Genomic DNA, 55,619 nt, shown 5'->3' with positions numbered 1-55,619 from the left:
CGACTTCGGGCACTACCAGCTTCCATGACTTGACGGGCGGTGTGTACAAGGCTCAGGAACGTATTCACCGGGGCGTAGCTGATCCCCGATTACTAGCGATTCCAACTTCATGCAGGCGAGTTGCAGCCTGCAATCCGAACTGGGGCAGGCTTTAGCGATTTGCTCCACCTCGCGGTATTGCTTCGTTCTGTACCTGCCATTGTAGCACGTGTGCAGCCCTGGATATAAAGGCCATGCGGACTTGACGTCATCCCCACCTTCGTCCGGTTTAACACCGGCAGTCTCGCTAGAGTCCCCAGCATTACCTGTTGGCAACTAGCGATAGGGGTTGCGCTCGTTAAGGGACTTAACCCGACACTTCACAGCACGAGCTGACGACAGCCATGCAGCACCTGTGTACGTTCCACCCGAAGGCGTCACCCGAGTTTCCCCGGGCTAATTCGTACATGTCAAATCCAGGATAAGGTTCTTCGCGTTGCTTCGAATTAAGCCACATGCTCCACCGCTTGTGTGAGCCCCCGTCAATTCCTTTGAGTTTTAGCCTTGCGACCGTACTCCCCAGGCGGTGCACTTAACACTTTCGCTTCGGCCGAGAATGGCGTCAAAACCCCCTCGACCTAGTGCACATCGTTTACGGCGTGGACTACCGGGGTATCTAATCCCGTTCGCTCCCCACGCTTTCGTACATCAGCGTCAGGACAAGCCCAGCTGCCTGTCTTCACCTTTGGTGTTCCGATAGATATCAACGCATTTCACCACTCCACCTATCGTTCCGACAGCCCCTGCTTGCCTCAAGATGCGAGGTTCACCATGCAGTTCCTCGGTTGAGCCGAGGGATTTCACATGATGCCTGCGCATCCGCCTACGTACGCTTTAAGCCCAGTGATTCCGAATAACGCTCGGGCCCTTCGTATTACCGCGGCTGCTGGCACGAAGTTAGCCGGCCCTTCCTTTGAGATTGGTCATTGTGTTCCTAGTCTCTGACAGCAGTTTACACCCCGAAGGGCTTCATCCTGCACGCGGCATTGCTCCGTCACGCTTTCGCGCATTGCGGAAGATTCGTTACTGCAGCCTCCCGTAGGAGTCCGGGCAGTGTCTCAGTCCCGATGCGGCGGGTCATGCTCTCACACCCGCTACCCGTCTAAGGCTTGGTGAGCCGTTACCTCACCAACAACCTGATAGGACGTTCCCCGCTCCCAAGGCGATAAATCTTTGATCCGGAGACCACATCAGGTATTACACCAGGTTTCCCTGGGCTATCCCTGACCTCGGGGTACGTAGAAACGTATTCCTCGCCCTTTCGCCACTCTATACACCCCCGAAGGGGCTTTAACCGTTCGACTTGCATGTTTTAGCCATGCCGCCAGCGTTCAATCTGAGCCAGGATCAAACTCTTCAATTTTTATTCGTTGTCTACATGTTGCAAGCAACATGAAAACGATCTTGAAAAGTAGACCTGGTACGGACAGCTATTGCTGCCCGCGGTCTACATCGCACACTTACATGCACGATGTGGGTGGACGGCTAGTCCACCCTGCTTTACTAAAGCACCTTGAGAAACCAGCAACAGTCAATCAACATGATTGGCGTTACGAACACGCGGTTGCTCAAGGGGTGGTAATCAATCTGTGAAAATTGATTACCGAATTGGGGTTTCACATTTCAATGACAACTGTGCTGTTTGTCATGAAATGATCACACCCGCGTAGCTTATTTGGCTGTTCACTTTTCAAAGAGCAATCCGAACCAGCACCGATCGCTGGCTCAACGCCTATAGAATGGCGAGACCCGCTGCATCGCGCCAGCGGGCCAGAACGACAATAGTACCCAGGCTATGCGAGGTGTCAACCTTGCCAGGAAATATGGGCAACCTGATATATACGGACCAAACCAGCGACTGGTTCGCCTTCTGGGTCATTTAGATATTTTAGCTCCCCCACGGCCCCTATCAGACACCGCAAGTACGGCTGCTGTGATCGATCTGGGGCTGGCTGCCCTCATCGCCCCTGCAGCCGTATTCAGCGTCGCTCCAGTGGTAAGAACGTCATCAATAAGCAAGATATGCCTATTGCGAATCGTCCCCACCAGACGCTTTGATAGTCGCCAACGAGTCGCAGGCATTCGTCGGCGAAGTGACGACGACAATCCGGCCTGGGGTCGCCTAGAGCAGCCCCAGCGAACAGAGAGCGGTCTCTCTAAGGGGGCCCCCAACTCTTTCGCCACCGCCTGTGCCAAGATGTGGGTGTGATCAATACCTCGCACCAGATGACGCCATGGCGACATGGGAATCGGTACCACAACCATGGCCTTAGCTTGTTGGCGGTATCGATCTCGAACCTGTTGCGCAAGGCAGCGTCCCAGCTCTTGAGCAAGGGGTTCCCACCGGTGGAACTTGATCTGCAATATCCAAGGACGCAGCGGTGAACAATAAGGCCCGAGTCGAATGACCCGACTGACTGCATGAACCCGATACCGACATTCTGTACAACACAAACGATCCTTCCAGACATGAACCTCACCGCGCCCAACACTGCTACCGCAGCATGGGCAATAGTCCATCACACGATCTGCCTCAAAGCCGGCCTGTGCCACCTCTAGGCGGGCATAAGGCTGCGTGAATCCAAGCCAAATATCCAATGCGTCCATGATCCAACTCATGGCTCTTTCATAGACAACTCAAGAACGCTGTTGGAAATAAACAGTGCATTTTTGCATATCCCTGACTTCACAGGCGAGCGTCAAATCACAGCTAGGCTGCGTTGATACCTTCGCCAATTCTCTCAGGCTCGTTAGCATGGAAGTGATTTGAACGCCTCTCCACAACAACTCCGGCTAGCGCTTTGGCAATATCTGGCAACCCAAGACGGCTGCCAGCTCATTGAGGCGGCTGCAAAGATTGATCAGCATGATGTTGCAGGCCTCACGAAGCTCCGCAAGACATGGTCATTGGAGCAGATCTCAGCAGCGATGAAACTACTCGATGCACGAGCTCGTGCCACCAGTAAGTTCGAAGATCCTCAGCGGCTCATCGCTGATATCGAGGGTGTTGAGCAAGCTTCAGGTACAGCGATCGCAAGACATAAAGCGGCTCGTTTCACTGATCTGGGACAGGTCGCTGATCTGTGTTGTGGAATCGGCGGCGATGCCATTGAATTAGCCCGCGTGACGAAAGTCACCGGCTTCGATATTGACCCGACTCGCGTTTGGATGACAGAACATAATGCGCATTGCCCAGCGCGCGAGCTCGACATAACTGATTCAAGCGCGCAGGCCAGCATTAAGCAGTCTGATGCCTGGCACATTGATCCCAGTAGACGCCTCCATGGCAAACGCCTCTGGAATTATGCTGACTTAATCCCGGGCGATGAAACGATTAGGGGCCTCACTCAATTACTACCCCAAGCAGCCATCAAACTAGGACCAGGCGTTGACTTCGAACAAATACCCCTCTCAAAAACCGATGAGGTTGAAGTGATTGGTGACGGCAGGCGTCTCTATGAAACCACCTGGTGGCGAGGGACATTGGCCCACCATCCTGGCCACTACACAGCCACCAATGTCTCAGCTGGCATTTCTCTCAGTGGCATCCCACAACGGCCGCGTTTTCGAGCACAGCCTGGGATCGATGGGCTGTTGTTCGAAGCTGATCCAGCCCTTGAGCGAGCTGGTCTTTTAGGCTGCCTCCCAGAACGCGAATGCCTTTTTGAAGCCGCACCTGGCCTTGGACTCCTGACAAGTGATACACCGGTCCGCTCACCATGGCTGCGTACTTACGAAGTCGTACACCTCATGCCATGGCGAACGAGGAACGTGCGCCTCTGGCTTAATAAAAATGAATACAAGGTCAGCACCGTGCGTACTCGTGGGAAAGCCGTTGATCCTGATGCGGTCTCGGCAACACTTCCAATGAGTGGCAAAGATGGGCTCGTTCTTTTTGTGCTCAGGCTCGAAAAGAAAATGGTCGCTGTACTTACGAAACCGGGCACATCACTATGAAGATGCCATACGCCTCAGCACCGTCTGAAGAATTCCACCGTTACGGTAGTACGTCACTTCTACAGGTGTATCGAGTCGGCAGCTTGTACTAAAGTCGACATTGGTGCCATCTGATTTTGTAGCAGTGACCTTGATATCTTGCCGCGGTTTTACTTGGTCATCTATTTCAATGCTAAATGTTTCACTGCCATCTAATCCTAGGGTCTCAGCACTTTGCCCATCTTTGAAGCAAAGAGGCACCACCCCCATACCAATAAGGTTGCTGCGGTGAATACGCTCAAAGCTTTCAGCAATAACTGCTCGCACACCTAAAAGCATCGTCCCCTTCGCTGCCCAATCGCGTGACGAACCCATGCCATAGTCTTTCCCGGCCAGCACAACGAGTGGAATACCCTCGTCCTTGTAATGACAACTTGCCTCGAAAATGGACTTCACTTTTCCATCCAAAAGATCCGTCGTAAAGCCACCCTCTTTACCTGGCGCCATTTCATTACGTACTCGAATATTTCCGAATGTTCCTCTGGTCATCACAAGATCATTGCCGCGACGAGAGCCAAAGCTATTGAACATCGACTTTTCGACACCGTGCTCAATCAGCCATTGCCCCGCTGGTGAATCAGTTGCAATAGCACCTGCTGGCGATATGTGATCCGTGGTGACCGATGTTCCCAATTTACAAAGCACTCGAGCGCCGTAAATTGGTTCAATCGGTGAGACCTCCATGGTCATGCCTGCAAAGAATGGCGGATTATGAATGTATGTACTGTCATCAGACCAGGCAAAACGATTGCCACCAGTGACTTCGATTGACTGCCATTCTTCTGCCCCATCAAACACATCACTGTACTGCTCGACAAACTGCTCCCGCGTCAGGCACACTGACTTCAGATCCTCGACCTCGGTCTGACTTGGCCATATATCGCGTAGATAGACATCCTCACCTGATGGATCTTGCCCAAGAGGCTCAGAGGTGAGATCGATATCGATGGTGCCAGCAATTGCGTAAGCAACAACCAGCGGCGGAGAAGCTAAATAGTTTGCCTTGCAATCAGGGGAAATCCGACCTTCAAAGTTTCGATTACCACTGAGCACGCTGCAGGCAACCAAATCATGATCATTAATTGCTTTACTGATAGCTTCAGGCAGTGGACCTGAGTTGCCAATACACGTTGTGCATCCATAACCCACGAGGTAAAAGCCCATTTTTTCTAGATCATCCATCAAGTTACCTTTTTCAAGGTATTGAGTGACGACCTTAGATCCAGGAGCGAGCGATGTCTTTACCCATGGCGCTCTGCTCAGCCCTCGCTCTGCTGCTTTTCGCGCCAGCAGACCGGCGCCAATCATCACATCTGGATTACTCGTGTTTGTACAACTTGTAATCGCAGCGATAACAACTGCACCATCAGCTAAAGTAAACTGTTCATCTTGACAACTCACTTGAGCAACTTGTGACTGCTCAGCAACTGCGGTACCACCATCATTGGCACCCCATCCTCGCTGAGATTCACCCGCTGCGGGATGCTCATGACCAAACGTCGCACGCCTCGCCTCGTGCCAAGTTGATTTCATATCAGCCAAGTTGATGCGATCCTGAGGGCGCTTTGGCCCCGCGAGTGCTGGCTCGATAGTTGACAGATCAAGTTCTAATGTACTGGAGTAACACACCGGCGCATCACTCTTATGCCAAAGGCCTTGAGCCTTACAGTACTGCTCTACGGCTTGGCAGTGTTTTTCATCACGCCCGGTAAACGAAAGGTACTTAAGGGTCTGTTCATCAGTCGGAAAGAAGCCCATTGTTGCACCATATTCTGGCGCCATATTCGCAATAGTGGCTCGGTTTGCCAATGGAATCTCAGCCAATCCTGGGCCAAAGTACTCAACAAACTTTCCAACCACACCATGGGCACGCAACATTTCAGTAACACGCAATACAAGATCCGTGGCGGTCGTGCCTTCTGCAAGATGCCCTGTAAATTTAAAACCAACGACTTCCGGAATGAGCATGTAGATTGGCTGCCCGACCATCACCGCTTCGGCCTCGATACCACCAACGCCCCAACCCATGACTGATAAACCATTGATCATGGTTGTATGTGAATCTGTTCCGACAAGACTATCGGGAAACAAGTCTTGGCCGTCATCCCAGATAACTTTGCCAAGGTACTCCAGATTAACCTGGTGACAAATACCGGTTGCAGGCGGTACCACATGAAAATTATCAAATGCGGTTTGGGCCCACTTTAGAAGTTCATATCGCTCAAGATTTCGCTCAAACTCTTTATCAGAGTTAATTGTCAAAGCCATTCCAGAATTGAACGCATCAACCTGAACAGAGTGATCGATCACCAGATCGCATCGAACCAGCGGATTTACTTTTTGAGCACTTGCATCATCACCAGTTAATCCAACGACTGCATCCCGCATTGCTGCCAAATCAACGACTGCTGGCACGCCTGTGAAGTCTTGAAGAAGAACGCGCGTGGGCATGTATGGAATTTCAACAGGTAGTACATTGGTTGCATCATAAGAAGCGACATTGAGTACATCTTCTTTCGAAACAATCTCACCATCAATATGGCGAAGACAACACTCAAGAAGAATCTTGATGCTATATGGCATGGCATCAAGATCGCCTACGCCCTGCTGCCCCGTCAGTTTGGGAATACTAAAAATACGCCGAGGCCCGACAGCCGTATCCAGCGTCTCGATTACCCCGAATGGGTCCTTATTTACCATGGTATTTGCCCTGCAAAAACAACTGTTTCTTCGTTAAGCGATGAGCTAAATGCTTCATACAGGCCATTGTACCACACCCGGATCATTCGGTTACTTCATCAGTTAGCGCCTAGGATTTTCGGGTTTTCGATCCGGGCGCCGATCGTAAACGCACATCTGCCTTGGGCGCTCTGACAATATGCTCTGGTGGCACCGAGTGGGTCAGAAACACACCGCCATTAATGACTGAACCTTCACCAATCACCGTTGCACCGCCGAGTATCGAGGCCCCAGCAAAAACAGTCACATTGTCTTTGAGTGTCGGATGGCGCTTGATACCGCGTTTGAGTCGACCGGATTCGTCGCGAAGAAAAGCTGTAGCACCAATAGTGACTCCTTGATACAGCTTGCAGTTGCTGCCAATCTCAGCAGTCTCACCAATAACAACACCAGTTCCATGATCGACAAAAAAACGTTCGCCAATCTGAGCACCAGGGTGAATATCGATTCCAGTCTTACTATGAGCTTCCTCTGACATGATCCTTGGGATTAAAGGAACACCCATGAGAAAAAGTTCATGAGCAATTCGATGCACGCTAATGGCGTAAAGGCCTGGATAGCAGAGTATTGTCTCGTCGGTATGGCGTGCCGCAGGATCACCATCAAATGCGGCCTGCATGTCTAAGCTCAATAACCTGCGAATCTCCGGAAGCCGCTCGAACATGGTTTGAACAATCTCGATTGCTCGGGCCGAGCAATGCTCACTACCAGTGTTTCCGTCGAGGGCCTCTTCATACCGCAAGGCCGCTTCGACCTGTGCCTGAAAATCTACTGAGATGCGCTCCAATAGACTTTTCAAATGATGATGAAGACCGTCAGGTCCAAAATCTCGGGGGCCAAAAAAACCCGGGAACAACATCCATCTCAATTGATCGAGGACGTTCAGAATTCGATCACGATCCGGTAGCCGCGGACTAAATAGATGCTCTGAGGCTGGATCCGCCTCAATCGATTGTCCGATCGAAAGTGCCGCCTTATTGATCGCTTCAGCGCTGACTGCCTGAGGTATTGAAGGATGATCTTGGTGCTTGGGTGCGTCGCTCATGCCAACCATGATATCGCAGATGTGGCTGACGTCTTATGCCCCACCCAAAGCAACGCCACCGGCCCGCCTTGGATCAGCTTTCGCTGTGAGCTGTCCGTTGGCCGACAACTGTGCTGCCTGTACACATCCAAAATACATGTGATGTGAATCAAAGGCCTCCGTCTCGCCCTCGAACTGAGAGACGTCAACGCCTGGCTCATAGACAAGTAATGGACCATCATCTCGCATCCGCATATGGCACCGAGCAGCCTCAACTGCCTCATCAATGCCTGCCGCATCTGGGTTTGGATCCAGTACCCGAGCCATCCATACACGTGCAATCGCACTGACAATCCGTTGCGAGCCAGCTGCGCCCAGTGAGATGACTGAACCATCATCACCATGCGCCACAACTGGAGACATGTTTGACATGATCCTCGTACCCGGTGTGAGTTTCGATGCATCAGCATTAAGCTCTTGTTCACCGAGCATGTTGTTAAGAAGAATTCCCGTTTGAGGGACAATGACACCTGCCGAATAGCCGCAAGATGATGTAATAGATACTGCTAAGCCATCGGAATCAACTGATGAAACATGGCTCGTAGAACTTGATTCCGAAATTGGTTGCTCGCCTTCAGAAAGACCCGTGTCTGAAGGACTCGTTCCATAAAGCATTGCATTACGCCGAGAAAATATCTCTTTCATAGCACAGGCAAAGAAATTCACGTTCTCCGAATCAAATCCATGCTGAGTTGATTTGTTGAGCTCAACCACCAAATGCTTCAGCGTTTCTCCTCCAATAGCTGGAAGTGGCGCGGTTGCAAGCATCCAATTTCCAGACCTCGTCTGGTGACAAGGTCGAATGCCAACTTCATAGGCAGCAAGATCAGCTGCTGAAAGTAAACCACCGTTGTCTTTCATCCAAGCACCTATTTGGTGGCCAAGATCACCGCGATAAAATGCCTTCGCACCTTCTGCCGCAATGAGCTCAAAAGATGCTGCTAGATCGGGCATGGTGATGTTGGTGCCTACCGAATGTATCGTGCCATCTGCTTTCATACAGATTCTCGCTGCATCGGGCGTCTGCGAAAAAATCAGATGGGCGCCAGCCTCGTAGTAAGCATGAACTGACTCAGAAAGAACAAAGCCTGTTTGGGCCAGATCAATTGCTGGCTCAAAGAGTACTTCCCATGGCAATTTACCCCAGCGTTGCCAGAGTGTCTCGGCAGCCAGCAATGCCCCGGGCGTCGCCACTGCAGCAGCACCGACACCTGTCTCAACACCAACGCCATATGGCATTTTGATGAGTTGCCCGCCAGCATTCTCCATGCTGGCCGCCTGCCGGCCAGGTACTTCAGCAAATCCATCGAGACAGATGGGCGTGGCCCCCTGCTCTGGTGACCAAACGGTCATAAATGCACCGCTACCAAGAGCTGTATATCCAGGTTCACAAACCCAAGAGGCAAATACGGCCGCAAGGGCCGCATCAACAGCATTGCCTCCTGCATCAGCAATTGCAGCCCCTGCAATAGCTGGGGTTTCAGATTGGCTAGCGATCGCAACGCGTGTCATGGGTTGGAAGTGTAACAGCCCGGAGGGCCTGATCCTAAGGCGATGGGCAAGATGAGCCAAAGGCAACCAAGAAGAGACTGAAATCACCGAGATCTACTGACCCACTACCATCCAGATCGAAATTGGCATCTTGGGAACCAAAAGCGATGAGGAAGTAACTGAAATCTTCGATACCAACATAACCACTGCCGTCAAAATCAGCAGGGCATGGTGACTGCTCACATTCATCTGGTGTGCCATTGCCATCTGAATCAGTACTCAGACCATTGGCGATATCAACATCATCTGGACTTCCATTCCCATTGCAATCAGATGACCAGCCAATCTCGATACAGGCTGAAACAAGAATACCCTGGTCGTACAAACTGTCATCGGCAACCGTGAGACGCCAGGAAGAGGCTGCACTCAGACCATCGAAAACACTCAGCGATTCAATAGGACGAGCCTCCCCAATCAGTACTGGTATCGCTGTCGCCGAGCAGATCTCATGTGCACTGAGCGCCGCATCGTCTTTAAGAATCACATCAATATCGTCGCCGCCACATCCATATGGACCTGGATAACCAATGAACTCAGAACCGGCGCGATTCAACAGGGCTATTGATGTGCCAGTGTCAACATGTTCCAGGGTCACGACCAGATCACCAATCCATGGATGATTGATCTCAAGTGAAACATTCACCGCGGTCACCACGCAACCTTCTCGGCAATTGACCGGTGCCAGATCAACCATGACACCCGAAGCAAATCCATCTGGAATCGCAATAGCGGGACTCACACAATCATTGGCCAAATCCGCTAGCCCTAAGCTCGGCAAAAGCAATGTAAGCCCTAAAGACAGTGGAAGTTTTCTCATCGAGCAGCACTCTCATTGAAATCTGAATTACGAGCTGGATCTGTACATTCCGGGGGCTCAACCATCCCTCCAATATGACACCAACCTTCAATATGCCCCAGATCATTGCCGCCATCGATACGTCCTGACCAGGACTCAACAACGCCATCATCAGGATCACTTAAAAGCAAATCAGACGCGAGGTGGCAATAGTCATAACTAAACCACTCGTCAACGAAGGATGAGGTGCTGGTATACGTTTCTTGGCGGGCCCACGTGGGGATGCCTGAGAGCCATAATGCAGCTCCATCGTAAGTCATGTCAAAGTTGGTACCGCACTGAATACCAAAGACTTCACCGAGCGCTGCAATAGCGCCAGCAAGCGCTGTCCCTTCGAACGGCGATCCCAGTGTTTGCACCAGTCGCCCGCCTTGGGCCCAATCAACGCCGCTCCAATAATATGCGTAGAGGTGCAAGGCCGCAGTCCCACCTTGACTATGGCCAAGCAACCCATAGGACTTTGAATTAAGACCCTGGTTCCAGATTTCCAATGCAAACTCATCATGAGTTCGGTTCACATCTGGGTCCCAGAAGACCTGAAGCTGCCCTGAATAATCAGATTGTTCAAACGAAACACCATCAGAACAATAACCGTGCATCAGCATCAGGTTATGTCCACCAACAGCCCGGCTGGAATGATCTGAAAAATGACCAGCAAAACGAACCTTCCCCGGCTGCCCCATCAGTTGTTCGCGGGTGGGCGTTTCTTGAGCATCAACACGACTGGCAACTTCCCATACAGCATCAGATACGTCCAGTGTCATCTCAGCCTGAATATCAAGTGGGACAAGTGAGTCTGGATCTTGGATCCGGATGTTCTTCAAGGAGAGCGTTGACTGTCCATCGAAACCAGAGAGCCAAGCTAGATCAAGTCGTAAACGGCGTATTGACTGGTCGTGACCACCCCGCTCTCGTGGCGTCATGCCTCCAGCCCAGCAAACAGGACTGGCCTCACCTGCGATAGACGTTGACCATAATTCTGCCGCTAACAGCACTTTTTCACGGGAACCATCCACACCGATCAAGATCTGAAGATCGCCATCACTTCCGACCACCATTGAAGCGAAACCACTTAGTTTTTCATTGGGTTCTTCAACATGTATCAGATGTGTTGTGGTTCGTAGGAATGCGCGCCCGTCCGAAGCAATTGCCCTGACACTTAACATGACAGTCACATCACCGGCGCTCCGAAGATCTAACGAAAACATTCCACTTTCGCCTACGGAATCAAGTCGTTCGTAATGACCATTCGCATGCCAAACATCTGCCCAACTTTCAACAATGGCAAGATTTAATCTCTGACGGTCTTGAGTCCGTACCGTTTGACTATTGGTGTTCTGTGTGTTGTAGAACTGGGTATCAATTTGAACCTTCTGACCGACATGTAGAAGGTGATGATTCAGAGAAGCGTACATGCCAACTGGAACATCGTCATCAACCAAAACAACGGCAGCATGACGACCCGTTTGTTGGGAATTTGTCGTTAAATCCAAAGTGACTTGAGGACCCACCAGATCCGCCAAGGAAACACGGAGCGCATCAAGCGATGATCCCAGCGGACCTCCGTCACCCAAGACCGCCTCGCGTGCAGATAACAGATCGTGACGCTGCCCTTGCCCATCTATTAAATTGATCTTCCAAGTAGACAACTCTTTGCCCAAGACGACGATATCCGCTGCACCAGCAAGAGGAATCTGGCAGACTCCCTGATCACGTGACCCTTTGCCCGCTTCAATCACCGTGGACAACATGCCATACTCAGACCAGGTCCCAGTGAATGCTGGATCAGGCAGCCGTAGCCTTCCACTCATAATGTCTTGCGGCGGCGCAGCTAACTGTTTTGCTGAGATCGAGATCTCTTGTCCAAACAAAACAGGTGATAGCACGATAGCTGAAGCCACCGCTATACCACCCACCCGTGCCCGATGTAAGCCCCCCCATTGTCGCCAATGGGTCACATACACCTCAATTACCTAGTTCACCTAGATCGCCTATCTTTACAGTCGTGCTGAGTATACACCCCAACCTGAATTATATTCAAGACACAATCAGCCAATCATGATGATTCATTCTCAAGAGAGGCCCAATTTCCCTCAGTACAGCTCAACGAGGGTGGGTTCCACCAAAGATGTATAGCTCAGATCGATAACAGGCCTTCGAGCTAATATCGAAGCCACTTGTGCAAGAGCATGCGCATCCGATTGGACCAGGTCAGACGACTCGGTCCCGCACCACCAGCGAGATAACCCAGTAGTTCTTCCGCCGGAACAAACCAACCATTGCGTTGGGCCAAGCCCGTCAGCGCTTGCTCAAGACGAGGGTGTACCCCTCCAGACTCGTCTCGAAATCCCGGCAACCCGAGGTGGGTGTACACAATGCACGCGCCTCCTTGTTCCTCAAGTAATGCTTGATTCTCGTTGCCGAGCAAGGCATAGAACGTCTCTGGATCATGACCATCAGAACTCGAAAACCAGGCCCGTACATCGGGGAACATCGGATCAAAGGCGGGCATATACGGATCACAGGCAAGTGTATTAATGCCTTTGAAAATATGGCCTCTTACATACCGAACCCGTTCATTGAGCAAGTCACTCCAATAGTGCTCACTGCTTCGATCGTGACCGTGACTATCACCGGGGCGGCCTCGATACAAATGCAGCAACCGACGAATGAACGTAAAACGCTGCTTGCCCCAGTAGACATTGTCTTGGTTGTAACAGTGGTTGATATGAATGTTTGGATCTTGACCGATGATCTCTTTGTATTTTTGGAGACCAGCTTCTATCTGCTTCCGCGTCGAACTACAGCCACGCACACCATGCAATGCAATCTCAAAACCGTCGCTCTTCAACGCATTAATGAAAGCAGCATATTCAGGATCACTGAGCGTCTGGGCATCGCCGTATGAATTTCCTGCGTCAGTTGGCTCCACCCAAACCGTCTTGGTGGTACGCATACCCACTTCTGCAAGTAGATCGTAAATTGGTTTGACTCGCTCAACCGTTGCATGGTCGGTGTCATCAACAATCGTAAAGGCAAATGCTTTACCTTCTGGCCAGGAAATCATAGGACTTGCCATTAGGGCACCAATCCTTCCGGAACCAGCACGCGGCCATCCATAATTGGACGGGCCGTACGAATCGCTCCGGCTGACTGAATACGTTTTGTTGGGTCAGACTCGTTCAAATCGATGTTTAGATGGATTTTCAATAGACCTGAGCAATGCTCAACAAGAACGTCTGGCTCACTGCCTGAGATACCCTTAGCCAAAGGGGCCGCCACCGTTCCCGGTGAAACACAAGCCAGGCCAATACCAATGCCACCAGAGATGGCATGAGCTGCATGGCACTTATTCGGCGTGAAGTAGCGAGAACAAATAGTGCCACCGTCGCGCGGTGGTGACAAATAAGCAATCTTCGGGACCACATGTTCTGTGACATCACCCATCCCCATGCGCTGACCAGCCTCGATGCGTATGGCCTGCAGCTGCTCAAGGAGGTTTTGATCTTTATCAAGTTCTTCTTTGGTCTCCTGCCCCGTCTTTCCCAGAGAAGTCCCTGCGATCAAGACGATTGGATTGACACTGTCAATACACGTTACCTCTACACCGTTAATGTCATCAGTCGGACTTCCTGTTGGAAACAGATGCCCACTCGCCGGACCTGCCACGCCGAAAAAGTCCATACGAATCGGAGCTGCCCTACCAGGCACACCTGCGATCTCTGTGTCACCCTCATAGGTCAAGTGACCCTTTGGTGTTTGCATCGTTAAATGAATGATCTCACCGACATTCAAATTGTAGACCCGAACTTTTGTCTCACCTTCTTGCAGCGGCACCATGCCCCGCTCTAACGCAAAGGGACCAACCCCACTGACCATGTTTCCGCAGTTTGCGTCAAAGTCAACTTCTTTCTTCTTAACACGCACTTGTGCGAACAGATAGTCGACATCTGCATCTTTGCGCTGCGATGGCGAGATGATGCAGACCTTGCTGGTGAGCGAGGTTCCACCACCGAGTCCATCAATTTGCCTAGCATCAGGTGAGCCCATCATTCTCAAAAGCAGATGTGACAACTCCTCCCGGTCACTCGGCAGATCACGCGCCAGGAAGTATGGCCCTTTCGAAGTGCCACCGCGCATTAAAAGACAATCAATGGCTGCTTGTGGAATGACTCTTTCCGATCCTATGCCGGCACCTCAGCCTGACTTATTGCCAAGCTGCCTAAAAGAACAATCAAAACAACCGGGCTTACTAATCATCATTAATGGTCATGATCGTGGCCGTGGTCGTGGCCATGATCGCGTGTAAATACCAAGTGAACTGATTTATATTCTTTACCACCAGGACCTTTACGATATTCCGTAATTGTGAACTTGTCTTGGCCTTCTATCTTTTCAACAGCTCGGTATTCTTCCACCTTCCCCGTCATTGGATTTGTTTCCTGCTGCACCCAATCAATCTGCGTCCAATCTGCATTAGGCGTACCCACACCGCTATCAATTCCTGTTATCTCACTACTGAGCATTGAACTCACGAACACCTTACGGGCATTGTTATATCCAACAATATTAAGGGCCTTAAACTTTTGTGGCTGGCCAATAATATTGCCCTCGATCTCGCTCACTAAGTAACGACCACCAAATTCAATATCCATATCCACTTCACCCTTGGCACTCATGGTCTGCCCATTGGGGCCCATCCACATGGTCCACATCCAATTCCATTCACCGTCGCGGAGCGCAAGAAACTTCTGTCCCTTACCTGGGGTCGAATAGGCTTCCATCGCTTTTTGCATCTTTTCTTGCATGCCGCCTGGGTCTGATTGCTGCATAAGTGTCGCTGCAACGAGTGTGCCAGCCGAAACAACCAGCGATAAAGATGCAAGAAATAGAACCGATCGTTTTTTACTTTTCACATTCAACATGTTTTCATTCCTTCCGTTTTTGGTACCCACTACTTCTGTAATTAACACAATAGGCGCATGTATGATAACTTATACAAGTCACTACTGGGCCGCTTGCTGCAGTAGATCTTCATCGACATGCTCGAGAAATCCAGCAAGCATATCCATGGCAGCTTCAACCTTTTTTACATTGAGTGTCAATACAGTTGAGATCAGAATGCCACCAGGACTTAGCTCAATATGCCACTTCTCATTGTGATGATCCATCAAATAGTCCATCATTTTCTGAGAGATAAAATCGCTTGCCATCCGCTGATCAATTGCGGACACACGCCATGCTTTGTTGAACTCATTGGATTCAAACTTTTGGTGATGATAGCCTAGGTTTAATATCTGCCCTTCGTCTGCACGCTTGAGAGAAGAAAGAATTCCAGTGGGCGTGATGATCACTTGCGGCATTTGTGCATGACAGTGCGCGAATACTGAGGTGTACTCACCTTCACTATTATTATCACCATAACTAAACCAAAGCGTATCAAAAGAGGTCATAAGATGCCCCTTCCAGCTGCCCTCTACAATATTGCAATTGGACTGCCAATCGCCACGCATTCGATTACTTACAAATGGCCAGAGCTTTGCCTGAAAAGGCGAGTTGCCGTAGTAGCGACTGGCAAACCGTGCCTTCCTACTTAATCGCTGCTTACCCTGGCTCTTGAGTTCCGCTGTGGATGGCGCCTGAATCTTCATAATCTCGCCGTTGTATTCAGAAGGCTTCGCTGAAAAAATCAACCCGTGCTCTTCAGCAAAAGATTTGAATACTTTAGCGCGTTTCTTATTCTTTAGTTTAAAATAAACATACTGCCCCAACTCCCCAGTCGCATCAACTAGTACGCCGTCAACGAAACCCATACGACACTCCTTATCTAGGAACAATCAACTCAGAACATTTATATAAATATAATTGTAACTATTCTGCATGTGCAGACAACGTGGTGCTTACACGCCTATAAAAACAACACACTTCAATCTTTTACATCTCAAAGACCACAAGAAACAGCTCCAACGTTTCCATTGGAGCTGCACACTTGCTGTATTGCCAAAGCAGAGCTTTTAGCCACTGATTCTCGTAAATTCAATCTCGACTGCCTTAAACTCTTTGCCATCTGGACTAGGCCAGTATTCAGCAATTGAAAATTTATCTGGACCATGGAAGGTTTCAACAACTCGTAACTTGTCAATCTTCCCTGTCATCTCGTTGGTTCGATCTTGCACCCAGTTGATTTCAGTCCAATCGTCGTTTGGCATACCTTGGGCAGTGAAGATACCGGTCATCGTATTATCGAGCCACGAGCTCACAAAGACCTTGCGCTTATTGTCATAACCAGTAATGTTAAGAGCCTCAAATCGATGTGGCCCTTGATTACGATCACCTTCAAAGCTCTCGAACATGTACCGGCCATCAAATGACATGTTTGATTTCATCTCGCCTTTATACGTCTTGGACTCTCCACCTGGACTCATCTTTGCCGTGCTCGACCAAGCCCAATCCCCACAATGTTGTGCTAAAAATTTCTGGCCCTTACCAGGCATATGATTTGCCCGCATTGAATCTTGGGTAGTTGTTGACTGATCTTGCTGTAGCAATGCTGCTGCAAAAAGCATGCTCGCAGATGCAACCAGTGCAAGTGATGCGATGACAACGATGGATTTACTCTTTGGCTCTGATCTAAACATTTTATCTTCCTTATGATGACAGCCGCCCCCACAAGGAAGCGATTCCATTGACAACAAGCGGACAGGGTGGGATTCGAACCCACGATGACCCGGAGGCCATACTGGTTTTCGAGACCAGCGCATTCAGCCGCTCTGCCACCTGTCCCCAGCCATAACTGGCTAGGCGGAAATTGTAACCGGCTCTGCCTGACACTCAAAATAATGCCATCGACATCCAATGAGTGGTCTCATTGGCCAAAAGAGTCTCAGCATCGAGGAGACCCTTAAAAGCCATTTTAAAAAAAGAATACATAAGCAGCGCAGGCTGCTAGACCAAAGGGCATATCAAATAATGAGTGGATGATTTTGAAGAATGGTGTCCCCAAACGTTCCTCAAAATGCAATTCAATAATGACCGGTCACATTGTTTTCGAAGAAAGTGAAGTTCTTTGAATTACGGATGTCCTTTTGCATTGACGCAAGGAGGATATCTTTCACCCAGAACTCTACACGAGGAGTTCACAATGTGGAGATCTCACCATGCAATTTGATCTTGGCTTGAAGAGAATAATTTACTCCCAGTTACTCTTGTTTTTATTTTGGGCATCAAGTGCTCTTGTGCCTTCGATCGCAAATGCTCAGTCTATAAACGCCGCCACTGCTACGAGCACTTCATGGTCACAGCCTAGCCTTGGAAGGCTGACGGAGCAGTTTTCCCGTATCACTGCACCATTCGATCAACAGCAGGCTTATGAAAGAGGCATCGCCAAGGCATACCTTGAAATACCTCAGAACTTACGTCCAGAACTTATTAAAGAAAACAATAAGCAACTCTGGATGGATACATTTACTGAAAACTACATTGCTGATACCAGTGGCCTCTGGTCTGTTGGACCAACAGGACCCACCGACACAATCAACTACACCGTGGTCAACTCGGCACAAGGGGGTATTGCACCAATTCTTGACCTCGTTTTGTGGCCGATTGATCCGCTCCAGTACGGCATCACCATACCGACCCCACTGGGCACAACTGTTGAGTGCTTCATACATTCGGCCCGCTTTGGGCCTACCGATAAGCATGTCGGATATGCAATTCACTTTGATGATGGTTTCAAGAGCATGCTCATCTTTATGCCCCTCACCATGGTCTCAGATTCCAGCTTGATTACGGCCGATCAAGCGGCGGCTTTTATCGCTTTCGTGGCCACTGATGGCATGTCATCACAGCCATTTTTGGAATGGGCCGTTGAGAATCAACAATCCATGACGGTTGAGACGAATGACCCCTCGTCAGCAGGGCGCCTCTATGGAAGATTAGATAACGAAAATCACAGCGAGTCGTTGGTCTTCTGTGACATGGATTCTCTTAAGCAATGCCTGACCGAAGCAGCAGCTAGTTATTCGCAAGACCTCACTGATGCTCACAATATCCATAAGAGCCGGATTAATGAAATCCTTAAAGAATTCGGAGATGGTGCGAAGGTTTCGCTTGGTGGCTATGTTGCTACCGGAGCGGTTGGCGGCGCGATTGCAGGAGCGGTTGGAGGACCACTGACTGCGGCCATCGGTGCATTGACAGGTGTTGTTGCCGGGGGTGTCGGATGGCTCGTCGACACTGCATTGAGTTCCGATCAAGCTCAGGAAAAAGTTGATGCGGCTGATGCTAAATACCAAGAAGCAAGATGCAGTGCGGCAAAAAAGGCTGCCAATGCTTGGAAGAACTGTTTTGCTGAGCACTGTCCTGAATACTATGAAGCAGTATGCCGAGAAATGGACCAGGTCGTTGCGGAAAGCGGGTGCAAATAAAGCCTGATCGCCCTCTGGATCTACAACTTCTAACACACCACCGCTACCGAGATGGTCTCATTGATGTCCATTTCGGTGGCGGCTTTCAATTGCTATTTCAACAAGGACCAACTGATCAATCTATTTCGCCTGAACCTGACGGCCGTAGCTTGCCGTCATTTCTGCTGTAGCCAGAACATGACCCTTTAGCAGGCTCATCACTTGAGACGCCGTGAGCCCGGAAATCATGTTCGGCATACCATCTATTGCGTAAAGCCGAAAACGATATTCATGTGGTTGGCCTGGTGGAGGCGAAGGACCCCGATACCCAATCGTCCCCCAAGAGTCAGTACCTTGCATGGCACCAAAGGTTGTCGTTGGGTTGTTTGGCACCCCAGCATCCAAACCAGTCATACTCGCAGGAATTGCGTAGATCACCCAATGCACCCAGGGGCTCTGCCCTACTGATGGATCATCTACGATCAGCACAAGACTCTGCGTACCTTCCGGGACAGAAGCCCAGCTCAATGGCGGCGAAACATCTTTGCCATCAGCCGTGAATTGCTTGGGAATATCATGCCCCTGATCAAATGCGGTACTTGAGAGTCCCATGACAGCCTTTGTGCTTGCCACAATAGATACAGATCGCTCAATTGAATGATTAGACATGCTGTTCGGCTGACATGCCTGCAACACCGCAGCCACAAAGAAAAGCCACACCCCTATCAATACACTCCAGTAGTTCATCTGATTACCTTCTTAAACACGCCACAATTTCCATTCCTAGCTATCCCAAGCAAGGGTGCCCAATTCTAGGCCGGGTCATCTGCATTTGATTTGGGCTTTGCAGCTTGCTGCTCTTGCAAGATAGGTGGCATTGGACAATTAATAGCATCTGCAATTGCTCGCAATGTCTCAGCCTCGGCTACCGTTGTGCGGCCATCCTGGGCAATACATGCCTCGCAAGCCAAAAGAAAACGTTGTCGCTCCGAAAACTTGACCTGATCTAATCGACCAAGCGCCGTGTCTAATGCGTCTAAGCCACATTCACTTGCTGCAGGCATACGTGATGCAGCACCACCGAGCACCGCCAAGCCACTTCGGAACGCAAGTTCGGCCGCCTGTTTTTCACGAGCGCCTAGATAAGCAAGTGTCGCTAGAACAACCACAGCATCAGCGTGATGCCTTTTCAGTGCGTGAGTCGCTTTCGTACTCGCTCGCCCCCCAATAATTCGTTGATCAAGATGACGCGCAAGCACGACGTGGACGGCCCATTCAAATCGTGAAACGCTTTGATCCGCCCGAATCAGTTTTGAGACTGTTTCCCTGAAGTGCTGATGCTGAGGAGGTGACATTGTGCACAATGAAGGAATCGCCAGATCAAGTAGTGGCAACCGAAGTCGCTCATCCAGTTGTGCCACTGACTTCTCAAGCCGATCGACTGTCATACGAATTGCTTGCTTATCGAATGCTGCCTCAAGCATTTCATACTGAATCGCGCGTATCTTTTTATCTGTCGAGAGTAGTAGACAAAATACAATTACCTGAGCATCAAAGGGCTCATGAGCCGCATCACGTAAAACGGGGTTAATAGCCTCAATGATCTCATGGGCTAGATTAATATGAGCCATATCAATAGACCCAATACCCTCGACAGCCTGATGAATTTGAGATCGCTTCAGAGATGACTGACCATCTCCTCCAGCAAAACCCGCTGCCGCACTTGAATCCATAACACTTGATACATCACCCGCCGATGACGTTGGCACTGCTGAAGCTGGAATGCCCTCAATACGTGAAATACGATCTGCAATTGGAGGATGCGTCGAAAACATGGAAGACATTGCTTGCGTAAAGAACATGTGATTCATTTCGCTCGCACGTGCGTCAAAAGTAGTCTTCGCCTTCAAACCTCCAATTTTACGCAAGGCACCCCCGATACCATTGGGATTGCGTGTGTATTGAACGGCAGTCGCATCAGCTAAATACTCACGCTGCCTCGATACCGCAGCTTGAATAACCCGACCAAAAAACGTCCCTATGAATCCCAGGACCATCAAGACAATACCAACCCCGATGATAGCCAACGCTGCCTGGCCACTATCTTTGTTGTTTGACCGCCGACTAAACATCATGCCGTAACCAACAGTACGAACTAAAAGCAATCCAAACAAACCCAACACCAGCAGTCCATAAATGACACCCATAAGACGAATGCTCAGACGCATGTCACCATTAAAAATATGGCTGAATTCATGCGCCATGACACCTTGAAGCTCTTCGCGGTTAAGTTGCTGCACGCAGCCAGACGTCACGCCAATGACCGCATCTTTCGGGTGGTACCCGGCCGCAAAAGCATTAATCGTCGGATCATCAATCAAGTAGACAGGCGGCACCGGTATACCAGAGGCAATCGCCATTTCTTCAACAACATTAAGAACTCGCCGCTCATCAGTATTTCGCGTACTGGGATCTAATTGTTTCCCACCCAGCGAACGAGCAACTACATCCCCACCCTGGGAGAGCTCAGCAAGTTTGTAGAAGGATCCACCACCGACAACCACGAGGGTAAACAAACCAACACCCAACAGAACCCCAGGCTGCCACCAAACAAACGTCCATGTTTTATCGTCACCGTGCTCTCCCAAAATCAGAGCGCCAATGACATAGAGGATGGCAATAATCAAGCCCACCGCAATCCCAAATAGGATCACAAGCCGACCGGTCTTCTTCTTAGCTTTGGCTTGCGCCGCAAAAAAGTTGATAGCCATAAGAGCGTTCTATGCGATCAGCTAAAGCTGACCTTAGGAGCTTTTTTAACCTCGGCCGATTCAACCTCAAAGGACTCAGCCACATTGAAGTTGAACATGCCAGAGACAATACTGTTGGGAAATGTCTCACGTTTCGTGTTGTAGTGCATCACTGAATCGTTATATGCCTGACGGGAATAAGCCACGCGGTTCTCCGTTGATGTCAGCTCTTCCTGAACCTGCATCATATTCTGACTGGCCTTCAAATCAGGATACGCCTCGACGGTTACCATGAGGCGACCGAGCGCCCCGGTCAAAGCCCCCTCTGCACCAACCAAGGCTTTCATATTGGCCCCATTCGTTGGATCAGCGGCAGCTGCCTTGGAAGCACCCATCGCTTGATTGCGGGCTTCGGTTACTGATTCAAGCGTTTCCCGCTCGTGCTTCATGTAACCCTTCGCTGTTTCAACAAGATTTGGAATCAAGTCATAACGGCGATTGAGTTGCACATCGATCTGACTAAAAGAATTCTTAACCTGGTTCCGAGCACTGACGAGCCCGTTATAGATTCCAATGAGAATAATGATCAGCAACAAAATGGCCACACCAACGCAAATAGCGATGATTCCACCAGCTCCAAGCGCGAGAATCGGAATAGTCATGGGAGACCTCCAGTTAAGACATGTCGCCTAAGTTCAGTGAACTTCCGAGTTCGTGTTGAGCAGGTGCGACTGTTCCACCTAGCCCAACTTCAATAGCAGAAGCAGAGGATACCAAAGGGCCTACCCCGCGACCACAAATGCTCACGACATGGGCCGAAGCATGAAGATATGGTTCACTAAGGCCCCCAGCATGGCCAGTTTCACTGAGCAAGTAGATTTTTTTCAAATATAGGCAGTGGATCAGGCACCTGTTCAATCACACCTTCTTCCACAAGCCTGTGAGCAATCGTATTCATATTTTGAGCAAGATAACGCTTCAGCTTGCCATCTCTACCAGTAAACCTGTAAAGCGTTGCTTCATTCCAAACATCACCACCATCTTGCCCCTGCACCAACATTCGATAGATCGCGATCACGCCACCAGTTCGTTGTGAGCCAGCAGCACAATGAACCAAAACAGGCGATCCAGACTCCACTGCGCGATGCACTGCACAGACAGCCAAAATATAGTTTTCAACTTCACCTGTGCCATCACCGATCAGTGGTGTGTTAATTCGAGGGACTCCAATTTCTGCCAATACTCGAATCTCTGCCTGCTGCAGCTCGTTATCTGGCTCCACCAAATTTAAATCAAGAACACATTCAATGTTGTGCTTCTCTATCATTCGCTGCAAGACCTCTGGGTAGAGCTGCCCACTACGATAGACCAACCCCTGTTCGACAGTGCCCCAACGTTTTGGAAACACGTGGTACTTGATGTGCTCATCGTAAATGTAGATCGCAGCCCCAATGATGATCAGTGGGATCACAATCCTGATCGCATTGATATACCAAGGCTTTTCACAAACCCGAGACCACAATGTTCGTAAGCTATGGCGATCGTTCTTATCAGCCATTATGTGACCTCATTACTTTGTCTTAACTGCATCGATGAAGTCACAGGTTGCACGGCCAATCGCTTCCGCAACAGCCTGTTTACTTCTGAAGCCGTTGATATCTGCGGTCATATCTGCAATCGCAAGCACTGCTATTGCGTATTTCATTCTCAAAGCCCTTCTGAATCTACTGCCTATCGGATGAAGTGACAGAAAGAATACCGAGTCCCTCAAAACAAAAGGAAGCCCCGCGAGGGGTTTACCCTCGCGGGGCTAAAGAGTCGGCAATAACCTACTTTCCCGCTGTGCAGTATCATCGGCGGCACGGACTTAACTTCTGAGTTCGGGATGGGATCAGGTGTCTCCCCGTACCTATAGTCACCGACAAGCACACGCCGCCGCTGTCGCGGCGACGTGTGTATATAAGTATGTTCAGGTTTCATTGCTACCACATCGAACGAACGCTCGACCGGTGGTTGTCATGATACTTCTCTGGAAAACCAGGAAGCAGATGACGGACCCCGGTCGATATGACGAAGTCTTTGACCATTAGTACCGCTTCGCTAAAGGCATTTCTGCCCGTACACGTGCGGCCTATCAACCCGGTAGTCTTCCGGGGGTCTCTCGTCTAAAGACGTGCAACATTCATCTTCGGGTGGGCTTCCCGCTTAGATGCTTTCAGCGGTTATCCCTGCCCCACTTAGCTACCCAGCGATGGACCGAGCGGTCCAACTGGCGCACCAGGGGTGGGTCCCTCCCAATCCTCTCGTACTAGGGAGAACTCCCGTCAATGTTGCAGCGCCCACAGCAGATAGGGACCGACCTGGCTCACGCCGGTCTGAACCCAGCTCGCGTACCACTTTAATGGGCGAACAGCCCAACCCTTGGGACCGCCTACAGCCCCAGGATGTGATGAGCCGACATCGAGGTGCCAAACCGCTCCGCCGCTATGGACGCTCGGGAGCGATCAGCCTGTTATCCCCGGGGTACCTTTTATCCGATGAGCTACGACCCTTCCACACGGGATCGCAGGATCACTAGAGCCCTCTTTCGAGACTGCTCGTCATGTCTGACTCGCAGTAAAGCCGGCTTATGCTCTTACACTCGACACGCGGTTTCCAACCGCGCTGAGCCGACCTTTGCGCTCCTCCGTTACTCTTTGGGAGGAGACCGCCCCAGTCAAACCGCCCAGCATACACGGTCCCCCGCCCAGTTTCATGGGAATCGGGGTTAGGCCACAAACGAATACAGAGTGGTATTTCACTATTGGCTCCACCAGGACCGAAATCCCAGCTTCAAAGCCTCCCACCTATTCTACGCAATACACGTCCATAACCAATATATGCCTGCAGTAAAGGTCCACGGGGTCTTTCCGTCTTGCTGCGGGTAGGCGGCATCTTCACCGCCACTACTATTTCACCGAGTTGGTTGTGGAGACAGTGCTCCAGTCGTTACGCCATTCATGCACGTCGGAACTTACCCGACAAGGAACTTCGCTACCTTAGGACCGTCATAGTTACGGCCGCTGTTTACCGGTGCTTCGGTCACAAGCTTCGCTCCGAAGAGCTAACCTGCTTCCTTAACATTCCGGCACCGAGCAGGCGTCACACTGTATACATCCTCTTGCGAGTTAGCACAGTGCTGTGTTTTTGATAAACAGTCGCCAGAGCCTATTCTCTGCGCCCTCTGTTTCCAGGAGGGCCCCCTTATTGCGAACTTACGGGGTCAATTTGCCTAGTTCCTTCACAACCATTTTCTCGAGCGCCTGAGGCTTTTCGCCACACCTACCTGTGTCAGTTTTAGTACGGGCCTTGTGTTTGTCACCGGACAGATTTTCTAGGAACTGCTCCACCCCACATCGGCCTTGAGAGGCCTGGACGCTTCACTGTCCCGTGCGAGCTTCGCAATCCGTCATGCCGGGTCAACCGCACACAAGGGGGCAGGAATATTAACCTGCTATCCATCGACTACGCCTTTCGGCCTCGCCTTAGGACCCGCCTAACCCTGGGCGGATTTACCTTCCCCAGGAAACCTTAGGTTTTCGGCGACGGAGATTCTCACTCCGTTTATCGTTACTCAAGCCGACATATTCACTTCCTGCCGCTCCACAATCCCTTCCGGAATCGCTTCACTGCTGACAGGAACGCTCCTCTACCATCCTTATTGGATCCGCAGTTTCGGTACAAGTCTTGATTCCCGATAATTATCGGCGCTGAATTCCTCGACCAGTGAGCTGTTACGCACTCTTTAAATGGTGGCTGCTTCTAAGCCAACATACTGGCTGTCAAAGCAATCCAACTACCTTGTCGAACTGAGACTTGTTCAGGGACCTTAACTGGCGGTCTGGGCTGTTTCCCTTTCGACCACGGAGATTATCCCCCGTGGACTGACTCCCACGACAGAGCCGGGCGGTATTCGGAGTTTGATTGGGGTGGGTAGGCTTGTGGCCCCCCAGCCCCATTCAGTGGCTCTACCCCCGCACGGTGTAACGTGAGGCTAGCCCTAAAGCTATTTCGAGGAGAACGAGATATCTCTGGGTTTGATTAGACTTTTACTCCTCCCCACAGGTCATCCCCTAACTTTTCAACGTTAGTGGGTTCGGCCCTCCAAAGAGTTTTACCCCTTCTTCAGCCTGCCCATGGGTAGATCACCCAGTTTCGCGTCTACTCCCTGCGACTTGGCGCCCTTTTAAGACTCGGTTTCCCTACGGCTCCGCTGGGATACAGCTTAGCCTTGCCACAGAAAGTAACTCGTCGGCTCATTATGCAAAAGGCACGCGGTCACCCACCGCCGTCCGAAGACGACCCAGGCTCCCACAGCTTGTAAGCAAGCGGTTTCAGGTACTTTTCACTCCCCTTATAGGGGTACTTTTCATCGTTCAGTCACCTTACTGGTTCACTATCGGTCGTTGAGTAGTATTTAGCCTTACGGGGTGGACCCCGCATGTTCACACAGAGTTTCACGAGCTCCGTGCTACTCTGGACCGTCTCACTAATCGTTCGGTGCGCACTACAGGACCATCACCTTCTTTGGTTCAGCTTTCCAACTGATTCATGTGCACGTTCCTTTCGCGAATTGACGTCCATACCCCAACCCGAAGGTTGGTTTGGGCTGTTCCGCTTTCGCTCGCCGCTACTTACGGAATCGCGTTTGCTTTCTTTTCCTCCGGTTACTGAGATGTTTCAGTTCACCGGGTTCACTCCTACACCGTATGCATTCGGGTGTAGGTGACCCGTAAAACGGGCCGGGTTTCCCCATTCGGAAATCCCTGGATCAATGCTCGGTTACCAACTCCCCAGGGCTTATCGCAGGTTCCAACGTCCTTCATCGCCTCTCAACGCCAAGACATCCACCGCCTGCCCTTAACGACTTCGTCATACCGACCCGACCCCGACATCACTTCGCGAATGCGAAGATCTTTCGTTGCCCAACCGGCATTATCGTTTTTGAGCAGCCAGCTCAACATGCCACACCAAATGAAAAATCAACTGGTATGCCATTGTCTTGCTTGCTTGCTACTTGAATATTTTTTGCTTCAAGCGTTCGTTCTCGGTGCGGCGTCGTACCTCCCAGACAGAAAAAGATTCAACCCTTGTAAACAAGGATCGAAAAAGAAGTACGACCCGCAACGAACCTGAACATAACTTGTCAAAGAACAGAACACGGCCCTCCAAAGCACATAAAGGCAGCATGCCAACGCGCCGGGGCCGCTGACTGGGCAAGAGGGCCCAATCAAGGGGTAAGGCGGTTAGTTTATACGCGCCCGCGGTAGTGTCAACTCAATCTGGACACTTAGCCAAGCTACTGCTGGGTCACAGGCTGCCGGAGATCCAAAAACCAGACACACATAACCGAGTGGGACCATCACCGGCATGCTCCAAAATCATCTGTTTCTAAAGGCCTGCGGTACCCGTACGGCATTTCAAAACCGCCAGAATGGCCTCGCTAAAGCAGGTCCGTCCTGAGGCGATAAGTTTTTTAAAACTATAGAAAACGGGCAGAAATTGACCTCAGGTTTTAGCCCGGGCCACTGAGGCCTCCACCGCCTCGACCGCCACCAGGATTACCGCCGCCACGACCGCCGCCAGGACCGCCGCCACCGCGGCCGCCACCTGCATCGCCGCCACCTGTATTGCCACCACCGCGGCCGCCACCAGGGTCACGCCCCGGCTGAGAATCATCGGTCATCTCTTCTTGTTGCTGAAGCGGCGCTGCATCTTCAAAATCCAAGAGCTCAGCACGCACCCAGTTTTCTGAATCTTCGCTGGGATTGCGCACTTCAAACTGCTCAATGCGGTCATCCCGCTGAAGCAAAACGTGCGCGGCCATTCGGGCCCGGACTTTTGCTGGATCAGCAGCTGCCTCAAGATTAGAAATAACATCGAGCACAAACCAGTTCGTGGCGAAATCAACCTCGCGGCCTTCTTCGCCAGCCTTCTTGGCGAAACCAACCAGATCTCCAGGTTCCACCGCAAAGTTCTGACCCCACCACCGACCATCATAAAAACGATGTACTTCGACTCTGGCCTGCCCAAGATTAAGTCCTAGCCCTGACTGGCCTTGTTGCTCCGCAGAACTTGCATTCGTGACATAGAAGACCAACGGTGGCTGGACATCAATAGGCGCCGAAAAATCACTCCAGGGTGTTGAGACCGTAAGTTTTTCTGCGAGAGGAAACTGCTCTGGCTGCAAAGATAGTTTGCGACCAAATAGTGGGTTGTAAAGTTCAGCGCGCATTCGATATCGATAAATATGATCCGGCACAGCAGAGATGTCATGCACCCACATTTCAACTGAGGTGCTTTCCTTAAGATCAGACAAATCTACCTGTATCTCAAGGCTCTCAAGATTCACCCCATCGTTTTCGAGTCGCCGCTTAAGGTTTGCTAGTTTTTGCCTGACTGAAAGCAGCTGGGCATTAAGTCGCCGACACACTGCGAGCTCTTCATCTTGCTGTGCATTATTGACGCCACCAGAACCTTCGCCCCCACTCATTCCAGACATTCCAGGAGCGGCATCACTATCACTTGAACCTACTCCACCAGTGCCTGAACCAACAGAGCCAAGATCAACTGAATCACAATTTAGTTTTTCCCATTCACTTTCGAGTTTCAACTGGTCTTCAAGATAACCCTTGTAAGCTCGAATGTTCTTTTCTGCTTTGGTTTCTGAACTGTCAATAGCTGCACTCGCAGCATCAGAATCGAGCCGCCAGGAGGTTTGTTCTCGAACAGGGTAGAACGCAGGCCGCAACATTGAATCTTGCTGCTGTTTATCCCTCGCTTGAGCCAACAACTGGTCGCGCTGACTGGTGTTCTTCGATCCTTTGATAGCCTCTCTAATCGAAACCTGTGACTCCAGCGGATCTAAGATAATCGAATTCGTCCATGCTCCGTCAACAAGCTCTTCGCGTTCAACGATGACGTCTAACACATCGACTCGACCATCGAACCAATTGGGACGATAGGGGCGGGCCTCACTGGCGATCCCATCCTTGTAGAGCACTAAGAGATCAGCAAGATCCACACTCGATTTTGCTGTGACCCAAGTCACATCAAAGGGTGCTTCAGCAGGGAGATGCTCCGCCAACGAGGCATACTCCTCACGCGTGTTTGGCGTAACCGTATTAAAGAACTGCTCCGTGACAACCTGAGATGAAGATGGCGGCTGCGGCACGAGATAAGGAAGACCCGAAGCGATTTCAGCAGACAGGTCTGCTGAGTCATGAGGATCAAGCGCGGAAATCAAAGGGAGTTCCCAAGTTGATTCTGGAGAAACACCCGAGTTGAGCATGGCCTGGACTTCAGGAAGACTTGCCTTTGGATCTTCAATCACAACTGCAGGTGGAGACGAACCACTCAAATTACCATTGATCGATCGAGCAATGCCATCAAGATACTCATCAACTTCTCCAGGTGACAGCTGCTTACCCTCAAGCGTCAAGGAGTTTGGCGCCCCGACAAACTGACTGCCTACAAAGTAAATAAACAGAATTACTGCAACTGCTAGCACTAGCCACTCAAGGTAAAGCTCCCATACGGGTACACCCTTGGTCTTCATTCTTTGATTCCTTTAAGTCGCATACTGCTGATCTACTTTAGCTAAAAACCCCAACGTGAACATCGATCATTACTCAGTATCTACTGGGATTTGACCCTGGATTGCTCGGCATATTTGACCCATTTGGCGTTGGCTGTAGCGGCGGCAAACCGATGGCCGCACGTGTCTCTGCAGGAAGAAATGGGATCAACCAATCCTTGAACCAAACCGTCTCCAATGTGAGTTGAAGATTGCTGACGGCAGATGTTCCATAGAAGAACCCCAGCCGACGATCTGCGGCTGCATTTGATTCATAAACATCGAGATCAACGACTGACATAAAGTTCTGCTTCGCGATCGCGTCAAGTACTTCTGGAATTCGCTTCGTTTCCACTACGAGATGTAGATTCACCATCACAACTTGATAGATCGCATTGTTGCCTCGACCAGTCAGCGAAATCCCATAGTTCTTTTTGATCTGGCTGGACCAACTTGGTGGCGAACTCGTGCCTTGCGGGCTCGTTGGAAGAGGTGCAATTTGAAGTGAGATGATTCGTTTGACAGGCGCCGAAGCCACACTGCCGCTCGATTCATTGGCTGATGCAACGCCCTCCAGCACATCACGGGTAATCCAATAGGCCCACTGCCAATTAAACATTTCACCCAAACTCGGTGGATTTGCTGCTGAAAAGACCGGAAGCATCAAGGCAGAACTATTCCCATAGATCTGAATGGACTGAGCAGCCTTACGATCTAACTCCATACGAATACCCGAAAGATATTCCTTTAGCTGGACAAGCTCTTCATCACTAAGCGAATCATCTATATCCTTCTGGAGCATCTGATCTCGATACTGCGCGGCAGAGCGGCGCAGATCCTGGGTAAGCGTAGAGCGATCTGGTGGCGACCCAGCCTGAATAAGATCAAAGAGACTGGCATATTCAGTCATCAAGGCTTCATAAAATTGACGAGCAATAACTTCTTCGTGCTCTTCATCCGGCACTGGAAAAAGAGCGATGCCGCCGGGAAGTGCGACTGGAAGAAAGTTCTTCTTGTTGTGATCAATGGCTAACGTCTTAATGGCGTCGGAATCGCTGATAAGGATCGCTGCTGCTTCCTTATACCGAGCCACAAGTTGTGGATTCACAATCGTACTGGTGGCATTCGTCCCGAGCTGAGCACCTGGAGGAACAAAAGAGTACTTCTGGATATTGCGAAGTTCACGCAGAGCACGCGTCTTTGTTTTAAGCTGCTCTTGCACCCCTGTGTTCATACTGGCAGCAAAGTAGGGAAAGCCAACCGCTGCCGCAATCATGATGGCAATACACAAAACAATCAGCATATTGGCCTTGAGCCACTCAACAACCTCTTGCATCAGTTTGTCCCTTCTGAATTCACGGCAGGCGTGCCATTCGCCTTCTTCTTCGCCGCTGCAATCTGCTGTGGTGTCAGTAACTCAATCTCGAATGTGATAGGAAAGCGTTTGAACTTGGTGCCATCCAGGTATGGAGATGCAGCACCAATAATGGGCGCCATTGCGTCAATGTCGAATTCACCATCATCGAGGTTGAGGGTACTGCCAGCTGCAGCTCCACTATCTGTAGAGCCAGTCGTACCGGTCGACCCCGCATTGCCTGCACGGCCCCCACCGTTCATGTTACCACCAGACATACCAGGGGTGGAGACACCTGAACCACCGCCACGACCGCCGCCAACATTTCCGCCGCCGCCACGACCGCCGCCAACATTCCCGCCGCCGCCACGACCGCCGCCAACATTCCCGCCGCCGCCACGACCGCCGCCAACATTCCCGCCACCGCCACGACCGCCGCCAACATTCCCGCCACCGCCACGACCGCCGCCAACATTTCCGCCACCGCCACGACCGCCGCCAGGACCACCACTAACTGTAGCGGAACCATCACTATCGACAGTCCCTTCAGACCAAACTAAAGCTTGGGCCAAACCTGGGTTAATGCTGACCGTGTCTGCAATGATTCGATATGGCGCATCTGAACGGTTGCCGATTGGTTCTCCGTTTTCAGTAAGCCATTTTTTGATAGTCCCATTCAAGAAAACATCTGGCTCAGCATGCGTCACATCGACGGTCATCTTTACGCTGATTCGTCGCCGTTTATCCGCATCGGTAGGCGGTACGTAGTCACCGGAAAGATCAACTAATGAAACCAAACGACGATCTTCTGGCGCAATGGCCATCACTTGTGCGAGATTGCCCTCAAGGAGCTCTGACTGGGGGTCTCCACTGGCAACCGCATCAGCCACATCATGAAGCAAGTAGGGCCAAACACGCCTCTGATCAAGAAGGCCTCTCACATTTGCGGCCACAAAGCCTGCTTGCCCATTCATTTTCGCTTGTTCCAACTCTGAAACAAGCTGCCCTCCTGTGCGCAGCACCCGAGTCACTTCGGCCGAATTCTTATCTGTGGCAACACCTGCGTCCGCAAGTGGTCTCCACAAGGTCATTGCTCCACCAATCACAACGATTGCGGCCGCAGCAGCAAAGTACTTTGTTTTTCCTGCCCAAAGTTGCTCGCGAAGAATCTTCACTGGAACCAGATTGGCTGCGATCGGCGCTAAGCCAACACCTTGCAGTGCCGCGCCATAGGCACTCGCCATATTCACACTGTGCTCAGCAAACGAAGCGGCCTCACGGCCAGTCATTCGCAGCTTTCGATATTCATCGAGTCGAGACACAGAAATTTGCAGTTGCTGTCCAAGGAACTTACGAAGACCTGCGATCTTCATTGTAGAACCTAGACCAACCATATTTTTAAGTTCGCGGTCACGATGCAGGCTCTGATAGTAACCAAGAGAACGTTGTAGATCCTGTAATAGATCACTGAATACCGGCCGCATTGCTTGCATAATCTGTTTGGCGTATTTACTTGTTGCAGCTTCCTGCTTGAGTTTTTCCGCCTTTGAGTAGCTCAGCTTAAAAGCATCAGCAATCGCTTCAGTAAAGTGCGTGCCACCAAGTGGGAATGAGCGAATCCAACAACGCCCTTCATCGGCAACAATCACATCCGTTGCTTGTGTACCAATGTCAATGAAGACAACGGGCTCTGATTCCTCATTGAGATCCAGGTCGTGAACCATGGCGTTATAGACACCGAGAGGACTCAGCGTCAATGCTTCTGGAGTCAGACCAAGTTCACCGTAGAGACCAAGACGTTCTTGCACCCGCTGACGGGTAATCGCAAAAATGCCGACCTCAATTTCAGGCGTATCTTCAGAGCTGAATGTCTGGTAGTCCCATTCAACATCCTCTATAGGGAATGGAATCTGTTGCACCGCTTCAAACTTGACAATGTCGGGCACCTTCTTCGGCTCAACCGGTGGCAGCTTTGCAAAACGAGCAAAGGCTGCATGCCCAGGAACCGTCATCACAAGATGTTCGCCTTCAAGTGTCTTTTGCGCAATGAACTGACCAAGACTCAGTCGCACCATCTCATCAGCATCAAGATCTGGAGTCGTCAAGACACGTGTATGGGGAATAACTGCGAAGTCAGAAACCTCGATCGAGTCACCAGTACGCTCAAGGCGGATGCCCTTAATGGCATGGGCGCCAATCTCGATCCCCCATGCCGCCTTCCGATTTGCCATTGACAGAGATCTCCAATAGGAACTGTAAAGCCAATCTCAATAGGCAAGAGGTGCTGATGGCCCAATAAAGCCTCGGGCTGCCCCTTGCCCCCGCAAGGCCTCTATTCACTGACACAAGGACATCAACAGATGAGCCTGCGGGCCGCAAACGAGGTCTTTGAATCATACACAAACGGTACGCCGCTCGGCAGATCGTCGACGAAATTGCCTCTACAAGCCACTGCCTGCACGACATGATGGCTAACATGACCCCTTATGCCCAACGAAGCTCTGAGACATCTTCCATTGACCTATCAGGTGAAGGTCCTTGGCTGCCGGGTCAATCATGCTGAGGTCCGGGAGATTTCAACACTGCTTGAGTCACGTGGCATGATGCCAGTCTCAGCCCCGAAGACGCCAGACCTCACAGTCGTTCACACATGCTCAGTGACTTCTGCTGCCGCTGCCAAGAGTCGCAACGCAATCCGTCGAGCCCGGAAAGCCAGCCCAACACACGCCGACGGCTTTCCCGATGTCCTTGTCACCGGCTGCTATACCGGCACCGATCCACAAAGAGCCGTTGAATTAGCTGGGGGGCAGGATCGGGTCATCCCCCATCGCCATGCAGATGGGACGGGCATGATCCAGCGTCTTGAAAAAACAGTCGACAGCTGGCTGGACATACGAGCCGTCGCAGATCAACCCGCAACGCAACAGTCAATCCCAAAGACATCCATCCACCAACTACCAGTGCTCTTACCAAATCAGCCCGCAAGACATAGTCGAGCTGAGGTTCGTATACAAGATGGCTGTGATGCGTGCTGCACGTTCTGTATCCTGCCACGTGTGCGCGGCAAGGTACGCTCAAAAGACGTCAAAGATGTTGTCAAAGAGGCAGAAAGATTAGTCGATCTCGGACACAAAGAGATTGTTCTATCAGGGATTTTTCTGGGCGCATATGGGCACACAACTGCACTGCGACGCAAGCAAGTGAATGGCCATGCACGCCCACTCGCTGATTTACTCGATGCAGTTGCTTCAGTAAACGGGCTACTGCGCGTCAGACTCAGCTCCTTAGAACCCGGCGATCTCTCACAGGAGCTACTGGATGCAATGATCGCGCATCAGGATGTCGTCGCAGCACATCTACACCTACCTCTGCAGTCAGGTTCGGATCGCATCCTCTCGCGAATGAATCGTCAATATCGACGTGCCGAATACTTAGAAGCCGTTGCAATGGCCACCGAACAATTGCAAACAATCGATGGGCTCCCACCCGCAATCACAACTGACATTATTTGCGGCTTCCCTGGTGAAACTGAGCAGGACTTCGAAGAGACTTGCCAGGTCGTCGAAACGGCACGTTTCCTACACATGCATGTCTTTCCCTATTCAGCTCGGCCCGGCACTGCATCGGCACGCTGGACCAGCGAACACCTTGACCAACAACTCGTTCGCCAACGCGTTCGCCAACTCATCGACCGTGAAACTGATCCAAATGATGGACTCTCAATTCGCTACCGCCAACGCCTTTTAAATAAACGTGTTCGCATCATTGTAGAAGAGCAAACCACAGGGGGCGTCGCGGGCCGATGTGACCACTATGTAAAAATTCAACTGGCCTCTTCTGCAGCGCGTGGTACTCTCCTGGAAGCACGGGTCACCGATGTTCATCAACATGAGACCCTGGCAACCGAGATCACCCCTAGCTACAAACTTCCAGTCCTCACTTCATAGACGTAAGAACGCAAATAATGACGACACCCAAAGGTCCAAATCCGCTTGACCCTGAACTTGAAGCAGAAATAGAACGAAGCCTTGGTGGCATGAGCATTGAAGATCTTGTCGATGCACCGCCAACTGGCGAAACTGGTCCTCGCATGATGACCGGCACCATTGTCTCCATTCGAGATGCTGATGTCTTTGTCGAGTTTTCGCCACGCACCCAAGGTGTTTGCCCAATTGATCATTTTGATGAACCGCCCACGCAAGGCGATCAAATGGAATTCGTAGTAGACCGCCATGACAAACAAGATGGCCTTCTCGTTTTGTCTCGAGCCGGAAGAGTCGGAAAAGCCCAGCGCGGCAATCTCACACTTGGACAAACAGTAGAAGCTCGTTGCACCGGAACAAACAAAGGTGGCCTTGAAATGGAAGTGGCAGGCGAGCGTGCTTTCATGCCCGCTGGGCAAGTAGATCTTCGTCACATACCCGACCTTAATATATTCGTAGGAGAGAAACTTCCCTGCCAAATCACTGAGCTTGATCTATCTCGCAAAAGGATTGTGCTCAGCCGACGCGAAGTTTTAGCAATTGAACGCGAAGAGAAACGCGCTAAGCTCCTTGAGACACTTGAGGTCGGCCAGCGTGTGAGCGCACTGATTACCAAGATTATGCCCTATGGCGCCTTTGCTGATATTGGTGGCATTGAAGGACTAATCCATATCTCTGATCTCTGCCATCAGCGAATTCATAAGCCAGAAGAAGTCGTCAAAGACGGACAGATGGTCGAGGCGCAAGTCTTGAAGCTTGAGCTTGAACTTGATCCACCACGTATTTCATTAGGCATGAAACAACTCGCGTCTGATCCATACGTTTCAGCCACTGGCGAACTCACTGAAGGTGCCACCGTCACAGGTCGTGTCAGCAAGATTGCCGAGTTCGGTGCATTTGTAGAACTCACTCCGGGGGTCGAAGGCCTCATCCACATTTCTCAGCTGAGCCATGACCGAGTGGGCAAAGTCAGCCAGGTGGTCAAAGTGGACCAGATCGTGACTATCAAAGTGCTCGATGTTGATCATGGCCGCCGACGCATCAGCCTGTCCTTGAAGGCCATGACAGAAGCCGGCGCCCCGGACATGAATCAGGATCGCCCCGAAGATCCTGCACTCCGGAAGCTACGAGCAAAGTTTGGCGATGGGCAAGATCTCAAGGGCGGTCTTGTCTAGGTTCGCCTCGAAAAAGATCTCGATCCTATCGCTGAGCGCGCTTAGACTCACCTTTATTTCGCCGCGCGCCACGTGTGTTGTTTCTTTTCTTGGTCTTTTTCCGCGCGCCGCGTGAAGGGCTTGCTGCTGCCGAACGTGTTTCACAAGGCCCCCAATAGACCAAGAGGATGCTGAAATCCAAGGTATCTACTGAACCATTGCCATCAAAATCTGCCATGAGACCTGGCCCGCTTTGCCCATATTCAATGAGCAGTTGAGTGAAATCACTGAAAGCAACCTGGCCATCACCATCAGCATCACCGATGCACTGCGAACCCGCCCCTTCAATAGTGACCAAGTAAACCTGCCCAGAGGCAACAGGCACAGAATTCGGCAAGAGGCAGTGAAGCGATGGCCTGGGCGTAATTCGGTATTCATAACCATCTTGAAAACCCGGTTGCATCCAGGCACGTGTCAGACGAATGACCTGGGGTGTTTCGGGCAGAATCTGGGCATTAAAGAAGGCATCAGGCACTGACTCAAAGGCACTGCTCGAGCCCGCAATACGCCTGGCAATATCAACTGGCATCGCTTCAAGTGAAACCAGTGGACCATAGAAGCGAATGTCTACGGTCACATCCGCTGAACCAAGTTGTTCAATAACCCCGCCGTTGCTGGGCTCACAAGACTCGTCATGCATTAGAAAGGGAACTAAACCGATCGTCCCACCACCCAGTTGTTCACAAGTTTGCGTGTATCCAGGTCCATCAATCGTGAGGCCATTGAGCCCAATGTCACCAATATGAATGGGCGCTGACCACTCACAAGCGGTATCAGCTGCAGCATTGAAAATAATATGCCCCCCAACGCCGAGCTCCCCAGTCTGGATCGTGGTGAGATCCTCATGCCGAAAACTCTTCTGAACAAAGAGCAGTCCTTCCATTCGTTCTCGAAAACGGAGCTGTCCTGGATTGGTATACCCAGAAACGTACTTGAGATTCTCGACGATGATCGAACCCCAAAAAGTTGCAACATCAAGCGACGCAATATGCCCAGTTCCCGGGCCATTGGTCGCATCAATCTGAGCAAAGCAATCGCCTTCGGCTTCTATTTTTCCGATGTAATGCCCTGCCTGAATTTGGATCAACTGATCTGACTTACCAATATCACCCCCAGCGATCACTCGTTTAATCCTGCCATTAACGGTGACTAGATCCCCAAGCACATCTCGCCCAGCTTGAACCAATGTAATACCGCGTGCTGCATTGGATGGCGTGGTTGCCGTAATAGGACCCACGACATGGCGCCCTGCAATAATGTTTCCAACTGCAAGCACTTCAACACGTCCAACATCAACATTGACTTCAACGCGATTCAGCAGGATCTCCGCCGTACCCGTTTGAATGATTTCATTGATAGAGTCCAAGCCTGGAAAACCATCACTAATCACTCGCACAATGACCGGCGACCCAGCCGTTGGACCATTGACAGCAATCTCGAGCCGATCAATAGACTCACCACCGTCTCCATGGATTTCATAGGTGGTATCACCCCAGGGATTAAACAGCTCAAGCAGAATAATGTCATAAGCCTGCGCCGCATCATCCCATGCAATCAGGTAGTGCTCTGGAGGGACCGGTTCACCAACAGCGTCAACGATGGTTAAGTCCGCATGAGCTGCAGCCGATGACAGACAACACGCCAAAAGCGATATCAACACCGTTCTTAATTGCATGTAGCCTCTCCCCCAGTTAAGAAACTGTCACGGGGGGCTACCGCACGCCACTGCATTACCAGATCAGATAAAAGAAACTCTGTTGCAACAACGAATAGAGCAACTGAATTACCTCACTTAACAAATAAGTGTCCGATATAAAAAAGCCTCTTTTAGCTCAGCTCTTGAATCATTGCCCGAAGCTCTTGAACCTGAACTGATGCCACCTGCTTGCCTGTAAACAAATCTTCTTGCTCATTAAATCGAATAGAGCTGCGGATCATTGTCAGACAAAAATCAAGAGTAGATTCTCTGAAATGAAGCTGAGTCATACGCCCATACTGGGTGTCTACCGTATGGAAGCTGGGCTCTTCATAGCCAAGCGTTACCAATCGCTCCGCCAGATCCACAAGTTCGTCATCCGTAAACAATCGCAAATGAACGCGACCAGGACCATCGAAGAGCGACTGTGCCGCGCGCCCCATCACCATGATGCGTATCTCTGGCTGTAGATACAGCAACGAATCAGCCAACTGCGCAATGACGACAAGTTTCTCCTTGATAGAATTTTTGTATCCCTGTTCACCCAGTACTGCCTGCGCCCACGCTCGACAATGCTGCCGCACAAGTCCTCTACTTGGCAACGGTACATCTAGAAGCCCCAGTTGACTTCGAGCTGACTGAACAGCTTGATCAATGCTGCTTGTTGAATCCTCTACAAGCAATTCAGCCGCCAACCGAGCTATCTGATTTGTACCAGTCTGTTGCACGGCCTTATTCTCTCATGGAAGCCTGCCAAAGGCGAAAAGCGATCCCAATGCAAATTTTGTGACATTGCTAATATGGACGCATGTATTTTCAGTCACCACGAATGCCCAGAAACATGACAGATAGTCATTCCATGGGGGCGGAGTGTCTTTATGGCGAAAGATGATGTCGGGCAGCCGCGCGTGCTTGGACTCTTCGGGCTCGCGATGATCAATATTGTGGCGATTGCGAGTCTTCGCGATCTGCCGCAGATGGCGAGTTACGGACTCAGCTTGATCTTCTTCTATGTGCTCGTCGCCCTGGTCTTCTTCATACCGGTGTCATTGGTGGCCGCTGAACTGGCAACGGCGTGGCCCGAGCGTGGCGGCGTCTACGTCTGGGTGAGAGAGGCTTTCGGGAAACGATGGGGTTTCCTGGCCATATTCCTCCAATGGTTCGAGGACGTGTTCTGGTATCCCGTGGTGCTGACCTTCGGAGCGGCATCGCTCGCGTTTGCCGTTGCACCCGAACACTCCGCTACGTTGGCGGAGAGCAAGTTCTTCATCGTTGGCGTGGTCCTGACTGTCTTTTGGTTCTCCGTCTTCCTCAATTTCTTCGGTCTCTCCAGCTGCGCTCGGATCTGCATCCTTGGAGCCTTCGCCGGGATATTCATCCCGGGAATCGCGCTGATCGTGCTGGCGGGAATCGGACTGGTCGATGGTACTCCGTCCAGGCTCCTTGAGAACGGAGATCAACTGATCCCTGATCTCGCCAAGCCTTCCAATCTCACTTTCGCAGTCAGTGTGTGCCTTGCATTCGCCGGCATGGAAATGACAGCAGCACACGCGCGAGAAGTACGTTCGCCCGAACGAAACTACCCGTTCGCGATCTTGATTGCAGCTGTTGTCATTCTGACCGTGTTCATCCTGGGCGCCCTGTCGATCTCGAACACCCTGGCACCCGGAGAATATGAACTGCAAAGTGGCGTGCCGGAGGCCTTGCGCACCATGCTCGCCCGCTATGGGCTTGAAGAGTGGGCGCGACTTGCCGCACTGGGCATGGCGCTCGGTGTATTTGGAAGCGTGAATGCCTGGATCGTCGGCCCAAGCAAGGGACTCCTGGCGGCCGCTGAAGACGGCGCCTTGCCTGCAGCCCTCTGCAAGGTGAACAAGAAGAACGTGCCCACCCGCATTCTGCTGATACAAGGTGGAATCGTCTCCCTGATCTGCGTTGCGTTCACCTTGCAACCCACCGTCGAGTCGGCCTACTTCATGATCAGCATGCTCGCCATCCAGATGTATCTCATCATGTACTTCATGATGTTCATGGCTGCACTACGACTCCGGAAGCTCCACCCGAAACGCTCGGACACATTCCGGATTCCGGGTGGCACGCCCGGCTTGTGGTTGACTTGCGGAATTGGTGGGTTGGGGGCAATCTTCGCGATTGTCATTGGGTTCTTTCCGCCTGATCAGCTCACCGAGTCAGGCATAAATCCCACATCCTTCACCTACTTCCTGGTAGTGGGACTTGCGGTTGGACTGTTCGTGCCGCTGGCGATCGCACATGCACGACGCCTTAAGTGATGTAGCAGCCTATTCTCATATGCAAGCCAAGTGAAGCCAAAACGCCATCTCACTACGACCCTCGCTTGGTTGCTAAAATGTAAGGCTTCAATTTCACTCACCGAGAAAGCCCACCGACAAGGCATACGATCAACCGATGACTCAAACACAGGAACAGCAACCAATACCCTCGATTGGCATCAGTATGGGTGATCCTCTGGGAATTGGACCAGAGATACTTGTCAAAGCCTTGGCTGATCCTGAGCTGCGTAAGCGAAGTCGCTTTGTCATTTATGGACTCAACGAGTCAATGACCTTCGCTGCCGACCAACTCGGCATCGCACCTTTCTGGTACCGCGTCTCACGCGGTACAGAGCGTGCTCAGCGTGAGCTTGCCGATGGGGTCGTTGTTGTTGACGACCCCGACTTCCATGGCATCCTCATGCGTCCACATGCGCCGAGCCAACTCGGTGGCCATGCATCAAAACGGTTTGTTGAAGATGCAATAGCTGACGCCATGCTCGACGAGAAAAACGGGCGTTTCATCGATGGCATCGTGACAGGGCCAATCAGCAAGACCTCATGGTCTGAGGCCGGGCATCAATGGCCAGGACATACGGAACTGTTTGCCCACCGCACCAAAGCAAAACGATCAGTGATGGCTTTCTCATCTGACAAACTTCGTGTTGCACTCGCTACGTCACATATATCACTGATGCAGATACGCAATGTCCTGACGATTGGCCGCATCTTTGATGCAATCGATCTTGGACATGATGCCTGCCGTCAACTCGGCATCAAGCGCCCCCGTCTTGGTGTGTGCGGACTGAACCCACATGCTGGTGAGGGTGGTCTGTTCGGTGATGAGGAGCAGCGACTGATCGAACCTGCCATTGATGTCGCAAAACGAAACGGCATCGATGCTCGAGGCCCCTACTCTGCTGAGGTGGTTTTCCGAAAGGCCCTCGAGGGTTCACTTGATTTAGTAGTGGCGATGTATCACGATCAAGGCCTGATACCGATGAAACTGCTTGCCTGGCAAACGGCCGTCAACTGGACTCTTGGCCTGCCGATTATCCGTGTCAGCCCAGATCATGGCACGGCTTTCGATATTGCTGGAAAGGGCCAGGCGAATGCTGGTTCAATGAAGGCAGCCATTAAGCTGGCTATTGATCTCGTCTACCAACGCAGGCTGGTCGCACAAACGGCAACTGGTTCCTAAGTGCCTTGTGCTTATTGGCCGGGCGGTTAATATCTGCCACCATGACGCAGCCCAATACCATCGCAATGGAAGACCTTGTCTCACTCTGCAAACGCCGCGGATTCATTTTCCCTGCTTCCGAGGTGTATGGCGGCCTGAATGGATTTTGGGACTACGGGCCACTGGGCACACTGCTCAAAAACAACCTACGGGATGCTTGGTGGCGTGACATGGTGCTCAGCCCACCTGACGGTCCTGATGGGCGACCTATCTCAGTCGTTGGACTTGACTCATCAATCATTCAGAATCCACGCGTTTGGGAAGCCTCTGGTCATGTTGAGGGTTTCAATGATCCAATGGTCGACTGCAAGAAAAGTAAATCACGCTACCGCGCTGACCAACTATTCTGCATCGGCCTCAAAGGTGATAAAGAAGGTCGCATCTATGCTTTTCTTGAAGCGGATGCCGAGTCTCGCGCTTCAGCGCTCAAGAAACTTGGCAAAGAAAAGAAACGCACGGTGGAAGATGAAGAAGTCGATGTTTGCAGTTTTATGGATCTCTCAGAAGCGGAACGGAACCTCACCGTCGGCCCTGATGCCAAAGAAGCCGGCACCCTCACCGAACCGCGTGACTTCAACCTGATGTTCGAAACATTTGTCGGCGCTATTCGTAGCGATGACAACCGTGCCTTCCTTCGACCCGAGACAGCGCAAGGTATCTTCCTCAATTTCAACAACGTCGTCGACACCATGCGCGTCAAAGTCCCCTTTGGCATTGCGCAGATCGGCAAAGCGTTTCGAAATGAAGTCACACCACGAAACTACATCTTCCGCTCTCGTGAATTTGAGCAAATGGAAATCGAGTGGTTTTGTCACGAAGCAGAATCAGAAAAGTGGTTCGACTTCTGGTGCGAAGTGCGACGGAACTGGTGGGAATCCATTGGCCTTACCAGCGACAACGTAAAAATGCGTCGCCATGATGCCAACGAACTCGCTCACTATGCAAAAGATGGATGTGGCACCTTCGATGTCGAGTACCAGTTCCCCTTCACGGCGCCAGGTTTTGGCGAGCTTGAGGGCGTGGCCCACCGCGGCAATTATGACCTGCGTCGCCACGAGGAATTCAGCCGCAAGAAGCTCAGCTACTTTGATCAAGAGCGAAACGAACGTTTCCTACCACACGTCATCGAGCCTTCGGCCGGACTCAGTCGAGGCACGCTCGCGGTCTTGTGTGAAGCCTTCACGCCTGACCCTGATCGTGCCAGCAAGGTCTACATGAAGTTCCACCCCCGCTTGGCACCGATCAAAGCTGCGGTCTTCCCACTGGTTAATAAGGATGGAATGCCCGAGGTCGCTGAGCGGCTCTTTGATGAGCTGCGTACGCGATGGAACGTGCAATACGACGCCAAGCAGTCGATCGGCAAGCGCTATGCACGCATGGACGAAGCTGGCTGCCCCTACTGCTTTACCATCGATAGTGATTCGCTTAATGATCAATCGGCGACGGTGCGCCACCGTGACTCACAAGACCAAGAACGCGTAGCCCTTGATCAGGTCAGCAACTGGCTCGCCGAGCGGATCGAGGGCAGTTAGTGGGCAGTGAACGCACAACCACATCCGACAATGACATCGGCCGCATCACCCTGTCCGCCAGGAGTTCCGTCAGCGCCATAGGACGTGAATTGAATCTCAAAATAGTCACCTTTCTTCCGCTCCTCAGGTAACTGTGTCACGTCACGCTTGTAGTCAAGCCAGGTAAACCCAATTTCTTGACCCCATGGATCAATAAACATCTCATCACGGCTCATCTCTTCATCAAAGTAATCAACAAGTAAATCCCAATCGATCAAGCCATCTTTGATTGGGAACGTGCCGCCCCAGTCTTGGTTGTACCAACAGAGCGACTTACAGAATTCACCTAACTGACCAAAGGCTCGCTCACGTTTGGTCACTAAATTTTTGATGATTTCTAGGCATTGCATGTGCGATTTGGAGATACGATCCTCTTGCCTCTCACACTTTGCAAAGAACTCAGCCGCACTGAGGCGCCGGGCGAGGGCAGGGTTTTTTCTCTTGATGTTCTGAAGGTTAAGACCTCTCGTTTTACCCACATAATCGCTTAGTTCTTCTCGCTTCTCAAGCATTTGATCATCATCTAGCTGATGCAAAGAAACTGCGTCATTAGCGATGGCTTCCCACGCGTCAGCGAAATCAGTCCAGCTGGCTATAACGACAAGATGATCACCATTATAGATTCCCTGATTCAATCGTTCACTCGCCTTTCGCATGTCTTCATAGTGATTGACAAGTTGCAATTGGCTCACATTGGATGGTTTCGCACCGTCACCATCACCACCACCTGAAGTGGCAATGATGATGATCAATATCACAATGCCGATCACAATCCCGATGATGACTGGAGGCGAAAGACGACCATTTGATGGCGACTGATTGACTGCTGTCTCTGTCGAGGCTTCAGCAGAAGACGCGAAACCGAGCCATGCCAGATCTGATGCCAGATGCCATTCCTGTTCGTGGCTATGGCGCACGTAGTTATTGGCGTGAAACTCCCCGCACTGCGCCATCGCTTGTAGGACCTCGGCCTCAAATGGACCGTGCTCTTGCCCTGTATCGTCAACGAAGACGTATCCAACAGAGGCTGTTTCTCGATGTTCTTCAGTCATAACGAGGTTGACTACTTAGAGATGTTGCTGTTTTAGCTGTAACTTAGCTATCGCCCAATGTTTCAAGCAATGAAGGATCTTTGAAGATGCTAATAACCGACTCCGAATACTTATAGATCGGCAACGCTAAGCCAGGATAATCATCACAGAGCATATTCGCGCGATTGTCACAACAAGTCACTGACATCCAGAGGCTACCTCCAGCTTGAAAGGGGTTATAAATCAGCTTGAATTTGTCAAACTGCGCTGGTGTCATTATCTCTTTGATAGCAGAGCTGTAATCCGGCATCGCTTCAAGGTAATCCAACAAACTTGCACACATATTGTCCATAGATCTTTTAGTCAGCGATTCACCTTGACTCACACTCATATTAGCAATCGCCTGAGGATTACACTCCTCGTAAACTACTCTTGATGTTTCTTTCATGCGATGAAGCGCCGTATACAGTACGCCATCATCCGCATTGATTAACCAACTAGATGCACCACTACTGCTTGCAACTGGAGTGGTGTCTTCTGAAGTACTTACTTCACTCGCCGGCGGTTGATCTTTATTTGATTTGCTGGCGCTACCACTGTGACTATCACCTTCTATCATCAACCAAGGCGCTTTCTCACCGACATAGTCGTGCACTTTGATCCGTTGATCATCGGCTAGACAAATCCAGGTCACAAAAGCAGCAATACACAACAAGCCAATGACAGCACAGATCCAAAAGAAAACGCCAAACAGGACGCCTGTCAGACCACGCCCACCAGATTGATCTGATCCCTGCCCGTGATTGTCCAAGGTGACCGCCGTCGCTGCATGGACGCCAGGAATTTGCAAATCAGACGCCAGTGTCCATTGCTGGTCATTGGAATGACGAACGTAGTTGTTCGGCTTGATTCGCCCTGCTTTAACCAGCGCTCGCAGTTGCTTGACCGTCACAGGCCCATGTTGGGCTCCACTGTCATCAACATAGATATAGCCATCAGCCATTTCGTCATCTGCTCCTAACTATGGCATGCTTCGCTGAGCGTCACGCATGCGCTTCTGCAAATTTTCAAGACGCGCTTGTAATGCCGGATTGGTCATCATCTCTTGGGCCATCTGCGGATTGCTCTGCAGTTGCGCCATCGACTGGAGTCCAGCCATCGAACCCATCAACTCTCCAGCAAACTTCATTTGCTCCTCGGTTGGCATCGCCTCTATCTGATCCTTCATTTTGGCAAGCTGCTCCATACCTTCAACGAGATGTTCCAGACCATCAATCATGCCATTGGCATCACCGCTCTGGACAGCACGGGTGATCGCTGTTGAGGCCGCTTGCATTGAATTGACGGCGCCTTTCGGCCCGCCGCCACCGCTCATGAAGACGATCACCAACGCAATAATCACCACAATTCCGATGATAATACCCAACAATGTGCCCTGAGAAAGATTGGTGCGCTGGGCCAGATTGCGCCACGCTTGACTCATTTGAGCAGAGCCACCGGCACCTGTTGCCGCTACAGCTGGCGCTGCTGCGAATCCAAGCCATGGCCAAGTCGAAGCCAGACTCCACTCAGTTTCATTGGTATGGCGCACATACGTGTTGGCATGCAATTGCCCCTGCTGAGCCATTGCCTGCAGTGCCTGACCATCAAATGGACCATGCTGAACACCACTGTCATCAACGTAGATATAACCCTCAGCTGTCATCAGAAGCCTCCTTGTCATCCTCTTCGTCTGCATCGTCATCTACATCATCAGACTCAGACTCAGACTCAGACTCATGAGATTCTTGTGCTGCCAGTGTCTCTTCTTCTTGTTCTTGTTGTTCTTCTTCACTTGCGACCATAATGAGCACGCTGGCAACTGCTTCACCAGCAGCGACACCGGCTGATTCACCAACCAATTCAAGTGAATCTGATGAGAGCTCAGATGCGGAGGCGAACTCGGCCGCAAGCACGCGCTCTCGCGCGGGGTCTTCCATTTTTACTTCACAAGCTCTCACCACTGCTTGAATAAGATCAATGATGAGCATGTAGATGACAAAGAAGAGATAGGCCAAAGGTGGGAACAAGACACCATAAAAAATTGCCTTCATACCACCTGTAATATAGAGCTCAGCCAAACGACTCGGACCATCGCCCATGACTTCAATCAATCCTCCAATCACTGCGATCGCGCCGCTGAGCATAAATGCGGCAAAAATAATTGGGGCGCCGGCAAGAGGCACCTTGAATATTGCCGCAAGCAGTCCAGCCCCTTCTTCGCTCGCTCTTTTTGGCTGACCCGTGCGAATTCTCAGCAAGGCTGCATGCAATGGAATAGCCGCAACAAGTAACAGCCCAATACCCTGGATGATGTCGGCAACAACGGCGATACCAAGATCTGCACGCTCGTGCACTTTAATCAGCTCATAGCTCAGCCAAATCGTAGCAATGATGATCAAAAGTGAAATGACATCCAGCACTGATGTATCTGATAAAAAACTCTCACTGGCATTAAGCACTTTTCGAGCCGTATGAACAAAACGTGTCGCAACAAAATCAGCAATCAGATAGCCGATCACGGTTGCCAACACATAAAGCAAAGGCTCTGCACTATCTCCCTCAAATGCGGCATAGATAAAAAAGGCGCACATGAATAATGCAGCTACCAACAAAGCCCACTGCCCAACAACGAGCGAGATGCCAAGGATGACATCCAATATCTTTTGAGGCAGCAATGCCCTAATAAAGTCGAGTATCCAGGCGCAGAGTCGGGCACCAATGCCCAAACCATCTGAAACACCACGCATCGCGGCGCCCGCAGATGCGGCGGCGGCTCCGGCATCAAAACCAGCTCCTGATGGCACCGGTCCCCCTGGCGGTGGCGGCGGCATCGTTCCACCTGGTGGTGGCGGCGGTGGCGGCGGCATCGTTCCCCCTGGCGGTGGCGGTGGTGGCGGCGGCATCGTTCCCCCTGGCGGTGGCGGTGGTGGTGGCGGCATCGTTCCCCCTGGCGGTGGCGGCGGTGGCGGCGGCATCGTTCCCCCTGGCGGTGGCGGTGGTGGCGGCGGCGCTGCTGCAATTGGTGGTGGCGGTGGCGGCGGCGGCGGCGCTGCTGCAATTGGTGGTGGTGGTGGCGGCGGCGGCGCTGCTGCAATTGGTGGTGGCGGCGGTGGCGGCGGTGGCGCTGCTGCAACTGGTGGTGGTGGTGGCGGCGGCGCTGCTGCAATTGGTGGTGGTGGTGGTGGCGGCGGCGGCGCTGCTGCAATTGGTGGTGGCGGAGGCGGCGGCGGCGGCGGCGGCGCTGCTGCAATTGGTGGTGGCGGCGGCGCTTGTTCAAATTGACCTGTTACAAAATCAGGCATACTCCCAAAAGGGTCGTCCTCGTCATCCTGAAGCTGTAGTCCAAGCCCCTCTGATACGTTCGCCTGACGAACCTGTTTTGCAAGCCCTTGAATCTCAGAAATCGGGTGCCAGTTTTTACTACCAGAACGTCTCACTTCATATGAAACTGATAGTTCACCCTGTATCGCCATTCTCTTGAGATCTTCAGAGGTGAGATCTGAAATAACTTCACTTGTTTCATCTCTCCGCAAATAGTACTTGCTCATAGCCAGCCCTTATTTTTTTGTGCCTATCTTTTGATTTCTGTATTGCGTTGCGATAAATACTCTCTTCTCAATGTTTCCAAATCTCGTAATGCTTTGTCTCGGCTACTCAATATTCTGCAGCTACTCTTTTGCTTAGCACACACGATCGCATGCGCGTGCCAACACCACATCAACAATATCTTTCTTCGTAGTTACAACAAAGGTCCAACAAGTTGGGCCATCAATGAGCGGAGATAGGTCTATCGCCTTTGTAACAAACCAATCAAGATTTCTATCCCAGCCGTGTCGCATAGCCAAAGGCTCGCTTAAAAAACAACAACCTAAAAAGAACTCTTCTACGAGTCCTCAACCAAGTAGATCATATGAACTCCAAGTGATGACTGCTAGCAACCGACCCTCGGTGCAGAGCAGCATATTCACTCTTGATGAGCGATCAAGTCAATCAAATGGCCATACACCACCTTATGATCAACCAAACAAAATCATCCATCCCACCACAAAGACAGCGATGTCGACCAAGATGTGGCTCACATACCCTGACCAAATCGAATTCGTCTTGAGGTAGCACCACGACCAGATCAGTCCACCCGCAAAGACACCAACAGAACCAACAATGATGACGGGTAGTTCGAATTGACATGACAAAGCCACGATGTGATGAATCGTAAACAAGAACGCAGCAAGTGCCACTGCAGTCACCGATCCAACCAACAGACAACATTTTTCATAGACGAACCATCGCCATACATATTCTTCTAAAAGACTGTTGAAGAAAATGATGTAGGCTGCCAGCCAAAGATAAAGAGATCGATCCGCAAGACCAGAACGCGCTGCAGCTTCCCGCATCACTTCTGGATCGACCAACCACTGCCCTGCCAGTAGATAGACAACGATAATGACGCAACTGATCACGAGACCTGTCAACACACCGAGCAGTAAGCCCGAAGTCGTTGGCTGCCGGACTTCAATGCGACGACGCTCTATTCCAAAATGCCATAGCAAAGGCACACTCAGCAATCCTACTTTGCAAAGTGCATAGATCAGCTTTCCGGTCACTGTCCCAGCTGTACTTGGTACAGCCATTGCAAATAACACTCCAATGGTCGGAAGACTGACGACTAAGACAACCACGAACAGGGAGGGCATTCGTGAAAAGCCCGCTGTCATAGCAGTGGTTTAACAAGCTGTAGACAAGGACATGCTTCGTCCCATAAGGTCGGGAATACCTCAAGCGGCACAAATCCCATTGACAGATAGAACGCACGGGTCTTCTTGTAGTGCGGACATTCCCGTCCTTCAGAGACGGTCTTGACTTGAAGCAGTCGTACCCCCTGCTCCCGACACCAACGCTCTGCCTCAGCCTGGAGCATGCGCCCAACACCTTGACGATGATAATCAGGATGCACACCAACCACGTGTATTTCAGCTGACTGCGGAAAGTGTCGATTCAGCGTCAGGAAACCAACCGCTCGCTGTCCGTCAAAGGCCAAGATGGTTGGCATTTGATCAGTCGATTCAATGTATGCCTTGGTGGTTGGCTCAATCCCAAACCATTCTGGCAGCGCTCTGAGAATTGGCCCACAATGCGATGCACAGTTCTTCGTGGGTGGCATTGTTGCTGGCTGTATGTCAATCACAAGATCAATCGCCATAAGAGACCGTCCTATACATTGAAGTACTTTGCCGCCGGGTGATGAACCACGATCGCGCTCGTAGACTGCTCAGGGTCAATCTGGAAGTTCTCGGTCAGTACGCACCCAATACGTTCAGGTCGAATGAGTCGAAAGAGCTTCTCTTGATCTGACATCTCAGGACAAGCGGGATAGCCAAAACTATATCGACTACCTCTATATTTCTGAGTAAACAGCTGCCGAATCTGTGTCGCATCACTATCACCGATGCCAAGTTCTGCTCGCATGCGCTTATGCCAAAGTTCTGCAAGCGCCTCGGTTGCCTCTACACCGAGGCCATGTAGATAGAGATACTCGGTGTATTCATTGCGCTCAAAGAGTTGCTTTGCCTGCCTGTCAATCTCAGCTCCCATCGTGACACAATGAAAACCCACTACATCGCGCCGACCAGAATCCAATGGCAGAAAGAAGTCACTGATACAACGGCGCTGTCTCGCTTCTTGTCGAGGAAATGAAAAACGCTCAATCTCAAGGTCTTGCTTTTCCGGATCGAAGACCACTAAATCATCGCCATCACGATTGCAAGGAAAGAAACCATAGACCACTTGTGGGCGGAGTATTTTTTCTGCTCGACAATGATCCTGGAGACGCTTTAGCGTTGGCTCAGCAATTTCTTCCAACTTCATCTTGTCTTCTTCGGGGCTCTGAGCCCCCTTCCGGAAACCCCATTGCCCGCGAAACAATGCCACTTTATTGATGAAGGGATAAATTTGCTCGAGATCAATACCTTCTACTAATCGTTCGCCCCAGAACGGCGCAACAGGAAGTGCCTCGCTTGGTAGCACCTCTAATGCTGGTGGCGATTCAACAACCGCGCGACGAATTGAATCCGCCTCCCGCATTGATACCGCTCGTTCATTTGCGGCCTTACGCTTGACGACGCGATCATCGATCTCTGTATCAAGACCAGCAAGCTTTCCATCAGCCAACATCTCACAAATGCGTAACGCCTCAAAGGCATCCCTACCATAGTAAAGCGAACCGTCATACAAATTTCTCAGATGCTCTTCTGCATGACCACGTGTCAGCGCGGCGCCTCCGACAAGCACAGGCATTGTCAACGATCGAGCATTCAGTTCCTTAAGATTTTCTTCCATGACGCCGACTGACTTAACCAACAAGCCAGACATACCAACAGCATCCGCCTCAACGCGTTCTGCTGCATCAATAATCTGTGAGAGCTGCTGCTTAATACCAATGTTTTCAACCGTGTATCCGTTATTACTAAGAATGATGTCTACGAGATTCTTACCGATATCGTGCACATCACCCGCAACAGTCGCAAGCACAACTGTGGCGCGACCAGGGTTGTCACTCTTGTCCATATATGGCTCAAGATAGGCAACTGCTTTTTTCATTACTTGAGCCGACTGCAACACAAATGGCAGTTGCATTTGCCCACTACCAAACAACTCTCCTACTTCCTTCATGCCGCCAAGCAAATACTTGTTGATGATCTCAAGCGGACCATACTCTTTGAGTGCTTCGTCTAAGTTCTCTGCCAGCGCCTCTAACTCTCCATTGACAATGTGCATATGCAGACGCTGCTCAATACTGAGCGTCGCCATTTCAACAACGTCAACTTGTTCAGCTGCATCTTCGAATAAGCCAATAAAGTGCACCAGTGGATCAAAACTTGCATCCATCCCCTCTGGCCGCCGATCATCGCGAGAATTATGAATCAGCCAGAGCGCCGCTTGCCAGTGGTCATCATCAATACGGTTTCGTGGACGAATTTTGCTCGCATGCAAAATAGCCGCAGTCAAACCACGCTCGACGGCCTCATGAAGAAAAACCGAGTTCAATACTTGGCGAGCGGCAGGCAGTAAACCAAAACTGATATTCGAGAGCCCAAGAATAATGCCACACTCAGGAAAGCGTTTTGCAATTAAGGAGATGCCCTCAAGCGTCTCCAGCCCCAGCCTTCGATCCGCTTCCATACCAGTGGCAATCGTAAATGTGAGCGGATCAAACATGAGGTCACGCTCATCAAGACCCCATTTATTGACATACAAGTCATGCATGCGCTCAGCGATTTCAAGTTTTCTTTGAGCGGTCTTCGCCATACCAGCTTGCGGATCTTCATCAATGGTCAAAGCCACACAACCTGCTCCAAACTCTTGCAAGAGCGGGCAAACATCATCAAATCTCTTTTCTCCATCTTCCAAGTTGATCGAATTAACAATGCACTTGCCACCACACCTTTCGAGTCCCGCGCGAAGCACTGCAGCATCAGTCGAGTCGAGCATCAGAGGCGCCTGGATCTGTTTGGCAAACCGGCTCGCGACTTCTTGCATATCAGCAACACCATTACGACCAACAAAGTCGACGCATACATCTAATGCCTGCCCACCACCACGCACTTCTTCGCGAGCCATTGAAACGAGACCGTCCCAATCTTCTTCATCAAGCAGTCGCTTGAACTTACGAGAACCATTTGCGTTCGTACGCTCGGCAATTGTGAGAATAGACAGTTCTTGCTTGTAATCCACATGTTGATAAAGACTCGTACAACCGGCGCGATTCTCTTCAGGAACACGTACCGATGCGCTACGATTCCCGACACCTTCGACCAACGCACTCAAATGGTCAGGCGTGGTGCCGCAGCAGCCACCAACAAGGCTCACGCCATAGTCATCAATAAATCGAAGCATGGAACGAGCAAATGGCTCTGGTCGCAATGGGAATTGCGTTTTGCCCTCAACTAATACTGGAAGCCCTGCATTTGGCATCACCAAAATATGACGATCCCAGCGCTTCGAGAGAACTGAAAGGTGTTCGCTCATTTCTGTGGGGCCTGTCGCACAATTGAGCCCCAATGCCGCAATTGGAAACGACCGAAGTGCGGAGATTGCTGCTGAAATTTCTGTGCCAAGAAGCATGGTGCCCGTGGCTTCAATGGTAACACTGACAAAAATTGGTATATCAGTAGCACTCTTAGATACATCATCAAGCGCAGCAAGACATGCGTTAATGGCACATTTTGTTTGCAAGAGATCCTGGCAAGTCTCAATTAAAAATGCGTCGACACCACCAGCAATAAGCCCGTTGGCTTGCCGCTGGTAACTATCAACCATTTCATTCCATGACACCTGACCTAGGCTAATGAGCTTGGTACCAGGTCCCATCGAGCCCAATACAAAACGTGGTTTTTCATTCGTGCTATAGCGATCAGCTGCTGCACGAGCAATTGTCGCGGCTTCTCTATTGAGATCAAAACACCATTCAGTGAGTTCTTTGTCGAATTCGTTAAGCGTCAATACGTTCGCGCCAAAGGAATCGGTGGAAATGAGATCGCAACCAACTTCAAGAAATGACTCGTGTACCGACTGAATTAATTCGGGACGACTACGCACCAAGACATCAACGCAGTTTTCACGTCCAAGATAATCCTCTTCGATCTGCAGATCGAGCCCTTGAAGAGCTGTGCCCATAGCGCCATCAGCAATCAAAACCCGCTGTTCAAGCTGACGAAGTAAGGAGCTACTCTGAGAAGACTGGATGTTGTTCGACATATGCAGAGGATAGACCTGACAAGAACGTCCTTCAACCTTCTATCCGGATGAACGGATGGAGCCGCCTCCTCTTTTTGGCCCCAAAAACGTAGGTTCCTGGGTGACGAGGATCACCTCCGAGTCAGATCCGCAGCAACCCAACACGGTGCTAGGATAACCTTTGGAAGTGACTTTGCTTGGTACCAATCTCACCTCGCTTCCCAACGAGAGGTCCTATTGAAAACAAACCGAAGCCAATACGCACCCTTCAGAAGCATCCGATTGGTTTGCCTTGTGATGCCTTTAATCATCGTCGCCGCTGGCTGGCAACAGACTCAGGAGCCCAATACAGAACCGGGGATGCCACCTGCCCGCCAGGTTCTTGCCCGAGCAGCTCAGGCAATGGGTGGCATGGAGCTGATTGAGTCGATTAAATCAATCCACACCCAATCACATTTGTCCGTCATTCTTGTCACCGGGCAAATTGATACCGAAGCCAAGATTAATTCCTGGTGGATGGCACCAGACAAAATAAAGGTGCATCAGATCTCAGGTACCGCCTCAACCACCTATGGATCAAATGGAACCACTGGCTGGCAAACGGATGGCAGTGATTATGAAATCCTGGATAAAACGACTGTTGACAACCTGAAAACCTATGGATGCTTGCATGCACTGACCATCCGCCTTCAAGACCATTTTCAGATTGCAGCCACAACCGGTGCCGCGACCATTGCTGGAACTGATTGCTATGCCATTTCTCTGAGTCATCCAGACTCAATCAATGATGCAGATAGCGCCTTCTTTTCAACCTCAACCGGACTCTTAAAAGCCCTCCAGATGCAACACAACCCGGATGGGATGGAGAGTACGACAGTCACCTACCTTTTCGACGATTGGAAGACAGAACAAGGACTCAAGTTATTCAGAAAGGTAACTGTGCAGCAGGATGGAACCACCCTCAACGTGGATTTCTTGCGAATATCACTCAACACAGTTAAACCAAGCCAAGTCTCTTTGCCCGAAAAAGTACAAGAAAAGATCCAATGAGCCATAATGGCTAGCGCCAACACACTCATAAAACCTCATGGGTCATAGAATGACTCAATCAACAAGATGAAAACAAACCCCGGCATGCAGAACGCAGCCATTTCTATCAACGGTGTCTCAAAGCGATTCGGGCAAACCAAAGCTGTCAGCGATCTGACTTTTGAAGTTCCGCAGGGTTCGCTGATGGGATTTTTAGGTCCGAACGGTGCTGGCAAGAGCACCACGATTCGGATGATCATGTCAATTATTTACCCAGATGCGGGGCAAATTGAGGTGCTCAATGAATCGGCACTTTCAGCCAAGCTTCGCATCGGCTATCTCCCTGAGGAACGCGGTCTCTATCGTAAGATGAAGGTCGCAGAATTCTTAACGTATATCGCTAAGCTCAAAGGCGAAAAAGCAAGTGGCCTGCCCAGTCTTATTAATCACTGGCTCGAACGCGTCGAACTACCTGATGTCGCAAACCAGCGATGCGAAACGCTGAGTAAAGGCATGCAGCAAAAGATACAGTTTCTTGCCGCAGTGATGCACGAACCAGATTTACTCATACTTGATGAACCATTTAGTGGCCTTGATCCGGTAAGCATGGTGCTCTTGAGAGATCTCATCACTGATTTTCACGAGCAAGGTCGCACCATTTTGTTTTCTACACATGTACTGCATCAGGCTGAACAGATTTGTGATCGAATCATCCTGATTAATCATGGCGCAACTCTCTTGGAAGGAACCCTGGATCAGATTAATGCTCGTTTTGATCCTCGTACCATTGAAGCTCGCCCCACAAATCTCAATGCCGACCTCACTTCAATTCAAGGCGTTCGTGATACCAATGTCTCTCAAAATGGTTCTGTAGAAGTACATTTGGAGAAACAAGTAGATCCCCACGATGTCCTCCAACGCCTTGTTGCAGAACATCAAATGCACTCCATTGGATTAAGACGCCCGAGCCTCGAAGAAATTTTTGTCGAGCAAGTAAGAAATGATCAAGGCCCAGAGGCGGCTGCTCATGCACGAGCCGGCTTTACGCAGAATGAGGCGGGATTGATCGTGGAGCATACACCATGATCCGCAGAGCAATGATCGTTGCGTGGCGTGAATTCAAGCACACTGCACTTACAAAAGCATTCATCATTGGCGTGCTCATCGTGCCTTTGTTTCTCATCGCGCTGGTACCAATCAGCGTTTTACTTTTGAAGCCCAGCGCCCTGCCACTCGAAGGCCGCATGGCACTCATCGATATAAGCGGGCTGGTAGAAGCACCGCTGCAAGAAGAACTGACCCCCGCCTCTTCCGATTTTTCTGAGCAAAGTACAACAAGCAATCTACCCAGCATAAACGCCCCAAACATCACACCGGAGGCATTGCTTGCAGGAAATCCTGCTGCCCAAATGGCGGCGATCTCCGGCAAGATCCCAACGAACATAGAGATTGTCTCGTTTAGCCCAAGTGAAATAGATCGACTGAGAAAGGAAGTACTTGATGGCGAGTTTATTGCCTTGGCCATCATTCCTGAAGCAGTCTTTCAACCAGATCTTGAAGACAAGCCATCACTTGAACTCTTGCTACCACCTGGCATGAGCCCAAATCACACCACGGTCATCGAAAAGTCACTGCAAGATGCAGTCGTACAAGCCCGTGTCGAGAATGCTGGCTATGGCTACGAAACGATAGTCAACCTCATGTCGCGGCCTCGTATCCAAGCGAGTCGCTTAGCTGAAGATGGCGGACAGGTCAGAGAGAGCCAAGATTTAAAGAGATTGATACCGATTATCTTCATGGTGATGCTCTGGATCATCACTGCTACATGTGGCAACTTCCTATTGACTTCAACGATCGAAGAAAAATCCAATCGCGTTATGGAGGTGCTTCTGAGTGCGGTGAGTCCTTTAGAGCTCATGGGCGGAAAATTACTCGGACAAGCTTTAGTGAGCTTCGTCATGCTGATCATGTATGGAGGCCTCTGTATTGTCGGATTGGCTGCATTGGCTCAGACTGACCTCATTCCACCGATCGTGCTGCTTTGGTTCTTGCTCTACTTCATCATGGCCTATTTCCTTTTGGCCTCATTTATGGCGGCGATTGGAAGCGCTGTGACCGAACTCCGTGATGCCCAGGCACTACTGGGACCAGCCACCATTATTCTTCTGATACCACTCATCCTTTGGGCACCGATCAGCGAGGCGCCCAACGGATGGCTTGCCGTTGTGACAAGCTACATCCCCTTTCTGACTCCATTCGTGATGATTCTTCGGGTCGCAGGAAGTGCGGAACCCATTGCTATAGCGGAGATTATCGCCACACTGATCATTGGCTATCTCTCTGTGATCTGTATGATCTGGGCAGCAGCAAGGGTCTTCCGCGTTGGCGTACTGATGCAGG

At 50.9% G+C, this 55,619-nt stretch carries 39 protein-coding genes, 1 tRNA gene and 3 rRNA genes (1 of these 43 cut by a window edge); 11 read left to right on the top strand and 32 right to left on the bottom strand.

Going from position 1 to position 55,619, the window contains the following annotated elements; translation table 11 throughout:
* Together P8J86_12620 and P8J86_12615 are read right to left on the bottom strand one after the other, a co-directional pair.
* Positions 1–1,402 (bottom strand): 16S ribosomal RNA (locus tag P8J86_12620); the annotation flags it as partial.
* Between the two features lie 512 nt (positions 1,403–1,914).
* Positions 1,915–2,658, bottom strand: coding sequence for a phosphoribosyltransferase family protein (locus P8J86_12615; GenBank protein ID MDG2055533.1), 744 nt, complete (start codon positions 2,656–2,658; stop codon positions 1,915–1,917).
* 147 nt (positions 2,659–2,805) lie between these two features.
* On the opposite strand from P8J86_12615, the gene P8J86_12610 reads away from it, so the two are divergent.
* Positions 2,806–3,996, top strand: a complete 1,191-nt coding sequence (locus tag P8J86_12610) for a hypothetical protein (protein MDG2055532.1) — start codon at positions 2,806–2,808, stop codon at positions 3,994–3,996.
* Here P8J86_12610 and acnA read toward each other — a convergent pair.
* The 11 genes from acnA to P8J86_12555 form a co-directional block, all read right to left on the bottom strand.
* Positions 3,991–6,735, bottom strand: coding sequence for an aconitate hydratase AcnA (gene acnA, locus P8J86_12605; protein MDG2055531.1), 2,745 nt, complete (start codon positions 6,733–6,735; stop codon positions 3,991–3,993). The two genes, P8J86_12610 and acnA, sit on opposite strands and share 6 nt — an antisense overlap.
* Before the next feature lie 109 nt (positions 6,736–6,844).
* Complete coding sequence (locus P8J86_12600) at positions 6,845–7,819, bottom strand: hypothetical protein (protein ID MDG2055530.1); 975 nt, start codon at positions 7,817–7,819, stop codon at positions 6,845–6,847.
* A gap of 33 nt (positions 7,820–7,852) precedes the next feature.
* On the bottom strand, positions 7,853–9,370 hold the full coding sequence (locus tag P8J86_12595; protein MDG2055529.1) for a gamma-glutamyltransferase: 1,518 nt from the start codon (positions 9,368–9,370) through the stop codon (positions 7,853–7,855).
* A gap of 34 nt (positions 9,371–9,404) precedes the next feature.
* The gene (locus P8J86_12590; GenBank protein MDG2055528.1) at positions 9,405–10,226 is read right to left on the bottom strand and encodes a GC-type dockerin domain-anchored protein; all 822 of its coding nucleotides are present in this window, start codon (positions 10,224–10,226) and stop codon (positions 9,405–9,407) included.
* Positions 10,223–12,166, bottom strand: a complete 1,944-nt coding sequence (locus tag P8J86_12585) for a hypothetical protein (GenBank protein ID MDG2055527.1) — start codon at positions 12,164–12,166, stop codon at positions 10,223–10,225. Before P8J86_12585 ends, P8J86_12590 begins: the two co-directional genes overlap by 4 nt.
* A gap of 260 nt (positions 12,167–12,426) precedes the next feature.
* A complete protein-coding gene (locus P8J86_12580) occupies positions 12,427–13,344 on the bottom strand; it encodes a hypothetical protein (GenBank protein ID MDG2055526.1) in 918 nt (305 codons plus the stop codon).
* Positions 13,344–14,420: a 4-oxalomesaconate tautomerase gene (locus tag P8J86_12575; GenBank protein ID MDG2055525.1), complete on the bottom strand. Its 1,077-nt coding sequence runs from the start codon at positions 14,418–14,420 to the stop codon at positions 13,344–13,346. The genes P8J86_12580 and P8J86_12575 overlap by 1 nt, the downstream gene beginning before the upstream one ends.
* A gap of 107 nt (positions 14,421–14,527) precedes the next feature.
* A complete protein-coding gene (locus P8J86_12570; protein MDG2055524.1) occupies positions 14,528–15,190 on the bottom strand; it encodes a DUF1579 family protein in 663 nt (220 codons plus the stop codon).
* Between the two features lie 81 nt (positions 15,191–15,271).
* Positions 15,272–16,078: a hypothetical protein gene (locus P8J86_12565; protein ID MDG2055523.1), complete on the bottom strand. Its 807-nt coding sequence runs from the start codon at positions 16,076–16,078 to the stop codon at positions 15,272–15,274.
* Between the two features lie 201 nt (positions 16,079–16,279).
* Complete coding sequence (locus tag P8J86_12560) at positions 16,280–16,903, bottom strand: DUF1579 family protein (protein MDG2055522.1); 624 nt, start codon at positions 16,901–16,903, stop codon at positions 16,280–16,282.
* Between the two features lie 58 nt (positions 16,904–16,961).
* Positions 16,962–17,048: transfer RNA gene (locus P8J86_12555), tRNA-Ser, on the bottom strand.
* A gap of 374 nt (positions 17,049–17,422) precedes the next feature.
* Between P8J86_12555 and P8J86_12550 the strand changes: the two genes are divergently transcribed.
* Positions 17,423–18,691 carry a hypothetical protein gene (locus tag P8J86_12550; GenBank protein MDG2055521.1) on the top strand — a complete coding sequence of 423 codons (1,269 nt, stop codon included), beginning with the start codon at positions 17,423–17,425 and terminating at the stop codon, positions 18,689–18,691.
* 120 nt (positions 18,692–18,811) lie between these two features.
* Here P8J86_12550 and P8J86_12545 read toward each other — a convergent pair whose 3' ends face one another.
* The 10 genes from P8J86_12545 to pilM all read right to left on the bottom strand — a co-directional run bounded on the left by P8J86_12545 (position 18,812) and on the right by pilM (position 32,620).
* The gene (locus tag P8J86_12545) at positions 18,812–19,417 is read right to left on the bottom strand and encodes a YbhB/YbcL family Raf kinase inhibitor-like protein (protein ID MDG2055520.1); all 606 of its coding nucleotides are present in this window, start codon (positions 19,415–19,417) and stop codon (positions 18,812–18,814) included.
* Between the two features lie 65 nt (positions 19,418–19,482).
* The gene (locus tag P8J86_12540; protein ID MDG2055519.1) at positions 19,483–21,441 is read right to left on the bottom strand and encodes a M48 family metallopeptidase; all 1,959 of its coding nucleotides are present in this window, start codon (positions 21,439–21,441) and stop codon (positions 19,483–19,485) included.
* Between the two features lie 17 nt (positions 21,442–21,458).
* Positions 21,459–22,082 carry a LemA family protein gene (locus tag P8J86_12535; GenBank protein MDG2055518.1) on the bottom strand — a complete coding sequence of 208 codons (624 nt, stop codon included), beginning with the start codon at positions 22,080–22,082 and terminating at the stop codon, positions 21,459–21,461.
* A gap of 200 nt (positions 22,083–22,282) precedes the next feature.
* Positions 22,283–22,978, bottom strand: a complete 696-nt coding sequence (locus tag P8J86_12530) for a tyrosine-protein phosphatase (protein ID MDG2055517.1) — start codon at positions 22,976–22,978, stop codon at positions 22,283–22,285.
* Positions 22,979–22,990: 12 nt separating this feature from the next.
* Complete coding sequence (locus P8J86_12525) at positions 22,991–23,125, bottom strand: hypothetical protein (protein MDG2055516.1); 135 nt, start codon at positions 23,123–23,125, stop codon at positions 22,991–22,993.
* A 111-nt stretch (positions 23,126–23,236) separates the two neighbouring features.
* Positions 23,237–23,343: ribosomal RNA gene (gene rrf, locus P8J86_12520) — 5S ribosomal RNA — on the bottom strand.
* 144 nt (positions 23,344–23,487) lie between these two features.
* Positions 23,488–26,333, bottom strand: a 23S ribosomal RNA gene (locus P8J86_12515).
* A gap of 641 nt (positions 26,334–26,974) precedes the next feature.
* A complete protein-coding gene (locus P8J86_12510) occupies positions 26,975–29,017 on the bottom strand; it encodes a hypothetical protein (protein MDG2055515.1) in 2,043 nt (680 codons plus the stop codon).
* 73 nt (positions 29,018–29,090) lie between these two features.
* A complete protein-coding gene (locus P8J86_12505; protein ID MDG2055514.1) occupies positions 29,091–30,371 on the bottom strand; it encodes a hypothetical protein in 1,281 nt (426 codons plus the stop codon).
* The gene (pilM, locus tag P8J86_12500) at positions 30,371–32,620 is read right to left on the bottom strand and encodes a type IV pilus assembly protein PilM (GenBank protein ID MDG2055513.1); all 2,250 of its coding nucleotides are present in this window, start codon (positions 32,618–32,620) and stop codon (positions 30,371–30,373) included. Before pilM ends, P8J86_12505 begins: the two co-directional genes overlap by 1 nt.
* A 255-nt stretch (positions 32,621–32,875) precedes the next feature.
* On the opposite strand from pilM, the gene P8J86_12495 reads away from it, so the two are divergent.
* Together P8J86_12495 and P8J86_12490 are read left to right on the top strand one after the other, a co-directional pair.
* The gene (locus P8J86_12495; protein ID MDG2055512.1) at positions 32,876–34,336 is read left to right on the top strand and encodes a MiaB/RimO family radical SAM methylthiotransferase; all 1,461 of its coding nucleotides are present in this window, start codon (positions 32,876–32,878) and stop codon (positions 34,334–34,336) included.
* Positions 34,337–34,353: 17 nt separating this feature from the next.
* Complete coding sequence (locus tag P8J86_12490) at positions 34,354–35,547, top strand: S1 RNA-binding domain-containing protein (protein ID MDG2055511.1); 1,194 nt, start codon at positions 34,354–34,356, stop codon at positions 35,545–35,547.
* Positions 35,548–35,572: 25 nt separating this feature from the next.
* On the opposite strand, the gene P8J86_12485 is transcribed toward P8J86_12490, so the two are convergent.
* Both P8J86_12485 and P8J86_12480 read right to left on the bottom strand, forming a co-directional pair.
* Entirely contained in the window at positions 35,573–37,261 is a 1,689-nt protein-coding gene (locus tag P8J86_12485; protein ID MDG2055510.1) for a hypothetical protein, read from the bottom strand.
* A gap of 152 nt (positions 37,262–37,413) precedes the next feature.
* Entirely contained in the window at positions 37,414–38,010 is a 597-nt protein-coding gene (locus P8J86_12480; protein ID MDG2055509.1) for a hypothetical protein, read from the bottom strand.
* A 150-nt stretch (positions 38,011–38,160) separates the two neighbouring features.
* Here P8J86_12480 and P8J86_12475 point away from each other — a divergent pair, with 150 nt between their 5' ends.
* From P8J86_12475 to P8J86_12465, 3 genes are all read left to right on the top strand, one after another.
* The gene (locus P8J86_12475) at positions 38,161–39,573 is read left to right on the top strand and encodes an amino acid permease (protein MDG2055508.1); all 1,413 of its coding nucleotides are present in this window, start codon (positions 38,161–38,163) and stop codon (positions 39,571–39,573) included.
* Between the two features lie 136 nt (positions 39,574–39,709).
* Positions 39,710–40,774 (top strand): 4-hydroxythreonine-4-phosphate dehydrogenase PdxA, encoded by a 1,065-nt coding sequence (gene pdxA / locus P8J86_12470; protein ID MDG2055507.1) that lies wholly within the window; start codon positions 39,710–39,712, stop codon positions 40,772–40,774.
* A 41-nt stretch (positions 40,775–40,815) separates the two neighbouring features.
* On the top strand, positions 40,816–42,345 hold the full coding sequence (locus tag P8J86_12465) for a glycine--tRNA ligase (protein ID MDG2055506.1): 1,530 nt from the start codon (positions 40,816–40,818) through the stop codon (positions 42,343–42,345).
* Here P8J86_12465 and P8J86_12460 read toward each other — a convergent pair.
* From P8J86_12460 to P8J86_12445, 4 genes are read right to left on the bottom strand one after another with little or no spacing between them, the layout of a single operon-like run.
* Positions 42,342–43,436 carry a GYF domain-containing protein gene (locus tag P8J86_12460; GenBank protein ID MDG2055505.1) on the bottom strand — a complete coding sequence of 365 codons (1,095 nt, stop codon included), beginning with the start codon at positions 43,434–43,436 and terminating at the stop codon, positions 42,342–42,344. The two genes, P8J86_12465 and P8J86_12460, sit on opposite strands and share 4 nt — an antisense overlap.
* 43 nt (positions 43,437–43,479) lie before the next feature.
* A complete protein-coding gene (locus P8J86_12455) occupies positions 43,480–44,418 on the bottom strand; it encodes a DUF4339 domain-containing protein (protein MDG2055504.1) in 939 nt (312 codons plus the stop codon).
* Positions 44,419–44,436: 18 nt separating this feature from the next.
* Positions 44,437–45,120 carry a DUF4339 domain-containing protein gene (locus P8J86_12450; protein ID MDG2055503.1) on the bottom strand — a complete coding sequence of 228 codons (684 nt, stop codon included), beginning with the start codon at positions 45,118–45,120 and terminating at the stop codon, positions 44,437–44,439.
* Entirely contained in the window at positions 45,110–46,204 is a 1,095-nt protein-coding gene (locus P8J86_12445) for a hypothetical protein (GenBank protein ID MDG2055502.1), read from the bottom strand. The genes P8J86_12450 and P8J86_12445 overlap by 11 nt, the downstream gene beginning before the upstream one ends.
* On the opposite strand from P8J86_12445, the gene P8J86_12440 reads away from it, so the two are divergent.
* Positions 46,176–46,739: a hypothetical protein gene (locus tag P8J86_12440; protein ID MDG2055501.1), complete on the top strand. Its 564-nt coding sequence runs from the start codon at positions 46,176–46,178 to the stop codon at positions 46,737–46,739. The genes P8J86_12445 and P8J86_12440 overlap by 29 nt on opposite strands.
* 734 nt (positions 46,740–47,473) lie before the next feature.
* Here the strand turns inward: P8J86_12440 and P8J86_12435 are convergent.
* Genes P8J86_12435 through metH form a run of 3 tightly spaced genes read right to left on the bottom strand, consistent with a single transcriptional unit; the run spans position 47,474 to position 52,211 of the window.
* Positions 47,474–48,151, bottom strand: coding sequence for a CPBP family intramembrane metalloprotease (locus P8J86_12435; protein ID MDG2055500.1), 678 nt, complete (start codon positions 48,149–48,151; stop codon positions 47,474–47,476).
* Between the two features lie 17 nt (positions 48,152–48,168).
* Positions 48,169–48,657 (bottom strand): GNAT family N-acetyltransferase, encoded by a 489-nt coding sequence (locus P8J86_12430; GenBank protein MDG2055499.1) that lies wholly within the window; start codon positions 48,655–48,657, stop codon positions 48,169–48,171.
* A gap of 11 nt (positions 48,658–48,668) precedes the next feature.
* Positions 48,669–52,211 carry a methionine synthase gene (gene metH, locus P8J86_12425; protein ID MDG2055498.1) on the bottom strand — a complete coding sequence of 1,181 codons (3,543 nt, stop codon included), beginning with the start codon at positions 52,209–52,211 and terminating at the stop codon, positions 48,669–48,671.
* A 276-nt stretch (positions 52,212–52,487) separates the two neighbouring features.
* Between metH and P8J86_12420 the strand changes: the two genes are divergently transcribed.
* The 3 genes from P8J86_12420 to P8J86_12410 form a co-directional block, all read left to right on the top strand.
* Entirely contained in the window at positions 52,488–53,240 is a 753-nt protein-coding gene (locus P8J86_12420) for a hypothetical protein (protein ID MDG2055497.1), read from the top strand.
* 66 nt (positions 53,241–53,306) lie between these two features.
* Positions 53,307–54,305 carry an ATP-binding cassette domain-containing protein gene (locus P8J86_12415; protein MDG2055496.1) on the top strand — a complete coding sequence of 333 codons (999 nt, stop codon included), beginning with the start codon at positions 53,307–53,309 and terminating at the stop codon, positions 54,303–54,305.
* Positions 54,302–55,619, top strand: partial view of an ABC transporter permease gene (locus tag P8J86_12410; GenBank protein MDG2055495.1) — the 5' portion only. It continues 50 nt past the right edge of the window; the window shows 1,318 of its 1,368 coding nt (coding positions 1–1,318); the start codon lies at positions 54,302–54,304; its stop codon lies off the right edge, out of view. The genes P8J86_12415 and P8J86_12410 overlap by 4 nt, the downstream gene beginning before the upstream one ends.

The organism is Phycisphaerales bacterium, from assembly GCA_029268515.1.
In the GTDB taxonomy this organism is placed as follows: domain Bacteria; phylum Planctomycetota; class Phycisphaerae; order Phycisphaerales; family SM1A02; genus JAQWNP01.
This window is presented reverse-complemented; position numbering and strand designations above follow the sequence as displayed.

What these genes read in the sequence shown, in the direction of transcription:
- P8J86_12505 (MDG2055514.1), bottom strand. Translation starts at nt 30,371, where the DNA reads ATGCAAGAGGTTGTTGAGTGGCTCAAGGCCAATATGCTGATTGTTTTG.
- P8J86_12535 (MDG2055518.1), bottom strand. Translation starts at nt 22,082, where the DNA reads ATGACTATTCCGATTCTCGCGCTTGGAGCTGGTGGAATCATCGCTATT.
- P8J86_12590 (MDG2055528.1), bottom strand. Translation starts at nt 10,226, where the DNA reads ATGAGAAAACTTCCACTGTCTTTAGGGCTTACATTGCTTTTGCCGAGC.
- P8J86_12465 (MDG2055506.1), top strand. Translation starts at nt 40,816, where the DNA reads ATGACGCAGCCCAATACCATCGCAATGGAAGACCTTGTCTCACTCTGC.
- P8J86_12430 (MDG2055499.1), bottom strand. Translation starts at nt 48,657, where the DNA reads ATGGCGATTGATCTTGTGATTGACATACAGCCAGCAACAATGCCACCC.
- pilM (MDG2055513.1), bottom strand. Translation starts at nt 32,620, where the DNA reads ATGGCAAATCGGAAGGCGGCATGGGGGATCGAGATTGGCGCCCATGCC.
- P8J86_12420 (MDG2055497.1), top strand. Translation starts at nt 52,488, where the DNA reads ATGCCTTTAATCATCGTCGCCGCTGGCTGGCAACAGACTCAGGAGCCC.
- pdxA (MDG2055507.1), top strand. Translation starts at nt 39,710, where the DNA reads ATGACTCAAACACAGGAACAGCAACCAATACCCTCGATTGGCATCAGT.
- P8J86_12550 (MDG2055521.1), top strand. Translation starts at nt 17,423, where the DNA reads ATGCAATTTGATCTTGGCTTGAAGAGAATAATTTACTCCCAGTTACTC.
- P8J86_12440 (MDG2055501.1), top strand. Translation starts at nt 46,176, where the DNA reads ATGCCCAAACCATCTGAAACACCACGCATCGCGGCGCCCGCAGATGCG.
- P8J86_12460 (MDG2055505.1), bottom strand. Translation starts at nt 43,436, where the DNA reads ATGACTGAAGAACATCGAGAAACAGCCTCTGTTGGATACGTCTTCGTT.
- P8J86_12560 (MDG2055522.1), bottom strand. Translation starts at nt 16,903, where the DNA reads ATGTTTAGATCAGAGCCAAAGAGTAAATCCATCGTTGTCATCGCATCA.
- P8J86_12615 (MDG2055533.1), bottom strand. Translation starts at nt 2,658, where the DNA reads ATGAGTTGGATCATGGACGCATTGGATATTTGGCTTGGATTCACGCAG.
- P8J86_12445 (MDG2055502.1), bottom strand. Translation starts at nt 46,204, where the DNA reads ATGCGTGGTGTTTCAGATGGTTTGGGCATTGGTGCCCGACTCTGCGCC.
- P8J86_12565 (MDG2055523.1), bottom strand. Translation starts at nt 16,078, where the DNA reads ATGGGTTTCGTTGACGGCGTACTAGTTGATGCGACTGGGGAGTTGGGG.
- P8J86_12510 (MDG2055515.1), bottom strand. Translation starts at nt 29,017, where the DNA reads ATGAAGACCAAGGGTGTACCCGTATGGGAGCTTTACCTTGAGTGGCTA.
- P8J86_12415 (MDG2055496.1), top strand. Translation starts at nt 53,307, where the DNA reads ATGAAAACAAACCCCGGCATGCAGAACGCAGCCATTTCTATCAACGGT.
- P8J86_12485 (MDG2055510.1), bottom strand. Translation starts at nt 37,261, where the DNA reads ATGCAATTAAGAACGGTGTTGATATCGCTTTTGGCGTGTTGTCTGTCA.
- acnA (MDG2055531.1), bottom strand. Translation starts at nt 6,735, where the DNA reads ATGGTAAATAAGGACCCATTCGGGGTAATCGAGACGCTGGATACGGCT.
- P8J86_12435 (MDG2055500.1), bottom strand. Translation starts at nt 48,151, where the DNA reads ATGCCCTCCCTGTTCGTGGTTGTCTTAGTCGTCAGTCTTCCGACCATT.
- P8J86_12530 (MDG2055517.1), bottom strand. Translation starts at nt 22,978, where the DNA reads ATGGCTGATAAGAACGATCGCCATAGCTTACGAACATTGTGGTCTCGG.
- P8J86_12525 (MDG2055516.1), bottom strand. Translation starts at nt 23,125, where the DNA reads ATGAAATACGCAATAGCAGTGCTTGCGATTGCAGATATGACCGCAGAT.
- P8J86_12600 (MDG2055530.1), bottom strand. Translation starts at nt 7,819, where the DNA reads ATGAGCGACGCACCCAAGCACCAAGATCATCCTTCAATACCTCAGGCA.
- P8J86_12455 (MDG2055504.1), bottom strand. Translation starts at nt 44,418, where the DNA reads ATGGCTGATGGCTATATCTATGTTGATGACAGTGGAGCCCAACATGGG.
- P8J86_12595 (MDG2055529.1), bottom strand. Translation starts at nt 9,370, where the DNA reads ATGACACGCGTTGCGATCGCTAGCCAATCTGAAACCCCAGCTATTGCA.
- metH (MDG2055498.1), bottom strand. Translation starts at nt 52,211, where the DNA reads ATGTCGAACAACATCCAGTCTTCTCAGAGTAGCTCCTTACTTCGTCAG.
- P8J86_12490 (MDG2055511.1), top strand. Translation starts at nt 34,354, where the DNA reads ATGACGACACCCAAAGGTCCAAATCCGCTTGACCCTGAACTTGAAGCA.
- P8J86_12545 (MDG2055520.1), bottom strand. Translation starts at nt 19,417, where the DNA reads ATGAACTACTGGAGTGTATTGATAGGGGTGTGGCTTTTCTTTGTGGCT.
- P8J86_12540 (MDG2055519.1), bottom strand. Translation starts at nt 21,441, where the DNA reads ATGGCTATCAACTTTTTTGCGGCGCAAGCCAAAGCTAAGAAGAAGACC.
- P8J86_12495 (MDG2055512.1), top strand. Translation starts at nt 32,876, where the DNA reads ATGCCCAACGAAGCTCTGAGACATCTTCCATTGACCTATCAGGTGAAG.
- P8J86_12580 (MDG2055526.1), bottom strand. Translation starts at nt 13,344, where the DNA reads ATGGCAAGTCCTATGATTTCCTGGCCAGAAGGTAAAGCATTTGCCTTT.
- P8J86_12450 (MDG2055503.1), bottom strand. Translation starts at nt 45,120, where the DNA reads ATGACAGCTGAGGGTTATATCTACGTTGATGACAGTGGTGTTCAGCAT.
- P8J86_12570 (MDG2055524.1), bottom strand. Translation starts at nt 15,190, where the DNA reads ATGTTGAATGTGAAAAGTAAAAAACGATCGGTTCTATTTCTTGCATCT.
- P8J86_12475 (MDG2055508.1), top strand. Translation starts at nt 38,161, where the DNA reads ATGGCGAAAGATGATGTCGGGCAGCCGCGCGTGCTTGGACTCTTCGGG.